Origin of the sequence: Streptomyces sp. NPDC013157 (genome assembly GCF_042899865.1) — a bacterium.
GTDB lineage: Bacteria > Actinomycetota > Actinomycetes > Streptomycetales > Streptomycetaceae > Streptomyces.
The window spans coordinates 194081-250884 of sequence record NZ_JBIBAK010000015.1; the positions used below are offsets into that span (position 1 = coordinate 194081).

Sequence of the window (56804 nt, forward strand, 5' to 3'; positions counted from 1 at the left end):
ACCCGCGAAGCGGCACCCGCGCAAGCGTCTCGGCTGCGGGCGGTCGTGCCGCTGGGGCGGCGCCCACCCGCGAAGCGGCACCCGCGCAAGCGTCTCAGCTGCGGGCAGTCGTGCCGCTGGGGCGGCACGGGTGGGCGCAGCGGCACCCGGCCAGCGCCGGTGAGCGCAACGCCGTCACCTCAGCCCTGAGCGCCCGTACCTCCTCCGTCAGCAGAGCGATCGCCTCCGTCTGCCGGCGCTCCTCCACGTCGTCCTTCTCGAAGCGCGCGATGAACCAGGTGGCGATGTTCGCCGTCACCACACCCAGCAGGGCGATCCCGGAGAGCATGAGGCCCACCGCGATCATCCGGCCCAGCCCCGTCGTCGGCGCGTGGTCCCCGTACCCCACCGTCGTCATCGTCGTGAACGACCACCACAGCGCGTCACCCAGCGTCCGGATGTTCCCGTTCGGCGAGTCGCGTTCCACCGACAGGACGGCCAGCGAGCCGAACATGAGCAGGCCGACGACCGCGCCGACGACATACGTCGTCAGCCGGATCTGCGAGGCCATCCGCGCCCGTCGCCCCACCAGCATCAGCGTCGCGACGAGCCGGAGCAGCCGCAGCGGCTGGAGCAACGGCAGCACCACCGCGCACAGGTCTATCCAGTGCGTCCGCACGAACTCCCGGCGCCGGGGCGCCAGGGCCAGCCGTACCAGGTAGTCCAGGGCGAAGGAGCCCCACACCACCCACTCCGCGACCGTGCACGCGGACGTCAGGACGTGCCCCGCGGAACTGTCCACGATCGGCAGCGCATAGGCGATGGCGAAGACCACCGCGAGTGCCAGCAACGGCCGTTGAGTGAGCTGCTCCCAACGAGCCTGCGCGGACTGTTCCTTCATGTGCGCATCGTAAGGAAAGCGCGAGGGCGGCGGAGACCACAGCTCCGCCGCCCTCGGCCCGTCCGCCCGTCGGCGGCTACGCGTCGCCGCCCGCCGCGCCCGGGTGCGCCGCCGTGACGTCCAGCAGCTGGTACCGGTCGATGGCCTGCTTGAGCACCGAACGGTCGAGCTTGCCCTCGCGGGCCAGCTCGGTCAGCACCGCGACCACGATCGACTGCGCGTCGATGTGGAAGAACCGGCGCGCCGCGCCCCGCGTGTCGGCGAAGCCGAAGCCGTCGGCGCCCAGCGACTGGTACGTGCCCGGCACCCAGCGCGCGATCTGGTCCGGAACCGACCGCATCCAGTCCGACACGGCCACGAACGGACCCTCGGCGCCGCTCAGCTTCTGCGTCACCCACGGCACCCGCTGCTCCTCCTCCGGGTGCAGCAGATTGTGCTCCTCGCAGGCCACGGCCTCGCGCCGCAGCTCGTTCCAGGAGGTGGCGGACCAGACGTCGGCCTTCACGTTCCAGTCCTCGGCGAGGATCTTCTGCGCCTCGACCGCCCACGGCACCGCCACGCCCGACGCCATGATCTGCGCCGCGACCGTGCCCGCCGTGCCCGCGCTGATCCGGTGCACGCCCTTGAGGATGCCCTCGACGTCCACGTCGGCCGGCTCGGCCGGGTGCTGGATCGGCTCGTTGTAGACGGTCAGGTAGTAGAAGACGTCCTCGCCGTGCGGGTGCTCCGCGTCGCCGCCGTACATGCGCCGCAGGCCGTCCTGGACGATGTGGGCGATCTCGTACGAGTACGCCGGGTCGTAGGCCACGCACCCCGGGTTCGTCGAGGCGAGCAGCTGGGAGTGGCCGTCGGCGTGCTGGAGGCCCTCACCGGTCAGGGTCGTACGGCCGGCGGTCGCGCCCAGGACGAAACCGCGCGCCAGCTGGTCGGCCATCTGCCAGAACTGGTCGCCGGTGCGCTGGAAACCGAACATCGAGTAGAAGACGTAGACCGGGATGAGCGGCTCGCCGTGTGTCGCGTACGCCGAACCCGCGGCGATGAGGGAGGCCGTGCAGCCGGCCTCCGAGATGCCGTCGTGCAGCATCTGTCCGGTCGGCGACTCCTTGTAGGCGAGCAGCAGGTCGCGGTCGACTGCCTCGTACTGCTGGCCGAGCGGGTTGTAGATCTTCGCGCTCGGGAAGAAGGAGTCCATGCCGAAGGTGCGGTACTCGTCCGGCGCGATCAGCACGAAGCGGCGGCCGAGCTCCTTGTCCCGCATGAGGTCCTTGAGGAGACGGACGAAGGCCATCGTGGTCGCGATCGACTGCTGGCCCGTGCCCTTCTTCACGGTCGCGTACGTCTTGTCGTCGGGCAGCGCGAGCGGCTTGGAGCGTACGACGCGGGTCGGGACGTAGCCGCCCAGGCCCTTGCGCCGATCGTGCATGTACTGGATCTCCTCCGAGTTCCGGCCCGGGTGGTAGTACGGCGGCAGGCCGGACTCCAGCTCCTTGTCGGAGATCGGCAGGTGCAGCCGGTCGCGGAAGCCCTTGAGGTCGGCGACCGTCAGCTTCTTCATCTGGTGCGTGGCGTTGCGGCCCTCGAAGTTCGGGCCCAGCGTCCAGCCCTTGATCGTCTTGGCCAGGATGACCGTCGGCTGGCCCCGGTGCTCGGTGGCCGCCTTGAAGGCCGCGTAGATCTTGCGGTGGTCGTGGCCGCCGCGGCCCAGGTGCAGGATCTGGTCGTCGGTCATGTGCTCGACCATCGCGCGCAGCCGCTGGTCGTCGCCGAAGAAGTGGTCGCGGATGTACGCGCCGGACTCGGTGGCGTAGGTCTGGAACTGACCGTCGGGGGTCGTGTTCATCTTGTTGACGAGCACGCCGTCGCGGTCCTGGGCGAGCAGCGGGTCCCAGGTGCGGTCCCAGACCAGCTTGATCACGTTCCAGCCGGCGCCCCGGAAGACCGACTCCAGCTCCTGGATGATCTTGCCGTTGCCGCGCACCGGGCCGTCGAGCCGCTGCAGGTTGCAGTTGACGACGAAGGTCAGGTTGTCGAGGCCCTCGCGAGCCGCGATGGACAGCTGGCCGAGCGACTCCGGCTCGTCCATCTCGCCGTCGCCGAGGAACGCCCACACGTGCGACTTCGAGGTGTCGGCGATCCCGCGCGCGTGCATGTAGCGGTTCATCCGCGCCTGGTAGATCGCGCCGATCGGGCCGAGACCCATCGACACCGTCGGGAACTCCCAGAAGTCCGGCATGGAGCGCGGGTGCGGGTAGCTGGAGAGGCCGTCCGGGTACTTCGACTTCTCCTGGCGGAAGCCGTCGAGCTGGGCCTCGCTGAGCCGGTCGAGCAGGAACGCGCGGGCGTAGATGCCGGGGGAGGCGTGCCCCTGGAAGAAGACCTGGTCGCCGCCGAGGCCGTCGTCCTTGCCGCGGAAGAAGTGGTTGAAGCCGACGTCGTAGAGGGACGCCGAGGACGCGAAGGTGGCGATGTGGCCGCCGACGCCGATGCCCGGGCGCTGGGCGCGGGAGACCATCACCGCGGCGTTCCAGCGGGTCGCGTTCAGGACCTTGCGCTCGATCTCCTCGTTGCCCGGGAAGAACGGCTCGGCCCGGGTCGGGATCGTGTTGACGTAGTCCGTGCTGCGCATCTCGGGCACCGCGACGCGCCGCTCGCGGGCGCGCTCGATCAGGCGGAGCATCAGATAACGGGCCCGCTCCCGGCCGCGCTCGTCCACGGCGGCGTCGAGCGAGTCGAGCCACTCCTGGGTTTCCTCGGGGTCGAAGTCAGGAACCTGACTCGGAAGGCCGCCAATGATGATCGGGTTGCGATCGGATCCGGAAGCCACGCTGTTCCTTACCTGTCAGAGGGGCACTGATTCCCTGGTTTTTTCTGTTTTCGCCGTTTTTCCCTGCGTTTTGCCTGCACCGCTGTCCATCGTCCACCCCGGGGCTGTGCACGTCATCTCTACCGCGGGGTAACTCGGGACCGGCCAAAACGCAACGATACGCCCGGGGTGTGACGCGCTCGGCAAACTCGTTCGACCGTCGTATGTGAGGATGATTCCGAAAGCGGCATAGCGGGCAAAAGGGAGTGGTGTGTGTCACGCCCGTCCGCGATACGGTGCCGGGAGTTGCGGCGACACGGCCGGGATCGTCACCGTTTCGGCGGTCCGAACGGCCGGGTACTTGCGCGATCCGTCCCGCCCGTGTGGACTACGGCCAATGCTTCGCGCACGCGCGTGGCTGAGTTCATCACCAAGACATGATCAGGAGGCAACCCGTGAGCGCGACCGCGGACCACGCGGAGGAGCGGACCACCCCTGCCGTCAGGCTGGGGTTCCAGCCAGACCAGGTGGTCCAGGAGATCGGCTACGACGACGACGTCGACCAGGAGCTCCGCGAGTCCATCGAAGAGACCATCGGCAACGAGCTGATGGACGAGGACTACGACGACGTGGCCGACGCCGTGGTGCTCTGGTTCCGTGAGGATGACGGCGACCTGACGGACGCGCTGGTCGATGCCCTCGGCTTCCTCGAAGAAGGTGGCTCGATCCTGCTGCTGACGCCGAAGACCGGCCGCGACGGCTACGTCGAGCCGAGCGACATCGGCGAGGCGGTCACGACCGCCGGCCTCTCGCAGACCAAGAGCGTCAGCGTGGGCAAGGACTGGAACGGCAGCCGGCTGAACACGCCGAAGGCCGCCGCCAAGAAGCGCTGAGCCCCGCCGGTGGACGGACCGGACGCCGGTCCGTCCACCGGCCTGCCGTGATCGCCGCGCAGGAGTCGCCGCATAGGGTGTCCTCACCCGAACAGCCCCTTACGAAGGGATGCAGCGATGGCGATCCAGATCGGCGACAAGGCGCCCGACTTCGAGCTCAAGGACAACCACGGCCGGGCCGTGAAGCTGTCCGACTTCCGCGGCGAGAAGAACGTGGTGCTCCTCTTCTACCCGTTCGCCTTCACGGGTGTGTGCACCGGTGAGCTGTGCGAGCTGCGCGACAACCTGCCGAGGTTCGAGGACCGCGACACCCAGCTGCTGGCGGTCTCCAACGACTCCATCCACACCCTGCGCGTCTTCGCCGAGCAGGAGGGCCTGGAGTACCCGCTGCTGAGCGACTTCTGGCCGCACGGCGAGACCTCCCGCGCCTACGGCGTCTTCGACGAGGCCAAGGGCTGCGCCGTGCGCGGCACCTTCGTCATCGACAAGGAGGGTGTCGTGCGCTGGACCGTGGTCAACGGCCTGCCGGACGCCCGCGACCTGAACGAGTACGTGACGGCGCTCGACGCGCTGTGACCCCCTAGGGGTCCGCATGGCCGACACCCCGTGATTCTTCGGGGTCCAGGGCCTGCGTGCGGCGGGAACCCGTCACTAGGATCGAGTCGTTGATCCGGTATCCGAAGCACGACGGGGCTCCCCGCCCCTGGACACACATGGGAGGACTCGTGGGAGTCAGCCTCAGCAAGGGCGGCAACGTATCGCTGACGAAGGAGGCCCCCGGCCTGACCGCGGTCCTCGTCGGTCTGGGCTGGGACGTCCGGACCACCACCGGCACCGACTTCGACCTGGACGCCAGCGCACTCCTGCTGAACTCGGCGGGCAAGGTCGCCAGCGACCAGAACTTCGTCTTCTTCAACAACCTCAAGAGCCCCGACGGCTCGGTCGAGCACACCGGTGACAACCTCACCGGTGAGGGCGAGGGCGACGACGAGGTGATCAAGGTCAACCTGGCCACGGTCCCCGCCGACGTCGACAAGATCGTCTTCCCGGTGTCGATCTACGACGCCGACAACCGCCAGCAGTCCTTCGGGCAGGTCCGCAACGCGTTCATCCGCGTGGTCAACCAGGCCGGCGGCGCCGAGATCGCCCGCTACGACCTGTCCGAGGACGCCTCGACCGAGACCGCGATGGTCTTCGGTGAGCTCTACCGCAACGGCGCCGAGTGGAAGTTCCGCGCCATCGGCCAGGGCTACGCCTCCGGCCTGCGCGGCATCGCCCAGGACTTCGGCGTCAACGTCTGAGCCAGTGAGCGCCCCCCGGGGCGTTCGAAAGTCCGCTCTGTCCGGCGCCGCACCGTTTACGGTCGGCGCCGGACGCGCAGGACAACCGGAGAAACACCGCTAGGGGAGGACCATCACCATGGGCGTCACGCTCGCCAAGGGGGGCAATGTCTCCCTCTCGAAGGCCGCACCGAACCTCACCAACGTCATGATCGGACTCGGCTGGGACGCCCGCTCCACCACCGGCGCCCCCTTCGACCTGGACGCCAGCGCGTTGCTGTGCCAGGGCGGGCGGGTCCTCGGCGACGAGTGGTTCGTCTTCTACAACCAGCTCAAGAGCCCGGAGGGCTCCGTGGAGCACACCGGCGACAACCTCACCGGTGAGGGCGAGGGCGACGACGAATCGATTCTGGTCGACCTGCCCAAGGTGCCGGCCACCTGCGACAAGATCGTGTTCCCGGTCTCGATCCACATGGCCGACGAGCGCGGCCAGACCTTCGGCCAGGTCTCCAACGCGTTCATCCGGGTCGTCAACCAGGCCGACGGCCAGGAGCTCGCCCGCTACGACCTGTCCGAGGACGCCTCCACCGAGACCGCCATGATCTTCGGCGAGCTCTACCGCTACCAGGGCGAATGGAAGTTCCGCGCCGTCGGCCAGGGCTACGCCTCCGGCCTGCGCGGCATCGCGCTCGACTTCGGTGTGAACGTCTCATAGCACCGCACAGTCCGGATGTAGGGCCCGACCCACCCGTAGGACACCGGCGCCCTCTACACTTCGTGGTCAACAGTAGGTAAAGCCGAGTACGGCGCGAGCGAGACCCGTACACACAAGATTGGGTAGCCAGTGCTTCTGAAAACCTTCGGCTGGTCGTTCGCGATCACCGCGCTCGGCCTGGTCGCCGCGGTCTTCTACGGGGGGTGGGAGGCCTTCGGCATCGTGGCGATCCTCGCCGTCCTGGAGATCTCCCTGTCGTTCGACAACGCGGTCGTCAACGCCGGGATCCTGAAGAAGATGAACGCCTTCTGGCAGAAGATCTTCCTCACGGTCGGCGTTCTCATCGCGGTCTTCGGCATGCGGCTGGTCTTCCCGGTCGTCATCGTCGCGATCACCGCCAAGATGGGCCCCATCGAGGCCGTCGACCTCGCGCTCAACAACAAGGACCGCTACCAGGAGCTGGTCACCGACGCCCACCCGGCGATCGCCGCGTTCGGTGGCATGTTCCTGCTGATGATCTTCCTGGACTTCATCTTCGAGGACCGGGACATCCAGTGGCTGCGCTGGATCGAGCGCCCGCTCGCCAAGCTCGGCAAGGTCGACATGCTGTCGGTCTGCATCGCCCTGATCGTCCTGCTGATCACCTCCTTCACCTTCGCCACCCACGCCCACCAGCACGGCGGCGGTCACGTCGACAAGGCGCAGACGGTCCTGATCGCCGGCATCGCCGGCCTGATCACCTACATGATCGTCGGCGGCCTCTCCGGCTTCTTCGAGGACCGCCTCGAGGCCGAGGAGGAGCGTGAGCACGAGGAGGAGGAAGAGGCCGAGCGCAGCGGCAAGAAGAAGTCGGCGGTCCTGCTGGCCGGCCAGGCAGCGTTCTTCATGTTCCTCTACCTGGAGGTCCTGGACGCGTCCTTCTCCTTCGACGGCGTGATCGGCGCGTTCGCCATCACCAACGACATCGTGCTCATGGCCCTCGGCCTCGGCATCGGCGCGATGTACGTCCGCTCGCTCACCGTCTACCTGGTCCGCCAGGGCACCCTGGACGACTACGTCTACCTGGAGCACGGCGCCCACTACGCGATCGGCGCGCTGGCCGTGATCCTGATGGTCACCATCCAGTACGAGATCAACGAGGTCATCACCGGTCTCGTCGGCGTCGTCCTGATCGGCTGGTCCTTCTGGTCCTCCGTACGGCGCAACCAGCGGCTCGCGGAGGCCGAGGGAAACGCCGGGTCGGACGACAAGGCTGAGGTCTCCTCCGGGGTCTGAACCGGCTCGCCGGGCCGAAAACGGAGGGTGTGACGCCCTCCTCGACGAGGAACGCTCTGATGGGGGCGGCCGACCGGTCGGCCGCCCCCAGGCGTTTTCAGGAGTTACTGGGGGCGGGAATGGGTTTCTTCGACGGGCTGCTGGGCGGGAAGGCGGCCGAGTTCGACTCGGGCAGCGCCGCGTCCAACTCCATCGAGCTCACCAGGCGGCACCAGCAGGTGTCCCTCACCAAGCAGGGCGCGGCCACCGGCAACCTGCGGATCAACCTGAGCTGGCGGATGCGGACGTCCGACTTCGACGGCGAACAGCGCACGAGTCTGCTGCGGCACCCCTTCAAGGCGCTCAGGCCGCCGGAGGTGATCGGGCACGGGCAGAGCATGGTCAACGTCGACCTGGACCTCGGGGCGCTGTACGAGCTGGCCGACGGGACGAAGGGGGTGGTCCAGCCGCTCGGCGGCCTGCTCGGGGACGTGAACGCACCGCCGTACGTCAAGCTCAGCGGCGACGACCGGTTCGGGTCGGCGTCCGGCGAGACGATGTACGTCAACCTCGACCACCGGGACGACATCAAGCGGCTGCTGGTGTTCGTCTACATCTACGACCAGACACCGGCGTTCGACCGCACCCACGCGATCGTCACGCTGTACCCGAGCAACGGGCCGCGGATCGAGATAGGCCTCGACGAACGGCATCCGCAGGCCCGGTCGTGTGCGGTGGTGATGATCGAGAACGTGAAGGGCGAGCTGGTCGTCCGGCGTGAGGTGAAGTTCGTGTACGGGTTCCAGGGGGAGCTGGACCGGTTGTACGGGTGGGGGTTGCAGTGGGGGCGGGGTTACAAGACGGCCGAGCGGTAGTTCGCCTGCCGGGGGCGTGGGCGCTGTGAGTGCGCGAGTGCGGGTGGTTCGTGGTTGCTCGCGCAGTTCCTCCCCCAGCCTTCGGCCGGGGGTACCCCCGGCGCCCCTGGGCAGGGGCAGTCACCGCCCGATGAACTGCGGGCCCTGGGGCGGCAGCCGGAAGTCCGCGTTCGGGACCGTTGCCACCGGGATCGGGGCCGGGGGCGGGTAGCCGTAGCCCGACTGGGGCTGCTGCTGGGTGTAGGCGGGCTGCGGGTAGCCGTAGGTGGCCGGCTGGGGGTAGCCGTACGCCGGCTGGGTGGGTACCGACGTCGGCTGCTCGGGCGGGAGCGGTAGGGACGTCAGGGGTTCCTCCATCGGTTCGGACTCGTCCACCGAGATGCCGAAGTCCGTGGCCAGGCCCTTCAGGCCGTTGCTGTAGCCCTCGCCGAGCGCACGGAACTTCCAGCCCTCGCCCCTGCGGTACAGCTCGCCGCAGATCAGGGCCGTCTCGGCGCCGGTCTCCGGCTTGATGTCGAAGTGGGCCAGCGGTTCGGCGTCGGGCGCCGAGGCGTCGTACAGCAGGATGCGCAGGGCGGGTACGTGTTCGAACGGGACGCCGTCCGCCGACGCGACCAGGAGGATTCGGCCGACATTGGGCTCGACACCGGGGAGATCTGTCTGGATCGTGTCGGTGAGGCCCTCGGCCACCCGCTTCTTGCCGAGCCGCCAGACCTTCCCGGAGGGGTGCCGGGGCTGGTTGTAGAAGACGAAGTCCTCGTCGGAGCGCACACGTCCGTCGGGGCCGAGGAGCAGCGCCGAGGCATCCACGTCCGGAACCCCCTGCCCGGGCGTCCAGCGCAGCACGGCCCGGACCGTGGTGGCTTCCACGGGGACGTTCGACCCCTTCAGCATCGCGTGCGTCATGCGGTCATCCTGCCCTCTCGGTCCTGGTCACGACAACGCGGGGGGCCTCGCGACCGACACAGGCGGGTTACCTGAAATTCATGCCCGGCGGGAACCCCGGACATGGCTTTGTACGTACTATTACCGGCCACCCTTTACCAATTTCACAGGCTCGGCCCATGCCACGGGGGAGTTCTATGCGTCATTTCGGGCACATCGCACCTGAGGTGCGGCAGCGCCTCTTCCACCAGGAGCCGTGCGAGTTCACCGCCGACTCCCCGGCCCGGCTGCTCTCCGCGGCCCTGGGCGCCACGCTGTACAGCCCGGCCACCCGGCCGCGGCTCGCCGACGACATCGTCAAGCAGGCGGCGCTCGGCGTGGTCTCGATGGTGCTGTGCCTGGAGGACTCGATCGGCGACGAGGACGTGCCGGCGGGTGAGGAGAACCTGGTCCGGCAGTTCGCCGACCTGGCCGGGCGCGAGCGCGCGGGCGTCGAGCTGCCCCTGCTCTTCATCCGGGTGCGCGAGCCCGAGCAGATCCCCGATCTGGTACGACGGCTCGGCGGCAGCGTGTCGCTGCTGTCCGGATTCGTGTTCCCGAAGTTCACCGAGGAGCGCGGCATCCCCTTCCTCCAGGCCCTGGACGGCGCCACGCTGCGCAGCGGCCGCCGCCTGTTCGGCATGCCGGTGCTCGAGACGCCCGAGCTGATGTACCGGGAGACGCGCGTGGACGCCCTGGAGGGCATCGCCCGCGCCGTCGACAAGTACCGCGACAAGGTGCTGGCGCTGCGCCTCGGGGTGACCGACTTCTGCTCGTCCTACGGGCTGCGCAGGGCCCCCGACATGACCGCCTACGACGTGCAGATCATCGCCTCCGTCATCGCCGACGTCGTCAACATGCTGGGCCGGGCCGACGGCACCGGGTTCACGGTGACCGGGCCGGTGTGGGAGTACTTCCGGGTCCCCGAGCGCATGTTCAAGCCGATGCTGCGGACCAGCCCCTTCCTGGCGGAGCAGGCCGTGGAACTGCGCGACCGGCTCATCGAGCACGCCATGGACGGCCTGCTGAGGGAGATCTCCCTCGACCAGGCCAACGGGCTGCTCGGCAAGACCTGCATCCATCCGTCCCACGTCATTCCCGTGCACGCGCTGTCCGTCGTCAGTCACGAGGAGTTCTCCGACGCCCAGGACATCCTGCGGCCGGAACGCGGCGGCGGGGGTGTACTTCGCTCGGCCTACACGAACAAGATGAACGAGGTGAAGCCGCACCGCGCCTGGGCCGAGCGGACCATGCTCCGCGCCGAGGTGTTCGGCGTGGCCAACGAGGACGTCGGCTTCGTGGAGCTGCTCGCCGCCGGGATACCGGCTTGACGGACGCTACGGGACGACACAGGGAACCCATGAACATCGCAGCGAACAACGGGGTCTGGTCCGGCAGCTGGGTCGCCGAGCGGCTCGGCGTCGAACTCGTGGGCGACGACGGCCTGACGGCCCTCCTCGGCCTGGCCCTGCGCCGCAACCCCAGACGCGCCCACCTCCTGGTCTCCAACGTGCTCGGCAAGCACGTACCGCAGTCGCCGTCCGTGGTGTACGGGCATGGGTTCAGTCTGGGCCGACGGGTGCGTGACCTGCTCGGAGAGTCGGAGGCCGGGCAGGCGGTCGTGCTGGGCTACGCCGAGACGGCCACGGGCCTCGGGCATTCGGTGGCCGACGGAATCGGCCTCGCCCCGTATCTCCACTCCACGCGCCGGCCGGTCGCCGGGGTCGCGCCCGCGGGCGGCTTCGAGGAGTCCCACTCGCACGCGACCTCGCACCTGCTGCTCCCCGAGGACCCCGCACTGCTCTCCGGCGACGGCCCCCTGGTCCTCGTCGACGACGAGTTCTCCACCGGCAACACGGTCCTGAACACGATCCGCGACCTGCACGCCCGTTATCCGCGGAAACGTTACGTCGTGGTGGCTCTGGTGGATATGCGGTCGGCGGCGGACGCGGGGCGACTGACCTCGTTCGCCGAGGAGATCGGCGCCGGGGTGGACCTGGTGGCGGCGGCATCGGGGACGGTGAAGCTGCCCGAGGGCGTGCTGGAAAAGGGGCAGGAACTGGTGGCGCGGTACGAAGAGAGTGCCGCGGCAGGCGATCAGCCGGCCGCGGCGCCGTCGGGGCTGGTCGCGCAGTTCCCCGCGCCCCTTGAGGGGGTTGCCCTGGACCCCCTGGGGGCGCGGGGAACTGCGCGAACGGCTCCCACCGGCCCGCAGACGACCGACAACCGCACCGCCCCTCACCTCACCCGCGTCGACCTGCACTGGCCGCACGGCCTCCCCGACGGCGGACGGCACGGGTTCACCCCGGCCCACCGCATACGCCTGGAGTCGGCCCTCCCCCTCATGGCCGCGAGGCTCGCCGAAGCCCTGCCCCCCGACGCCCGCCGCGTGCTCACGCTCGGCTTCGAGGAGCTGATGTACGCCCCCCTGAGGATCGCCCGCGAGCTGGAGGCCCTGGTCACCGCCGAGGTGCGGTACTCCACCACCACCCGCTCGCCCGTCCTGGCCGTCGACGACCCCGGCTACGCCATCCGCAGCCGCCTCGTCTTCCCGGCCCACGACAACCCGGCCGACGGCCCCGGCGAGCGCTACGCGTACAACGTCGCCGGCGCCGGCTTCGACGCCGTCGTCCTGTTCGTCGACTCGGCCGGTGACACCCCCGAACTGCACGCGCCCGGCGGCCTGCTGGACCGGCTCGGCGCGCATGCCCCGCACGTCCTGCTCGCGGTTGTACCGTCGTACGTCCCCGCGCTGACCGAAGAGAGCCCCGCCATGCTGCCCGAGCCCCTCCGCGGTCCCGCCTTCTCCTCGTACCCGGCGGAGGACGTCGGCTGGCTGCTCCAGGACCTCTCGGACGTCACGCTGGAGGCGCCGACCGAGGAGCGCGAGGAGGCGATCCAGAGCGGCGGCGCGCACTACGCCGAGTCGCTGCCGGTGGAGTACCAGCCGAGCGACCAGTACCAGGCGCTGTTCCACGCCGCCCTGGAGACCTCGGCGGCACGGATCGCGCAGGCGGTCGGGGTGGTCACCGAGACCGTGATGGCCGAACGGTCGCCGCGGCCGGTACTGGTGTCGCTGGCGCGGGCCGGCACCCCGGTGGGCGTGCTGATGCGCCGCTGGGCGCAGTTCCGGTACGGCCTCGACCTGCCGCACTACGCGGTGTCGATCGTGCGCGGTCGCGGCATCGACGCGAACGCGCTGCGCTGGCTGGCCGCCCACCACGACCCGCGGGACGTGGTGTTCGTGGACGGCTGGACGGGGAAGGGTGCGATCACCCGGGAACTGGCGGACGCGGTCGAGGAGTTCGAGGCGCGGGAGGGGGTCTCCGGGTTCGATCCGGAGATCGCGGTGCTCGCCGACCCCGGGTCGTGCGTGCGGACGTACGGCACCCGGGAGGACTTCCTGATCCCCTCCGCGTGCCTCAACTCGACCGTCTCCGGGCTGATCTCGCGGACCGTGCTGCGGGCCGACCTGGTGGGTCCCGGCGACTTCCACGGCGCGAAGTTCTACCGCGAACTGGCCGGCGCCGATGTCTCGGTGGCCTTCCTGGACGCCGTCGCGGCGCGGTTCGCCGAGGTGGCCGACGCCGTGGACGCATCCGTGAAGGAGCTGGCCGTCGCCGACCGCACGCCGACCTGGGAGGGCTGGGCGGCCGTCGAGCGGATCAGCGAGGAGTACGGCATCCACGACGTGAACCTGGTCAAGCCGGGTGTCGGCGAGACCACCCGGGTGCTGCTGCGCCGGGTGCCCTGGAAGATCCTGGCGCGGGCCGGGGCGGGGGCCGACCTGGACCATGTGCGGCTCCTTGCGGAGCAGAGAGGGGTGCCGGTGGAGGAGGTCGGCGAACTGCCGTACACCTGTGTCGGGCTGATCCATCCCAAGTACACGCGCGGGGCGACCGGCGCCGACGGCCGGGCGGTGAACGTCTGATGGCGGTGCTCGTCGCGAGCGACCTCGACCGTACGCTCATCTACTCGGCGGGTGCCCTGGCGCTGACCATGCCGGACGCGCGGGCGCCCCGCCTGCTCTGCGTCGAGGTGCACGAGAGCAGGCCGTTGTCGTACCTGACGGAGACGGCCGCGCGGTTGCTGACCGAGCTGGGGGACGCGGCCGTCTTCGTGCCGACCACCACCCGGACCCGTAAGCAGTACGAGCGGATCAACCTGCCGGGGCCCGCGCCGAGGTACGCCATCTGTGCCAACGGCGGGCACCTGCTGGTCGACGGGGTGTCCGACGGGGACTGGCACGGACGGGTGCTGGCGCGGCTGGCCGACGAGTGCGCGCCGCTGGACGAGGTGCGGGCGTATCTGACGGAGCACGCCGACCCGGTGTGGCTGCGCAAGCAGCGGGTCGCCGAGGACCTGTTCGCCTACCTGGTCGTGGAGCGCGAGCTGCTGCCCGAGGAGTGGGTGAAGAGCCTCGCGGTGTGGGCGGAGAACCGCGGCTGGACGGTGTCGTTGCAGGGACGGAAGATCTACGCCGTGCCGAAGCCGCTGACGAAGAGCGCGGCCATGCGGGAGGTCGCGCGCCGGACCGGGGCCGAGCTGACGCTGGCCGCCGGTGACTCCCTGCTCGATGCCGACCTGCTGCTGGCCGCGGACCGCGGCTGGCGGCCGGGGCACGGGGAGTTGGCCGACGCCGGGTGGGCCGGGCCGGCCATTGCCGCGCTGCCGGAGCGAGGGGTGCTTGCCGGTGAGCGAATCCTGCGGGAATTCCTGAAGGCGGTTCGTGCCGGGAGCTAGCCGCAGCAACCGCCGCCGCAACAGCCCCCACCGGAGCCGGCGGGGGCGCCGGAGCCGGCGGCGGACGCGGAGGCCGTACCCCCCACCGCCACCGTCGACAAGAGCTTTACCGTGTCTTGATGTCCCTCCGGGCATGCTGCCGGAGCCGATGACTCGGCCATGGGGCGGGACAGTTCGAAAGTGTCGCCGCAGGTGCGGCAGCGGTACTCGTAGCGGGGCATGGGGGACAGGCTAGCGGCAGCGATGCGGGAGTGACGGGCATCACTGCACCTCAGAATTTCATGAGTGTTCCTTTCTGTCCGATACTTGTGCGGAGATATTGAAAAGATCGCTGATAATTTGAGCTGGCCGCGAGGAGCCAAAAGACCGGGGGAAGAGGGGGGCTCGAAGCGCCGCGCCCGCCGCGGCCCTGCCACCCGTCGTGTCTACCTGCGCGCGCAAGACCGAGTGCGAGGGGAGACGCAGTCGTGACGGACGCAACGGAGCGGACGGGCGACCCGGAGGACGGCCGTGACCAGGCCAAATCCCGGGATCGAAAGCCGTTCGAGCCGGACGCGACGCTGCATCTGAAGGTCGACGGCCTGCGTGCGGAGCATGCTCTGTGGCAGAAGGGCGACGACGCTCAGCGTGCACAGGAGGCCGCACGGCAGAAGGCGGAGGCTCTGTGGAACGAGCTGCACGCGCTGCGGGCCTCGGATGCCGATGCCGCGAAGGCGGGCGAGAGCAAGGGAAGCATCCCCGCGCCTCGTGAGGGGGTCCGGCGGAACAAGCCGGATCTGCCGGTGCACGACGAGACCCTGCATCTGAAGGTGGACGCCCTGCGGGCGGACGTCACGATGCAGATCCGGGTGCCCGAACAGCGGCAGACGGAGCCGGAGCCGACGGCCTCCGGCGGCCGTGCGGAGCGGCGCCGCAGCGCCCGCCCGTCGCCGCGTGAGCGCGTGCTGGAGGCGGTGGCGGGGTTCCGGGCTCTCGTGGGGCCCCGGCTCGAGCCTCTGGCGCCGTACGCGCGGAAGCTGCGGCCGCTGTACCCGCGGCCCGGCCGGAGCGGCTGGCGGCGCTGGGTGCCGTCCTGGCGGCAGTGGCTGGGGGCCTGGCTGGGGGGTATCGGGCTGACCGGGCTGTTCCTCGTGGTCGCCTACGCCGCGACGGACATACCCTCCAACCTCAACACGTACGCCACCCAGCAGGACAACGTCTACTTCTGGTCCGACGGGACGCCGATGGCCCGGACCGGCTGGGTGCAGCGGCAGGACATGCCGCTCAAGGACATACCCGTGGACGTGCGCTGGGCGGTGCTCGCGGCGGAGAACGAGAGCTTCTACACCGACCCCGGCATCTCGGTCAAAGGCATCGCCCGGGCCCTGTACCGCACGGTCGGCGAGGGGGACACCGAGGGCGGATCCACCATCACCCAGCAGTACGTGAAGAACGTCTACCTGACGCAGAACCAGACCATCAGCCGCAAGTTCACCGAGGCGATGATCTCCCTCAAGCTCGACAACAAGATGAGCAAGGACCAGATCCTGGAGGGCTACCTCAACACCAGCTGGTTCGGCCGGGGCACGTACGGCATCCAGCGCGCCTCCCAGGCCTACTACGGCAAGGACGTCAGCCAGCTGAACGTCAGCCAGGCCGCCGTGCTCGCCTCGCTGCTCAAGGGCGCCGGCCTCTACGACCCGACGCTCGGCAAGGCCAACCACAAGCGGGCGGTGGAACGCTGGTCCTGGATCCTTGACCGGATGGTCAAGATCGGCAAGCTGTCGCCGGCCGAGCGCGCCAAGTACACGAAGTTCCCCGAGCCGATCGCGACCAACAAGGTGTACGACACCGGCAGCCAGAGCGACTACCTGGTGGAGCTCGCCCAGCAGTACGCCAAGAAGTCCGCCCACATCTCGGACAAACAGTTCGACCTGGGCGGATACCAGATCTACACCACCTTCGACCGGAAGAAGGAGAACGCCCTCACCAAGGCCGTCACCAAGGCCCGCAAGGACGCCAAGGCGAGCGACCCCAAGAACGCCGCGGCCGCCCACTACGGCGCCGCCTCGGTCGCGACCGACGGGCGGATCGTCGCCGTGTACGGCGGACCCGACCACCGGACCCAGGGCTACAACGAGTCCAACGCCACCACCGTCCCGGCCGGTACCGCCTTCCTGCCCTTCGTCTACGCGGCCGGGCTGCAGAACGGCGTCCACAAGGAACGCGGCGCTGCCGCCACCGACGTCCTGCCCGAGACGGTCTACGACGGCGACGACAAGGTCCCGGTCACGACACTCGACGGACCGTACTGGGACCGCAGCGGCAAGAAGGTCTACGCCAAGAACGACGACGACAAGTCCTACGGGCAGATCAGCCTCGCCAACGCCCTCGCCCAGTCGGTGAACACACCGTTCATGCAACTCGGCATGGACACCGGACTCGACAAGGTGCGCGCCACCGCGGTGGCCTCCGGGCTGCTCTCCGAGAGCATGGGACCCCAGGTGCCCGCGCTGTCCATCGGCAGCTCCACGCCCAGCGCGATCCGGATGGCGAGCGGATACGCCACCTTCGCGGCCGGCGGCGACCACACCGAGCCGTACTCGGTCTCCAAGATCACCCGCAACGGCCAGAGGATCCTCCTGGACACCCCCCGGCCGACCCGCGCGGTCCGTGACGACGTGGCCGAGGACGTCGAACAGGCACTCTCCGAGTCGTTCCGCCTGGCCCACCCGACCCCCGCCCTCACCAACGCGGCGGCCGGAAAGGCCGGCAGCACCTATGCCGGCGGCGAGGACACCGCCGCCTGGTACACCGGCACGCTCTCGAACGTGACGACGTCGGTCGTCGTATACCGCATCGACCTGAACAAGTCCCTGGAGCCGCTCCCGCTCAAGGGAATCGCCGGATCCGGCACCGACAACGTCCCGTACACGGTCTGGGCACAGGCCCTGGGCCTCGGCTGACCCCCGAGGCCACGAAGCTCCCCACGCCACCCACCCGCAGAATGAGCCGAGCATGAAGCCCCGCACGAAGCCGACAACCGGCGGCCACCGCCGCAAGGCGCCCGCCCGTGACCGCCGTCCAGCCCGCCCGGAGGTCATGACCCTGGCCGCCTTCCTGGTCGTGGCCTCCCTCGTCGCGGGCTACCTGGTGCTCACCAGACAGGACGACACCGCGCCCACCGCCGCCGGGACCACGAAGGCCTCCCCGTCGGCGTCGGCGTCGCCGAAGTGGGACGGCAAGACCCACGTCCTGGGCGACGGCTCGACGTCCTACACAGGGCCGCAGAAGGACCAGCTGAAGCCCGAGAAGCTCAAGCCGGGGGAGAAGCCGCCCCAGTTCGTCGTCTTCTCCTGGGACGGCGCCCTGGAGGGCTCCGACCATCTCTTCTCGCACTACCGGGAGATGGCCAAGGAGTACAACGCCCACATGACCTTCTTCCTCACCGGCATCTACCTGCTGCCCAAGAGCAAGAAGACCCTCTACACCGGGCCGATGCACAAGCCCGGCGACGCCGCCATCGACTACGCCACCGACGAACACATCCGCACCACCCTGGAACAGCTGCGCGAGGCCTACGACGACGGCAACGAGATAGGCACCCACTTCAACGGCCACTTCTGCGAGAAGAAGGGCGGCGGCGACTGGAGTGTCGAACAGTGGAAGAGCGAGATCGACCAGTTCTACAAGTTCGTCGAGAACTGGAAGACCAACACCGGCTTCAAGGACATCCCCGCCCTGCCCTTCGACTTCAAGCAGGAGGTCGTCGGCGGCCGCGCCCCCTGCCTGGAGGGCCAGTCGAACCTGCTGAAGGCCCTTCAGAAGTACGGCTACAACTGGAAGTACGACGCCAGCTCCTCCGGCGACTTCCAGATATGGCCCTCGAAGAAGGACGGCCTGTGGAACTTCCCGCTGGAGTTGATCCCCTACCCCGGCGGTGACTACCAGGGCCTGTCGATGGACTTCAACTTCCTCTACAACCAGTCCAACGGCGAGACCGACGGCGACCCCTCCAAGTACGCCCAATGGGAACAGCAGACCGTCGATTCCTACATGGACGGCTTCAACCGCGTCTACTACGGCAGCCGCGCCCCGCTCTTCATAGGCAATCACTTCGAGGACTGGAACGGCGGCATCTACATGAAGGCCATCGACCAGATCATCCCGAAGATATGCACCAAGAAGGGCGTCAAGTGCGTCTCCTTCAAGGAACTCGCCGACTGGATGGACGCCCAGGACCCGGCGACCCTCGCCCGGCTGCGCACCCTGGACCCCGCCCAGGCCCCGGCGGACTGGTCGAGCATCGTGAAGTGAGCCTTGTACCGACTTATGGCAGGCGGTTCAAGTCGGCGCGGCAGCAAGCGGATTCCAATCCTGCAACCCCCTTCACAGGAGTCACACACGCCGTGCGAAGATGCCGTCGCCCGGTAGGAGTACCGGCGTAGAGGGGAACATCATTGAAATCCAGAAAACTGAGCCGTAAGCGCAGCCGCGCGGCCATAGTCACGGCGACGGCTGCCTCGGTCGTCGCGGGCGTCGCCTTCGCGGCCAACTGGAGCGCGGGCGCGGCCGTCGTCGACGACCCGACCGTGAACGCCGCGACCAAGGCGACTTTCCAGAAGCTGGCCGACGCGGTCTTCACCGACCGCACCCAGGCCCTCGTGCAGGGTGCCTCGCAGAAGAAGCAGACGTCCCGCTTCTCCGGTGACGTCCGGCTCTCCGGCACCCAGTCGCGCGACGAGAACGCGGCGCTGACCCAGCTGCGCGGCCGCCAGAGCAGCATCGCCAAGGCCGGCGAGACGTACAGCGCCGGCAGCACCCAGGTCACGCTCGACGCGACCCGCGTGACCGGCCGCACCGCCAAGGCCGACGTCACCGAGACGACGACGCTGACCTACGCGAAGGCCGCCTCCGGCACGCCGAAGACCACCGGCTTCCAGGCCCACCACGAGCTGACCTTCAAGGCCGACCGGCAGGGCACCTGGCAGCTGACGAACATCCAGGACACCGACGACGGCGGCCTCGCCGTCAACACGCTGTCCAAGCCCTCGGTCAAGGCGCCCGCCACCGGCGACGACGGCAACACCACGCCGGACGCCCCGCGCGCGGCCATCACGCGCAACCCGACGCCCGTGCCGAAGACCCTCACCGGCGGCACGTACGACTACAAGGCGATGGCCGCCTACGCCGAGAAGTACGTCTACAACTACAACCCGGCCTACCCGGACTACAACAACGAGACGGCCGGCGGCGACTGCACCAACTTCGTCAGCCAGTCGCTCAAGGCCGGCGGCTGGAAGCACGTCCCGGGCTACGTGTACGACTACACGAAGTGGTTCGGCACCGCCGACATCCAGTCGGACTCGTTCGTCGGCGTCAACGAGTGGTCCTGGTTCGCCCAGAACTCCAAGCGGACCACCCCGCTCGCCAACGTCTTCCAGGCGCAGGTCGGCGACGTCATCCAGATGGACTTCGACCGGGACGGCTCGAAGGACCACACGATGATCGTCACGTACGTGGCCAACGGCATCCCGTACGTGACCTACCACTCCAACAACACCTACCGCAGGTCGCTGGCGAGCCTCGTCGCGTCGTACCCGAACGCGTACTACTACGCCTACCGCACCTGATCATCGGCAGCCGTCACGGCCCGCTGCTCCGCCTCGGGGTGGCGGGCCCGCCAGTACGGGTTGTCGTGCGGCAGGTTCGTACTGACCCTGCCGTACATCCCGAACACCATCAGCACGAGACCCACCACGAAACTGAACAGCACGTTCTGGATCTTGAAGGCCAGGAAGTCCGAAGCCGTGTCCAGCAGGCCCAGGAACAGGAAGCCGTTCAGGATGAACAGCACCCCGAGGACCATGTTCAGCGTGGACGCGAAGTTGCCGCCGATCACCATCCCCACGAACAGCAACAGCCCGACACAGATCGACAGCACACTCAGCGCGCCGTTGGTGTTCAGGCCGATCGCGGAGTTCCCGCCCGTGTCGAAGAAGCCGATGTTGTCGGTCAGCCCGAGGATCCCGAAGGCCAGCAGGAACAGGCCCATCAGCCCCGCCCCGATCCGGTAGACCCGGTTCAGCCGGTGATCGACGGGCAGCGCCTCGTCGAAAACGATCCGCGGCCGCGACATCCCCGAATGTGCTGAGTGTCCCGAATGAGCCGTGTGTGAGGCCATCTCCGCCTCCCCATCTGGATTGCGGGTCGCCTCCCAATATCCGCCTGCGCCGACCGGACGGCAAACGGCTCACGGGTGACCGGTGCCCCGGTCCTCCCGCATCTGCGCCACCGTCCGTGCCACCGACTGCCGCACCGCCTCCGTCTCCGTCAGGAAGTGCCAGTAGTCGGGATGCCGCCCCTCCAGCGTCCCCACCGCCCGGTCCAGCCGCGCCACCGCGTCGTCCAGCGGCCGCGCGTGCCGCGGATCCGGGCTGGACCGCCCGGCCATCGCCAGCCGCTGAGCGTCCCGGATCGCGAACCGCGTCCGCTCGATCTCCGCCTGCGGATCCTTCTGCACGGCGTTCAGCCGGCCCAACCGGTCACCGGCCGCGGAAACCGCCTCGTCCGTACTGTTCAGCAGCGCCCGCACGGTCGACAGCAGCGACGTGGCGTCCGCCCACCTCTGCGCGTCCCGCGCGGCCTGCGCCTCCCGCAGCTTCACCTCGGCCTGCCGCACGTTCTCCGCCGCCTGCTGCGGCACCTGCTGCAGGTCCTGCCAGCAGGCCGCCGAGAACCGCCGCCGCAGCTCGCTGAGGACCGGGTCCACCTGCCCGGCCCGCGTGGTCAGCGCCTGCGCACGCGTCCGCAGGCTCACCAGCCGGTGATCGATCTCCGCGGCCTGCTCCGGCAGCCGCTCGGCCTCGACCCGGATCGCCTCGGCCTCCCGCTGCACCCGCCCGGCCCGCTCCAGCGTCGCCTGCACGCCATGCTGCCCCGCGCCCTGGTTGAGCCTGGTCAGCTCGGGCGACAGCGCGGCCAGCCGGGCCGCCAGCTCATCGGCCCTGAGCGGGGTCTTCCGCACCGCATCCAGCGCATTACTGGCCGCCAGCAGCGCCTGCCGGGCCCGCTCCACGGCGGGCGCCAGCCGCGCCAGCTGCGTCTCGGCCTTGCCGAGCAACGGCCCGAGCGACTCCCCGAACCGGTCCAGCTCCCCCCGGACCCGCACCAGCTCGTCCTTGGCCCCGGAGATCTCCCCCCGCGCCCGCGCCGCCGTGGCGGCCTCCAGGTCGTCCCGGTCCAGGTCATAGGCGTCGATGGCCTGGATGTACCGGTTGCTCACCTCGTCGATCCGCCGGCCCAGCGCCTCGAAGTCGGAGACGGCACGACGGGCCGCCGGCGAGTCGTCGACGGCGGAGATGGTCTCTATCGAGATCCGCAGGTCCCGCTGGGCGGTGTCCAGCTCGTAGAACGCGGCGGCCGCGGCGTCCTTGGCCGCCTGCGCCTCCGCCCGCTGACTCTCCGCGCGCCCCCCGAACCACCGCCGGGTCCCGCCACCGGCGAACGCCCCCGGCACCACCAGCACCGCCAGCAACGGCAGGCTCACCAGCCCGAGAACATCCCGGAGCGGCGTGCGCCGGGCCCGTACGGGAGGCGGGTACGACTGCTCGGATACCGCCGAAGTCGCCGATGTCCCCGTCACTTCTCCCTCTCCCGTACCACGCTGCGCCCTCTGTCCTGGCGGTCGCTGCAATTCTCCCACTCGTGAAAGACGAACACACGGGCCTGTCAGTTCGCGGTCGGGGCGATCGGTCGGGGACGGTTCGGGGTGCGGCCGGTGGCGGCGCGGGCGGTCGGCCGGCACTGGTACGCGTGATCACTTCGCCGAGCGGGCGGCAATCGTCCGCCTGTCGAACGCGTGACCTTTCGAGGTGAGGGTCGTCGGGTGAGACGAAAGGATCTCCGGTCCTGACGGTCGCGACTGGGGGGTGGGAGCGGTGCGTGAACTCCGGGCGCCTTTCGTCGCGCCCGCTCCCACCGGTGTGACGACGCGGACGCGACTGCGGGTGTCCGAGGCGGACGCCGCGGTACCGACCGAGGCGGGCGTGTTGCTCGGTTCGCCGGCCGCTCGGGATCTCGCGACACGGTCCCGGCAGGGGACAGCCGCCGACACCGCCGCCTGGGCGGATCGGAAGCGTGCGCTGACCCTTTCGTCGTCGGCGCGATGGGCGGGCAGCATCACCAGGGCCACGCATGACCAGCGCGCCGGCCCGGCGAGCGCAGGCGGCTGAGATGGCCTGGCTCCGCGGCGAGACCGCACGCATCGCGGCCCGGTTGGCCAGACCGCTGGGCGTGAAAGCCGACAAACGGGCGGGGCTGGCGCGCGGCTGTGCCGGTCGAACGGAATGGCATGCCAAGTCCCGTCGCCTCCAAGCCCTCCGCACCCGCCTCGTGTCGCCCGGGCGCGGAGCGAACGTGGGGGACCAGCGTGCCCAAGACCACTCGGGGCACGCGGCTGAGCACGCGGCCGGGCATCAGGCCGTGACGCCGCTCAGTCCGTAGGAACCGCTGCGCCTGGCCGATCCGGGAAACGGAATTGCGGGCCGGAGCCCTGGACGATGTAGGCTGTCGACTCGTCTCGGGTGCGTAGCTCAGTGGTAGAGCGCCTGCCTTACAAGCAGGATGTCGGCGGTTCGAAACCGTCCGCGCCCACGTGAACAGAGGACCCCGGCCGATTCGGCCGGGGTCCTCCGGTGCTCTCAGCCCTTCTCGTGCGCGTGCTTGAGCCGGCTCCGGGCGTCCATGCGGTCCGGGGCCGTGACCTCCGCCCAGAAGCGGTGGCCGCTGACGAACACCGCGAGTTCGTGCTCGCGGCGGCGCAGCTTCTCCACCTCGGCCTGTTCGTCCTCGGTCCAGCCCGGGGAGGCGGGGCGCTCCACCTTGCGCCAGCCGCCCTCGTCGCTGAATCCGTCCAGCGGCTCGACCGACCAGGGGAGCCGCTTCAGCAGGGCCGACAGCTCGGCCCGGACCTGATGCAGCTCCTCCTGACCGGCGAGGAGGTCACTCGGAAAGTCATAGGTCGCAGCCACGCGGCAATGGTACGCCTGTTCGATTTTAGGTGGCGAGTTTGTTCGTGGGGTTCATGTGTTCGATGCGCGGTGCCGTCGGTCCACGTCGTCACGCGCCGCCCCAGAGGTCGATCACCGCCACCAGGCAACCCCCGGTGACCAGTCCCTGGACCACCGCCATGACCCACATCCGTACGCTCCACGCTGCCGCCGCGATCATCCCCGCACCCAGGGCGAGACCTCCCAGGCACGCCGGCGGGACCCACGCCGCCGCGAACGTGTAGAGCGTCAAAATGGCGAGGACTCCGAACAGCGCGACGGCCTCGACCACCACCATGGCCACCGCCGCGAACGCGTCCCCGGCCCACTTCGCGTACCGTCTGATTCCGCCGTCCACCGCGCCAGCGTCTCCCGGAGCCGCGGACTCCGTCGGCCCCGCCCTCATACCGATACCGGACCGGGACCCCACCGGTGGGTGGAGGCCCTCTCCATCGACCCGTGGGTGGTGGTGATCGGCTAGGTGCCGGAGGAGCCTTGAGGCATGGGATCACTGCACTCGGCACTCGTCGCTCTCACCGGTGTCTGCGTCCTGGTCTTCGTCGTGGCCTGGATCGCGGGTGCCGTCTACTTCGGCCTGAAGAGCCGGGCCGGTGCGCGCGGTTGGGTGCGCGGGCTGCGCCGTACGCTGCCCCGCCGGGTCCTGCTGGCCGCCGGTGCCGGGCTGTTCTCCTGGCTGGTCGGGCACACCGGCGGGTTCTGGCACCGGCTGCAGTACTGGCAGCCTGAACTCGCGCTCCTGGGCGCCCTGCTGGCCATCGCCGCCACCGCGCTGCTGCTGTGGGCCCGCTGGGTCCTGGGCACGATGTGGGCCAGCGTCCCGACGGTCCAGGAACACCACGAACTGCGTACCGACGGGCCCTACCGGCTGGTTCGCCATCCCATATACACCGGCTTGCTCGGACTGGTCGCGGGCGCCATGCTGGCCTGCGGCTTCGGCGTCTGGACAGCCGTCCTGGCGGTCGCCGTCCCGTGGCTGCTGAGCCGGGTGCGGACCGAGGACGCGCTCATGGCCGGCCGGTTCGGGGCCGCCTATGACGCCTACCGCGCCCGCGTCCCGGCACTCATACCGTGGACCCGGCCGACACGCGTCCACCCGCGCCACGGTGACGCGAGCGGGAGCCCGGGGTGGTAGCGGTGGGTGCGGAGGGTGTGCGGGCGGCCTCGGGCGGCGGCGAACCGGGGCAGCCGGACGGCGGGCTCGGCCGCGGGGGCCTCCAGGGCACGGTGCTCCTGACGCCGGTCCTCGCTCGTGTCCGTCATGCCGGTGATCCTGGCAGCCGCCACTGACAACGGCCCTGCCCGCGGGCTGAGAGGCTGGGGGGGGGGCAGGATGGTGTTCCCGCGGGGCGGGAGAACGGAGCAGGGACAGGATGAGCGGGCAGCGGCAGCCGGCGTTCGTGAAGGTGTGCGGGCTCACCCGGGAGGAGCAGATCGACTGGGCCGTCGAGCTGGGGTACGACGCGGTCGGGATCGTCGTGACGCCGAAGAGCAAGCGGTACTGCCCGCCCGAACGGGCCGTGGCGCTGGCCGGATACGCCCGGGGACGGATCCCCGTCTTCGCGGTGGCCCTGACGCACGCAGAGACGGCCGCCGTCGCCGACCACGTCGACGTCGTCCAGATCTACGAGCCGGCCGACATCCCGAACCTCGCGCTCGCCTCCGGCACCCCGCCCGAGAAGCCGGAGGCGCTCCGGTACTTCTTCTACGACGCCAGCGCGGGCAGCGGCGTGTTCGCGGACATCCCCGACTGGGTCGGCGAGGTGCCGGGGAGGGTGGTGATCGCCGGCGGCCTCGACGAGCACAACGTCGCCGGTGTCATCGAGGAGTTCGGGCCCTACGGCGTGGACGTCTCCAGCAGCGTGGAGACCGCGCCGGGGGTCAAGAGCCGCGAGAAGATGGCCGCCTTCCTCGCCGCCGCCCGCACCCCGGGCGGAACAGCCGCTAGCGTCCGGCCTCGCGCAACTCCCTGACGATGCGGGCCGTCACCGGCACGGGTACGCCGTGCCGGTCCGCCGCGCGCAGCAACGCGCCGCCGATCGCGTCGAGTTCGAGCGGGCGTCCGGCCTCCGCGTCGCGTTGCATCGAGGACTTGGCGGCGGGCGGGAAGGCGTCGTACCGGGCCAGGGCCTGGGCCGGGTCGACGGGCGCGCCGCAGGCACGGCTGACGGCTGCGGTCTCCGCCACGAGGGAGGCCAGTTCCTCGCGGTGCCGGGTGCGGGCCTCGCCGAGGGGGAGGGCGTAGCGGGTGGTGAGGAGGGCGAACGGGGCGAGGAAGGACATCTTCGCCCAGAGGGCGGTGGTTTCGTCGTCCAGGACGCGGGTGGCCGGGCCGGCGGCGGTGAGTGCTTCGGCCAGGGACTCCAGGCGGGGGACCTTGTCGCCGGTCAGGTCGATCTCCGCGAAGGGGCTGGTGTGTTCGATCAGGCCGGGGGCGGTGCGGGTCGACTCGACGCGGATCACGGAGGGGGCCACGCGATCGGGGGCGTACCGGGCGCGCAGGAGCGCGGGGTGTTCCACGCCGTTCAGGAACGGGACGAGGAGGGCGTCGCCGAGGGCCTCGGGCGGGATCCGGGTGAGGGCCGCGTCCAGGGCGGTGGCCTTGACGGTGATCAGGCAGGCGTCGACGGGTTCGCGGAGGGCGGTGTCGGCGTCGACGGAGGCCGTGAAGTCGCCGAACCGGGCGCTGCGGACCTGGATTCCGGTGGTACGGAGGGTGCCTGCCGTCTCCTCGCCCGCGAGGCAGAGGACGCGGTGGCCGGAGCGGGAGAGCAGGGCGGCGAGCAGGCCGCCGACGCCGCCGGGGCCGAGGACGGCGACGGTGAGGCGGGGGACGGGGGTGTTCGGGGTGTTCGGCATGAGTTGTCCTCTCGTCGGTCGGCCCCGGGAGCGGTGGCCGCCTCTGGAAGATCCTCGCAGGAAGGAGGGGGTCTGCGGGAGACTGGGGACATGTGCCGGAGTATCAAGACCCTGCGTCCGCCTCAGCTGGCCGAGGAGGCCACGGAGGAGGAGATCCGTGCTGCCGCGTTGCAGTACGTGCGGAAGGTGTCCGGGTTCCGGGCACCGGCCGCGCACAACCGGGAGGTGTTCGAGCGGGCGGTGGACGCGGTTGCGGAGGCCACCGCTGCGTTGCTGGGGGGACTGGAGGTGAGGGGGCAGGGGGCTGTGAGCGGGGGCTGAGGTGGGCGTGGGGACGCTTACCGGCGCCGGCGGAGGCACGACTGCCCGCGGCTGAGGAGCCGCGACGTCGCCCGCGGCCGGAGGCGGCGGGTACTACGCCGGGCGGCGTCTTCGCATGAGGTAGCCGGCCCCGGCGCCCGCGCCGAACAGTGCCGCCACCGACACCGCCGTTGCCATCCAGGTCGCGCCCAGCCACTGGGCGCCCAGCCAGCCGAGGGCGACGCTGTAGACCGCCCAGGTCAGGCCTGCCAGGGCGGACCAGGGGAGGAAGTCGCGGACGCTGCGGTGGGTCGCGCCGGCGCCGAGGGAGACGATCGAGCGGCCGGCCGGGGCGAAACGGGCCAGGACCACCAGTGCGCCGCCGCCCCGGGAGAGGGCCTCGCCGAGACGTTCCTGCGCGTTGGTCAGGCGTCGGGAGCGGGCGATCGCACGGTCCAGGCGGGCCCCGCCGCGCCGGGCCAGCCGGTAGGCGAACAGGTCGCCGAGGACCGACGCGGTGGCCGCGCAGAGGGTCAGCGCCAGGATGTCGGGCAGGGCGTGCGGCGGGACCCGTCCGGCCGACGCGCCGGTGCCCGCCGCCGCTGCCGTGGCCGCGGTGATGACCAGCACTCCGCTCGGCAGGACCGGCAGGAACACATCAAGGAGCACGGAGAGGGCCACCATGGCGTATATCCATGGTCCGGCCTCCAGCGACCCCATGCTTTCCCACACGACGGTTCCCCCGCGATTGTCCTGTTGTGCCCCCCGACGCCAGCCATACAGCGTACGCGGGGGGTGTGACAGGAGTGTCACGGGGGGCTCGTATGTTCGGCAAAGGGTTATCGGCGAACGGTCATGCGGGTGTCGTGCGGCGTCATACGGCGACCGGCGCCGGCCGTTCGGCCGCCGCCGGCCGCTCCGGGTCCGCCGCCGTCCGTGATTCCCCCTCGGCCGCCGTCCGCAGCACCGCCCGTGCTATCGCGTCCGCGTCCGACAGGGTCACCGAGTCCACACCCGGCCGGGCTCCCGCCGCGGTCACCCAGTGCACCCCCTCGGTGGGCACCCCGAAGGCGAACCGCCGTGCGTGCGGGCGGCCGTGGCGGTCGACGAGGCGGTACGGGCGTGGTGTGACGTCGACGCCGCCGGTCTCGTGGCCGTCCACCGCGTGCGGGCGGCACGCGCCCTCGCGGAGCAGGCCGGCCAGCAGTTGGTCGGCGGTGCGGCGCAGGTCCGGCTCCGGGAGGCGGGCCTCCACGACGGTGGTCACCCGGACCTCCGAACCGGGGACCTCGGGGGAGCGGGCCACCCAGGCGCCGTCCGCGTGGTACACCTCCACCCCCGGTCCGAGCACGTCCACCACGCCCGCGGCCAGCAGCGCGGCGAGCTCCTCGATACGGCGGCGGGGCGGGCCGATGGACAGGAACGCGTTGAGCGGGGTGTACCAGCCGTCCAGATGGGCCCGCCGGGAGGCGCCGGCCAGGCCGCCGTGGTCGACGATCAGCCGTATCTCGTTGCGCAGGTCGCGCAGCACGTCCAGGGCGGCCTTGAGCGGGCCGCGCACGTTGCCGAGGGCGGCCTGTGCCGCGTCCTCGCGCAGATACCCCAGGAGCCAGGCCCGCCACTGCGCGGGACCGGCGAACGTCCGGTCCCCGTACGGGTGCTGGAGGCGAGCCCAGGACCAGCGGTCCGGCTCCGGCATGCCGTGGGCGTCGAGTACGGCCGTCTCCGCGCGCCGGCCGGCGGCCGCGAGGAAGCGGGCGGTGAACCGCGGGTCGCCGGTCAGGGCGGCGTAGTAGACCGTCTCCACCTCCTTCGCGACCAGCGGCCAGATCTCCGTGAGGAAGTCGGGCGCCGCGCCGGAGTCCGCGCGTTCACGGAAGCCCGCGATCACCTCGGGGGTGAGCAGGAGCGGGGTGTGGCGGCCGTACGGGCCCTTCGCGTTGTCGCCGCGTGCCTGGTACGGGACGCCGCGCCGGGAACCCGCGTACAGGCGGGGCTCGCGGCCGGAGGGGGTGTAGTGCAGGGCGCCGTCGGGTGTGCGGGTGAAACGGCCGCCGCGGCCGGTGGTCAGCAGGGCCAGGTGGTCGAAGAAGTTGAGGCCGAGGCCGCGCAGCAGCACCGGTTCGCCGGGCGCGAGCGGGGTGAGGTCGACGTCGGCGGGGTTGGCGGGCGGGATGTGCCTGAGGCCGTGCCGGGCGGCGTGCGCGGCGAGCCGGCGTTCCGTGGTGGACGCCGTCGCCGGGAGGTGGCCCTGGGCCAGCACCACCGCCGCCAGGCCGGGCAGGGTGCGGCCGTCGTCGAGGGTGAGGGTCTGACGACGGCCGTCGGGGTCGTCGTCGAGCCGTACGGCACGGGCGCGGTGGGTCTCGACGCGGACGGCCGCCGGTGCCCGGGAGACCGTCCGCGCGAACACCCACTCCAGGTAGCGGCCGTAGTGGGCGCGGGTCGGATAGTCGTCGGGGCCTAGTGCGCCGCCGGCCGCACCGGCCGCCCACGCGTGCAGGCTGGGGCCGGGCCGTACGGGGCCCGCGCAGTCCACGCTGTCGTCGGTGAACAGGGTGACCTGGCTCGCCACGGTGTTCATCAGCAGCTCGGCCGACTGCGTCGTACGCCAGACCCGGCCCGGGCCCGGTGGCGCCGGGTCGATCACGTGGACCGTGAGACGGCGTCCCGGGGGCAGCAGTTCGGGGGCGGAGGCGCAGAGGCGTTCCAGGACGCTGGTGCCGCGCGGACCGGCACCGACCAGGGCGACGGAGACCGGCTCGGACTCCTGGACGGATTCCCGGACGGACTTCTGGGGGGACTCCTGGGGGGAGGAGGACAAAGACGTGACTCCCGGGCGAGTGGGGGCGCAGGGCAGTGACACCGCCCGCACGGGATCAGGAAGCGGACGGTCCGCCTCATCATGCCGTCGTGGTCAACGGTTGCCAACGCGCCCCCCACGTAACGCAGTTGTCACTCGGCTGACCTCATCGGGCGGTGAGGACGGACTCCGCCACGGTCTCCAGGGCCCCGTCCCGCCGGGCCCGCTCCAGCCGCAGCCGGGCCGAACGGCCGTGCAGCGTCAGCGTCATGAGCTGGTTGCCGAACCACGGGCCGCCCCTTCTGTGCCACGTCACCGGAGGCCGCGCGCACCGCCCGTGCCGGACCAGCCACCGCCCGAGGAGCCGGGCCAGGGCGCTCCAGCCGAACCGGAAGCCGATCCGGATCGTCGGCGGCACGGAGTTGTGGACGGGGGAGCAGGTGAGTTGCAGCACACGGGATTCGGGCGCGGTCCCGGCGGGCCATGCGGGCTCGGCGACGTAGGCGTGGTGGACGTCTCCGGAGAGCACGCAGACGGAGGCGGGTGCCCCGGGCCCGGAGCCGGTCCGGGCGAACAGGCCGGCCAGTTCGGCGAAGGACGCGGGGAAGGCCGCCCAGTGCTCCAGGTCGGCCGCGCGGCGCAGCCGTTCCCCGAACCGGGCCCAGCGGACGCCCCGTTCGCCCCGGCACAGCGCCGCGTCCCAGGTCTCGAGGTCGTGTATCAGGTGCGGCAGCAGCCAGGGCAGCGAGGTGCCGACGAGGAGATGGTCGTACGACTCCCGGGCGTCCAGGGCCTGTTCGCGCAGCCACTCGGCCTCGCCGGGGTCGAGCATGGCGCGGTTCTGCTCGTCCAGGACCCGGGCCGCCCGGGTGTCCACCATCAGCACCCGCACCCGCCCGAAGTCACGCCGGTAACTCCACCGTACGGAGGCCGGGTCGGCGTCGGCCCCGGCGGCGAAGGCGCGCAGCTCGTCCGTGCCGTCCGGTGCGTCGCACACGGCGGTGTACAGCGGGTCGGCGGCCAGCTCGGCCGGGGAGAGGTTGCCCAGATGCTGGTGGACCCAGTACGACATCAGCCCGCTCAGCAGCCGCTCCTGCCACCAGGGCGTGGCGCGCAGGTCGGCCAGCCAGGCCGCGGAGGTGTTCCAGTCGTCGATCAGGTCGTGGTCGTCGAAGATCATGCAACTGGGCACGGTGGAGAGCAGCCAGCGCACCTCGGGGTCGAGCCAGGACTCGTGGTAGAGGCGGGTGTACTCCTCGTAGTCCGCGACCTCGGCGCCGGGCGCGTCCGAGAGGTCGCGGCGGGCGGCCAGCCAGCGCCGGGTGGCCGCCGAGGTCTCGTCGGCGTACACCTGGTCGCCCAGCAGCAGGAGCACGTCCGGCCGTTCACCACCGGCGGCGATGCGCGCGGCGAGGCTGTCGAGGGCGTCCGGACCGACCGGGTCCCGGCCGTCGGCGGGCGGCGCGGCCCAGCGGCAGGAGCCGAAGACGACGTCCAGGGGCCCGCCCGCGGCCGGGGTGCGGATCACCGGGGGCGGGAAGGGGGAGCCGGGCGGCGGCCACACGCGGGTGCCGTCCAGGAGGACGTCGTACGACGGTGCGGTGCCCGCAGTCAGCCCGGTGACCGGGACGAGGGCGTAGTGGTGGCCGGCCACCTGGAAGGTGCGCGCGGTGCCGCCGGCGCCGTCCGAGCAGCGCACCTCGGCGGTACCCGGACGGCTTGCCTCGACCCAGACGGTCGCCGACGAGCCGTCGGTGTACCTCAGCAGCGGTCCCAGGCGCAGTCCGGCCACAGTCCCCTCCTCCGTCGCCCCGTACGGTACGGAACGACGGAGGCCCGCGGGGAGGTTCCGGTGCTCAGCAGGCGGAGAGGTAGCTGGTGAGCGCGCTCTTCTCGGCGGAGTCGACCGAGAGGTTGTAGTAGTACTTCACCTGGACCCAGGCGCGGACGTAGGTGCAGCGGTAGGACGTGAGCGAGGGCATCCACTCGGCCGGGTCCTTGTCGCCCTTGGACTGGTTGACGTTGTCCGTGACGGCGAGGAGCTGGGGGCGGGTGACGTCGTTGGCGAGCGCCTCGCGCTGGGCGGTGGTCCACTTGCTCGCCCCGGAGTCCCAGGCCTCGGCCAGCGGGACCAGGTGGTCGATGTCGACGTCGGAGGCGGCGGTCCAGGTGGCGCCGTCGTAGGGGGAGTACCAGGAGCCGCTGGTGGCGGTGCAGGCGGAGTTGGTGACGACGTTCGTACCGTCGCGCTTGAGGATCCACTCACGGGTGTTGCAGGTGCCGCTGATGGTGTCCCAGGTCGGAAAGAGGTCGCGGCTGTAGCCGGTGCGGTTCTCGGTGGCGACGGTGAGCGAGGCGAGGTAGGTACGGGCGGTGGCGGCGCTGACCGGGGTGGGGAGGGCGGCGGAGGCGCTCGGCGAGTTGAAGAGGGCGGCAGAGGCTATGAGTCCGGTAAGAGCCGCGAGTATGCTGACTCGTCGACGCGCGTAGAACGTTGAGGTGCGTGCCATGCGAACTCCCTGGTGGGGGTGGGGTGTTGGAGCGCGAGCGAGGGAATGCTCGCGCCGCCGTGTTGCCGGTGGGTGAGCGTTCGGTAAGAAGCTAATGACGCGTTCATGACATGACAAGGCGTGCGACGTGACTCACAGGCGGGACTCCCGGCCTTGGGACCGATGGCGCGGTCACGTACTCTTGACGGCGTTGAAGGGGAGTAGCTCTTCGCCGGACCGTCGACATACTGCTCAGCCCGTCTGAGCCGGCGCCCGGAGGCGGACCTCGGTCATTTCGGCCACGGCGCCGCCAGCGAGACCTTCGGCAAGCAGTGCACGCCCGTGCCCCACGGCACGGGTGACCGTGTGTGCTGCCGTGCCGAGGTGTGTCGTCCGCGAAGTGCGGTGCTCTCGGTGGGGTGGCCCCGACCGATTGAGGACCCTTGATCAGCATCACCGTGACGGCGATCGTCTTCGGCGTCATCTTCCTCGCCGAACTGCCCGACAAGACCGCGCTCGCCGGTCTGGTCCTGGGTACGCGCTACCGGGCGTCGTACGTCTTCGCCGGCGTCGCCGCGGCCTTCCTGCTGCATGTCGTGCTCGCCGTGGCGGCGGGCAGCGTCCTGACCCTGCTCCCGCAGCAGATCGTGCACGCCCTGACCGGCGTGCTCTTCCTCGGCGGCGCGGCCGTGCTGCTGCTGAAGAAGGGCGAGGAGGACGAGGAGATCCGCAAGCCGGCCGACCAGTCCTTCTGGAAGGTCGCCGGCACCGGGTTCACGCTCATCCTGGTCGCCGAGTTCGGGGACCTCACGCAGATCATGACGGCGAACCTCGCGGCGCGCTACGACGACCCGCTCTCCGTCGGCCTCGGCGCCGTGCTCGGCCTGTGGGCGGTGGCCGGCCTCGGCATCGTCGGCGGCAAGGCGCTGATGAAGAAGGTGCCGCTGCGGCTGATCACGCAGATCGCGGCGGTGCTGATGCTGGCGCTCGGCGTGTGGAGCCTGTGGGAGGCGATCACGGGCTGAGCGGGGGCTCGCTGCGGCCCGGTCGGGTTGAAGAGTGGGTGAACGGTCGGCTAAGGCGGTGGCGGGATCGGCGTTCTTTTTTGTACCGTAGAGAAACAAAGTGGCTCCCGCCCGTTTTCCCTGACCGGCGGGCGGGGCCGCCTTGTTCTTCCCGGCCTGCTTTCGGCCTGTGCACTAGGAGCTGCCCGATGACGGCCACCGTCCTCACCGCCCGCGCCCTCCTGCTCGACATGGACGGCACCCTCGTCAATTCCGACGCCGTCGTCGAGCGCATCTGGCGGCGCTGGTCCGAGCGGCACGGGCTGGACGGCGACGAGGTCATGAAGGTGGTGCACGGGCGCCAGGGGCATGCGTCCATGGCCGTGCTGCTGCCGGACCGGCCGATGAAGCAGAACCTCGCGGACAACGCGCGCATGCTGGCGGAGGAGACGGCCGACGTGGAGGGCGTGGTGGAGGTCCCGGGCGCCGCGGCCTTCCTCGCCTCCCTCCGGGGGCTGCCGCACGCGCTGGTGACCTCGGCGGACGTGGCGCTGTCCACGGTGCGGATGGCTGCCGCCGGGCTGCCGATGCCGGCGGTGCGGGTGACCGCGGAGTCGGTGGGCGCCAGCAAGCCGGACCCCGAGGGCTTTCTGAAGGGGGCGGCGGAGCTGGGGGTCGCTCCGGCGGACTGCGTGGTGTTCGAGGACTCGGGCGCGGGGATCGCGGCGGGGCGGGCGGCCGGGATGCGGGTCGTCGGCGTCGGCGCGCGGGCCGGGGCGCACGGGCCGGACGCGGTGGTGCGGGACCTGACGGAGGTGCGGGTCGAGGCGGTGGCCGACGGATCGATCCGGCTGACCGTGAGCGGGGGCTGAGGCCGGGGACCTGGGGGCACCTCCCAGGCCCTTGAGGCACGGGGGCACGACTGCCCGCGGCTAGAGAGAAACGGCTGGACAGCGCCCCGCCAGGGGCGCGGGGAACTGCGCGGCCAGCCCCCACGCACCCGCAGTCACACCACCACCGCAACCACCCCGAACCGCTCCACCCACCCGCAGTCACACCACCACCGCAACCACCCCGAACCGCTCCACCCACCCGCGGACACCCACCACCGCACCCCACCACCGCACCCCACCCCACCACCACAACCGTCCCGACCCGCACCACTCACCGACCCCCGGCAACGGACCCCTCTCTCGGTCCGCCCCTACGGCTTCGTCGTCTCCGACTCCAGTGCCGCCCGGGTAGCCGTCCCGTACACCCCCGACTCGTCGGTCAGGATCCCCCGCGTCAGCTGGTACGTGCGCACCGCGCTCTCGGTCTTGCTGTCGTAGCGGCCGTCGGCGGTCCCCGAGTGGAGGCCCACCTGCTTCAGCCGGAGCTGGAGTTCCGTGACCTGCGCACCGCTGTCGCCGGGGCGGAGGATCGGCGGTGCGGAAGGCCGGGCCGTTGCTGACGTGCTGGTCGCCGGCGTCGACCGGGTGGGGGAGGCCGAGCGGGAGACGGTCGGCGAGGGCGTCGCGCTCGACGCCGTGGCGGAGGGGCTCGGGCTCGCCGACGCCGACGCGGACGCCGACTCCGAAGGGCGCGACGAGGCCGTCGGCGCCGCGGCCGAAGGCGACGCCGTGCTCGGCGTCACGTCCGGGACGCTCTCCCGTACGTCCTGCGGCGCCGCCCCGTCCCGCTCCGGTGTCAGCCGGGAGAAGAGGCCGCTCACGAAGCCCGCCGCGGCGAGGACCGCCACCACGGCTCCGGCGACGGACAGCAGCAGGGCCCGCCGGGAGCGCCGGCGAGGTTCCTCCGGGGAGGCCGTCGGCTCGGCGTCGGAGACCGGCCCGCGCTCCGGCCCCGTCACCGCCGGCAACGGGATCGTCGGCTCCCCCACCGCCCGGACCGGTTCGGTCTCCGCGCCGCCGGCGCGCTCTATGTCGATGTACGGCCGTATCCGCAGCGGGTCGAAGTCCTCCGCCGCCGCCTGTTCGGCCGTACGCGCGTCGCGCAACGCGTCGGCGGTCCGCTGGTTGCAGTCGCAGGCGGGGGAGCCGTCCGGCCTCTTCGGCGTCCCGCACTCCGGGCACTGGTGGCCCCCGCTCCCCGTCGTGTCCGTCACGGCGTTCGCCCTCCCCTCACGAACTCCACAGATTATGCAGAGCACCCACACGTACGTTCCCCCGAACCCCTCGTCTCAGGGGCACCGAAAAGGACCCGACGGGCCATACCGGGTGACACCGTCCACGATGGAAGATGGCCCAAAGCCCCGGGAGGTCTCCATGGCCCTGGAAACGACGCACACCCAGGCGAAGGACGCGGAGCGCGTACCCGGCAACGTGCTGGTCCCGATCGGCGCGCTGCTGCTCGGGCTGCTGCTGGCCGCGCTGGACCAGACGATCGTGTCGACGGCGCTGCCGACCATCGTCAGCGACCTCGGGGGGCTGGAACACCTGTCCTGGGTGGTCACCGCCTATCTGCTGGCCTCCACCGCCGCCACCCCGCTGTGGGGCAAGCTCGGCGACCAGTACGGGCGCAAGCGGCTCTTCCAGCTCGCGATCCTGATCTTCCTCGTCGGGTCGGCGCTGTGCGGGATGGCCCAGAACATGGGGGAGCTGATCGGCTTCCGCGCCTTGCAGGGGCTGGGCGGCGGCGGGCTGATGGTGCTGTCGATGGCGATCGTGGGGGACATCGTGCCGCCGCGGGAGCGGGGGCGGTACCAAGGGCTGTTCGGCGCCGTCTTCGGTACGACCAGCGTGCTCGGGCCGCTGCTCGGCGGGGTGCTCACCGAGCATCTGAGCTGGCGCTGGGTGTTCTACGTCAACCTGCCCGTCGGCGTCGTCGCGCTCGCGGTGATCGCCGCCGCGCTGCACATCCCGCGCCGGACCGCCCGTCACGTCATCGACTACCTCGGCACCCTCCTGATCGCCGCCGTCGCCACCTGCCTGGTGCTGGTGGCCTCGCTCGGCGGGACGACGTGGGCGTGGGGGTCGGCGCAGATCATCGGGCTCGTGGTCGTCGGGGTGGTGCTCGCCGTCGCCTTCGTCGTCGTCGAGCGGCGGGCCGCCGAACCCGTGCTCCCGCTGAAGCTCTTCGGCATCCGCACCTTCACCCTCGCGGCCGTGATCAGCTTCGTCGTCGGGTTCGCGATGTTCGGCGCGATGACCTATCTGCCGACCTTCCTCCAGGTCGTTCAGGGCATCTCGCCGACCCTGTCGGGTGTGCACATGCTGCCGATGGTGGTCGGTCTGCTGCTGTCCTCGACCGTTTCCGGGCAGATCGTCAGCCGTTCCGGGCACTGGAAGGTGTTCCCGGTCGCCGGCACCGGCGTGACGACCATCGGTCTGCTGCTGCTCCACCGGCTCGACGAGCACAGCTCGACCGCCGCGATGAGCGGCTACTTCTTCGTCTTCGGCCTGGGCCTCGGGCTGGTCATGCAGGTGCTGGTGCTGATAGTCCAGAACTCCGTCTCGTACGAGGACCTCGGCGTCGCCACCTCCGGCGCGACCTTCTTCCGCTCCATCGGGGCCTCCTTCGGCGTCGCCGTCTTCGGTTCCGTCTTCGCCGGCCGGCTCGCCGACAAGCTCGCCGACGCCTTCCGGGGCGTCCGCCTCCCGCCCGGCGTCACCCCGTCCGCCCTCAAGGCCGACCCGCGGGGCATAGCGACCCTGCCGCCCGCGCTGCGCCCGGCGGCCCTGCACGCGTACGCGTCCTCGATCACCGACGTCTTCCTGTACGCCGCTCCGGTCGCCGTCCTCGGCTTCGTCCTCGCCTGGTTCCTCAAGGAGGACCCGCTGCGCGGCTCGGTCACCGCGCCGGACGCGTCCGAGACCATCCCGCCCAACCCGGTCCAGCGGTCGTCGTACGACGAGTGCTCCCGGGCACTGTCCCTGCTCGGCACCCGGGAGGGGCGCCGGGAGGTCTACCGGAAGATCAACGCCCGGGCCGGGTACGCCGACCTGCTGCCCGCGTCCGGCTGGCTGCTGCTGCGGATCCGGAAGTACGGCTCGGTGGAGCCGGGGCGGCTCGCCGAGCGCGGCCCCGTCCCGATGAACGTCGTCCTGGCGGGCGCCCGCCAGCTGGAGGAGCGGCACCTCGCCGACCGCCTGGGCCTCGACCTGACCCTGACCGAGGAGGGCCGCGAGGTCGCCGCCCGGCTCGCCCGGGCCCGCGAGGAGTCCCTCGCCGGCCTCCTCGGCGACTGGTGGAGCCCGGACCGGCCCACCGACCTGGACCGCCTGGTGCGGGAGCTGACCGACGAACTGTGCGGCACCGAACGCGAGCAGCCGCAGCACCCCGCCGCGGGCCAGGTCAGCTGACGAGCTCCTTGCGGAACCAGTGCTCGGCGTAGACGTCGTCGTTGTGCCGCGCGGTCTCCGTGTAGCCGAGCCGCGCGTACAGGGCGCGGGCCTCCACCAGGTCGGTGCGGGTGTCCAGGACGATCCGCGCGGCCCCGAGGGCACGGGCCGCGTCCTCGGCCGCCGCGACGAGGAGGGCCGCGCCACCCCGGCCGCGCAGCTCCTCGCTCACGAAGACCCGGGTGAGCTCGGCGGTGGCCGGGTCCAGGAGCCGTACGCCCGCGCAGCCGGCCGGCTCACCGTCGTACCGTGCGATCAGCAAGCGGCCGGTGGGCGGGGCCAGTTCGGAGCCCGGCCGGGCGGCGATCTCCCGTTCCAGCTCGGCCGGGTCGGTGCGGCGGCCCTCGTGGTGCAGGTACCAGCGGTCGCTGACCTCCGTGTAGTACGCCCGCCACAGGGCGACGGCGGCGGGGGAGTCCGGGCGTTCCGGGGTGATCGTCCAGGAGGTCATGGGCCGTAGTCTCCGGCGGACCGGGGTGTTCCACGCAACCGGATATCTGCGGTCTCGGGCCGGCTCCGTCCGGCCGGGCCGTTTGCGCGGCGGCGTGCGGGTCACCCGGACGGGGAGACGGCCCGTCGGGCCGAGACACCGGAAGGCAACCATGTCCACAGGCTTGATCATCGCGATCGTGGCCGCCGTGGTCGTCGTCGCGGCCCTGCTGGCCGTGCGCGCCAGGGGCAGCGGCCCGCAGGGTCTGAAGCGGCGCTTCGGGCCCGAGTACGAGCGGACGGTGGCCCAGCACGGCGGCGACACCAAGGCGGCCGAGCGGGAACTCGCCGAGCGGGTGCAGCGCCACGGCGGACTGCACGAGCGGGATCTGGAACCGGCGGAGCGCGAACGCTACGCGGCCCGCTGGACCACCGCGCAGGAGCACTTCGTCGACTCGCCCCGGGAGTCCGTGACCGAGATCGACCGGCTGCTCGCCGAGGTGGCGGCCGCCCGGGGCTTCCCGGCCGGCGCCCAGTACGACGACCAGGTCGACGCCCTCTCCGTGCACCACGCGGACCACGTCGACGGCTACCGCCGCGTCCACCGCGCCGCCATGGCACCCGCGGGCGGCTCCCCGACGGGCCGGGCCGGGACCGAGGAGATGCGGACGGCCATGATCGAGGCCCGCTCCCTCTTCGACGACCTGGTCACCCCGTCGTCCCACGAGCACGGCCGGCACCGCGCCGGTGTCGGTGCCGACACCGGCGGACACCTGCCCTGGTCCGCCGACCAGAGCCGCCCGAAGGAGAGTTGACCGACATGACCGACGCCAGGACCGGATCGGGCCGCCGCCCCGTGGGCGGCGACGTGTATCCCGGCGGTACCGCGATGCCCCCGGGACGTGAGGAGGGGACGACCGACTGGGGCGACGCCTCCGTGAGCGGTGTCACCCCGGGACAGGAGGAACCCGAACGCATGGACGACCGGGATGACCGGGACGACCGGGGTACGCCCGGACAGGCGGTGCTGGTGGCCGGTGACGGCCCGGGGCACGAGAAGGACGCGGGCCTCGGCGGCGGGCAGCTGATGCCCAGCGAGGAGTGCGGACAGCTGGAGCGCCGGCTCCAGCACGCGGTCACCGGTTTCGTCGACGAGCCGCGGACGGCCGTCGAGGAGGCCGACCGGGCCGTCGAGGAGATCACCGCCCGCTTCACCGACGCCGTCGACCGGCGCCGCCGCACCCTGCGCGGCAGCTGGCAGTCCGCCGACGCGAACCACCCCGGCAGCGCCGACACCGAGCAGCTCCGGCTGGCCCTGCGCGACTACCGCGAACTGGCGGACCGGCTGCTGCACATGTGAGCCGCCCGGGGAGTCCCGGGACCCGGAGTCACCCGTGCGGGTCCGGCTCCGGGTTCCGCTCCGCCCCGGCCGCCGTCCGGCGCTCCCGCCACTCGCGTACGACCTCCTCGACGTCGTACGGCTTCTTGCCCAGCGGGGGCCCGGGCGGCGGCTTGAACATCATGTCGCGGATCTTGACGTTGACGTCCGTGATGATCTTGCGGACGATCCGCTCCGAGGGTGCCGCCCAGGCGGCCTCCAGCGCGTCCTCGGCCTCCTTGCGCAGGGCGAGCGTCGGAGGCAGCATCGCCAGGCCCTCCCGGGCCATCTTCCGCTTGATCCACCACAGTTCGTCGTACGACGTCTCCAGGGCGGCCGGCAACGGCTCGCCCGCGCCCGGCAGTTGATCGAACTCACCGCGCCGCTGGGCGTCTTGGATCTGCTTGTCGACCCAGGACTCGAACGGCACCCCGGGTGGCTTTCGCTCGGTCATGACTCCATTGTGCCGGACGTGGCCCGGCCGGGCGTTTTATCATGCGCCGGAGATCCACGACGGATCACGAAGGATCCAGGAACCGCGCAGGGGGAACGCACGTGCTCGAACTCACCATGGCCTCCGTGTCCGGAGAAGCGGGCGAGACGGCCGGAATGCTCATGGCCGACGCGCCCAGCGACCCGGGTGCCGTGCTGCGGGTGGGCCGCGACGCCGCCGCCTGCCGGCTCGCCACGCCCGACGACTGGCTGTTCGTCTCCCGGGTGCACCTGGAGTTCCTGTGCGGGCCCGAGGGCGGCTGGCAGGTCACCTGGCTGCGCGGCTCCCAGACCGAACCGTCCTCCGAGGTGCTGCTGACCGTCGGCGAGTACGCCCAGGCCATCGCCTACGGCGGCACGGTCGCGCTGCCCCGGGGCGGCTCCGGCGAGATCGTCATCCGGGACCGCACCGCCCCGCGCAGCGTCAACGTGGGGTTCTACCAGGAGGGTTGAGCAACGTCTCCCGGCCGGCTCGGCCGGGTCAGTCGAGGACCCGCGCCAGCGCGAAGCCGTCGTAGCCCTTGCTGCCGACCGTCTGGATCGCCGTGCCGGTCAGCCTCGGGTGCGCCGCGATCAGCTCGATCGCGGCGCGGGTGCCGACCACGTCCGGCTCGGCGCTCTCGGCGTCGACGACCCGGCCGCCGCGCACCACGTTGTCGACGATGATCAGGCTGCCGGTGCGGGTGAGCCGGAGCGCCCACTCCACGTAGTGCGGGTTGTTGGCCTTGTCGGCGTCGATGAAGACCAGGTCGAAGGGGGCCGGGTTCTCGTCGGCGAGCTTGGGCAGCGACTCCAGGGCGGGCCCCACCCGCACCTCGACCACCTTCTCCAGGCCCGCGTGGGCGATGTTGCGGACGGCGATCTCGGCGTGCCGGGCGCTGTACTCCAGCGAGATCAGCCTGCCGTCGGCGGGCAGGGCGCGGGCCAGCCAGATGGTGCTGTAACCGCCGAGGGTGCCGATCTCCAGGATGTTCCGGGCGTCCTGGATCTGGGCGAGGAGCTGGAGAAGTTTGCCCTGGTTGGCGGTGACGTTGGCGTGCGGGAGCTCGTTCGCCTCGCTCTCCCGCAGGGCCGCCTGGAGCGACTCGTCGTCCGGTGACAGGTGGCTGGTGAAGTAGAAGTCGACGTCGTCCCAGAGCTGAGAGCCGCTCATGCTTCCGCTGCCTTTCGCCTATGCAGATGGCTGTCCAGTGACAGCTACCTGGATAGCACTACTCAGGCGACGGACGCGCCGGTGATCGACCGCCCCGGTGCCGTACGGAACTCAGCCGATCGGCGCAGGGGGCGTGGGGGGCTGCGTCGGAGGCGGCGGGGGCTGTACCGGCGGGGGCGGCGGAGCCGGGTGGCGGGAGCGGCGTACGGCCGCGAGCGAGGTGACGGTGACGACCAGCAGCAGCGCGGTGCCGACCGTCAGCAGCCAGGCCGGGATCCCGGCCACCTGGCGCAGCCGGTCCTCGTAGACGACCTGCTGGAACGGGGTGTCCGAGGCTGCCCGCCGCAGCACCAGGTCGGCGGAGATCTGGGACGGGTACGGGAACTCCTGGCCGATCGCCGTCAGGTACGGGGCGCCTGCGGCCAGCTCGCCCAGGTCGCCGGCCGGGCGGCTGAGCCGGCCGGCGTAGACGACCCGTGGGCGGTCGCCGCCGATCGCCGAGCGCGGCTCCATGCGGTGCGCGGCGAGGACGTACAGGCCGAGTGACTGCGGGGTGGCCGCGAGCCGGGACAGCCGCATCGGGTAGACCGGGCGGTCGCTGGCGAAGGCGAGGCGGAGCGGGTCGAGGGCGCCGCGCAGCGCGGTGTCCGCGGTCTGCGGGGCGAGTCTGACCGCGACGTACTCCCAGTGGTCCGCGACGTAGGGCTGGAGCGCGGTGTTCAGGCGGGGCGGGAAGGGGAAGCCGTTGCTGCGCAGCCAGCCGTCCAGGGCGCCGGAGTCGGTGGCGGTCAGCTGGGCCACGTCGAACGGGCCGAGCCGCTGGCGGCCGACGACGCCGACGCGGGGGGCGGTGGCGCCGGCTCCGGGCGGGCCGGTGGCGGTGCCGCCGCCGGTGGTGAGGGGCCAGTCGCCGTCCTCGGGCCAGAAGTGCGAGCGAGTGCGGTGCACCGGGGCGGTGAGGGTGTGCAGCTGGTCGAAGAGGGCCGGGTCGGCGAGGGCGACGGTGGCGCGGTGCGGGACGGGCATGATCCAGGCGGCGCGGTCGGCGTCGCCGCCGACCGTCAGACGCATCACGATCTGTTCGCGGGTGCCGTCCCAGCGCAGGACGGATTCCTCGCGGCCGACGGTGACCCGCTGGGCGGCGTCGGGGACGAGGGCGCCGCAGGCGCAGGCGAAGGCGGGGGCGGCGAGCCGGCCGAGCTGGATGCCGGTGAGGATGAGGAGGACGGCGAGCAAACGTGTGCGTCGGCGGGGTCGCCGCTGGCCGATCATGAACCGATGCCCTCCGCCCTACCGTCGATCAGGACTGCAGACGGTATAGCGGAGGGCGTGGTTCCTGGGCCGTTCCGGACAGCCACCGTCTGTCTACCGACGGTACGGGCGGAGGGGGCCGATCGTTCGAACGTGCAGGTGAGTGGGGGATTTGCGCAGTTCCCCGCGCCTCTGGAGGGGGGCCGCGGGTTCTGTGGGTGCGGGCCGGTGGGGGCTTGTCGCGCAGTTCCCCGCGCCCCTTCGGGGCGCTTCTATCGGGGCGCTTCCACGGAGGGCGCCGAGCCCGGCAGGGGCTTGCCCGCTGTTTCTGCCATCCGCCAGGCGGCGAAGCCGCCCACGATTGCCGCGGCCATCATGTAGTACGCGGGCATCATCAGGTTCCCCGTCGCTCCGATCAGGGCCGTCACCGCCAGGGGGGTGGTGCCGCCGAAGAGGGAGACCGAGATGTTGAAGCCGATCGACAGGGAGCCGTAGCGGACCCGGGTGGGGAAGAGGGCCGGGAGGGCGGCCGGCATGGCCGCCGTGAAGCAGACCAGGAGGAGGCCCAGGGCGCCCATGCCGAGGGCGACCGCGAGCAGGCTGCCCTGGCGGATCAGGAGGAGGGCGGGGACGGAGAGGAACAGGAAGCCGGCGCAGCCCGCCGCGATCACCGGGCGGCGGCCGACACGGTCGGTCAGGGCTCCGGCGAACGGCTGGACGATCATCATCAGCGCCATCACGCCGAGGACGACCAGCAGGCCGTGCGTCTCGTCGTACTTCAGCTCGCTCGTCAGGTAGCTGGGCATGTACGACAGCAGCATGTAGTCGGTGACGTTGAAGACCAGGACCAGGGCCATGCACAGGAGCAGGGCCGGCCACTGGCTGGTGATCATCTCGCGCAGGGGGACCTTCGGGCGGGACGACTCCGCCTTCTCGACCTCCGCCGCGAACGCCGGGGTCTCCTCCAGGCGCATCCGCAGGTAGAGGCCGATGATGCCCATCGGGCCCGCGATCAGGAAGGGGATGCGCCAGCCCCAGGAGGTCAGGTCGTGCGAGGACAGCAGGGCCGTCATCAGGGTCACCAGGCCGGCGCCGCCGATGTAGCCCGCCAGCGTGCCGAACTCCAGCCAGCTGCCGAAGAAGCCGCGCTTCTTGTCCGGCGCGTACTCGGCGATGAAGGTGGACGCGCCCGCGTACTCGCCGCCGGTGGAGAAGCCCTGGACCAGGCGGGCGGCGAGGAGCAGGAGCGGGGCGCCGACGCCGATCGTCGCGTAGGAGGGGATCAGGCCGATCGCGAAGGTGCCCGCCGCCATCATGATCATGGTGAGGGCGAGGACCTTCTGGCGGCCCACGCGGTCGCCGAGCGGGCCGAAGACCATGCCGCCCAGCGGGCGGACCAGGAAGGCCGCGGCGAAGGCGCCGAACGTGGACAGCAACTGGGCGGTCGGGCTGCCGGACGGGAAGAAGACCTTGCCCAGCGTCACCGCGATGTAGCTGTAGACGCCGAAGTCGAACCACTCCATGGCGTTGCCGAGCGCGGCCGCCTTCACGGCGCGCTTCACCAGCGCGGGGTCGGTGACGGTCGGGGCGGGGGCGCCGGTCGCACGGGGGCCGGGGACCTGGACGGACGGGGTGACTGCTGTGACGGTCGCCAAAACGGGGCTCGCCTACCTTTCGTGGGGGACAGGGGCGCGGCCCGTACGGCGGCGGACGGGACGAAAAGCGACGATAGGAGTACTTGGGGGCGTTACGTCGCGTACGCGCTTACCTGCACAGTGCAGCCAAACGCGCTGTACGCAGGGACGTCTGCCCGCTCCCGCGGGGGTATGCGTGTTGCGCAGTGTGATCCTTGTCGCGCTCCGTGGTGTCAACCCTGCCCCCGGGGCACGGTCGTCTTCCGGACAAAAGGCGGAGGGACGTCAGGTGAAGTGGGGGTTGCCTGCGTCTCTGTCCAGAGGTGATGGGAGCCTCGTAGGGTTCTCGGAGCGATCGAGCGGACCAGTGGGTGTGCGTAACGGGGCGGGAGGCCGGCGAGGCGTGGCGAACGTGGAACACGGAGGACGAGCGGGGGAGGCTTTCGGCGGGGCGGAGGCCGGAGCACGGTTCAGAATGGCCCGGCTCGGCCTGTGGGCGGTGGCCGCGATCCTCGTCGTACGGCAGCTGGCCGCCGTCCTCGGCACCCCGAGCGGAGAACGGCTGACGGACCTGGAGACCTGGGTCGGCCCCGACGGCGTGCTGCACGTCAAGGGTTCCCTGTACGACTCGACGCAGTTCACCGGCACCCCCTTCGGCGGGCTGGTGCTCAAGCCGCTCACCAGAGCCGCCGAGCAGGCCCTCGGCTGGGGCTGGACCTTCGGCACGCTGCTGCTGGTGGTCGCCCTCGGCCTGGTCGCCGCCCGCGCGCTGCCCCAGCCGGTGAGCCGCCGCACCTCGCTGCTGGCCGCGCCGGTCGCGATCAGCCTGCTGCTGCTCTCGCTGCCCGTCCGCAACACTCTCTGGCTCGGCCAGACCAGCATCATCCCGGTCCTGCTGGTGCTGCTCGGCTGCTTCGCTGCCCGCGGGCAGCGTGACGGCGGAGTGTGCGTCGGGCTGGCCGCCGCCCTCCAGCCGGCCCTGCTGCTCTTCGTCCCGCTGCTGTGGTTCACCGGCCGCCGCCGGGCCGCCGTCGCCGGCGGCGCGACCTTCGCCGTCTGCACGGTGCTGGCCTGGGCGGCGATGCCGCACGACTCGTACACCTACTGGATCCACCACATGGCCGGCACCGGCCTCGGCGGCGAGGCGGACGCGCTCGCCAACCAGTCGCTGCACGGTGCCCTGCTGCGGTTCGGGCTGAGCGGCCCGCTGGAGATCGTCCTGTTCCTGGCGCTCGGCGCGGCCGTGGCCGTCGTCGCGCTGCGCCGCGCGGTGCGCTACGCCCGTGACGGGCAGCTGCTGCTCGCGGTCGCGATCACCGGTTGTGCGGTGATCGCGGTGTCGCCGACGGCCTGGCAGCACCAGCTGCTGTGGGTGCTGCTCGCGGTGGTCGGCCGGGCCGGGCGGCGTGCCGCCGACCGGACCGTGTGGCCGGTCGTGGTCGTCCTCGTGATGACGCTGCCCGCCAAGGCGATGCTGCCGAACCAGTCGCTCTTCATACCCGTGCGCGACAACGTGATCCTGCTCGCCGCCCTGGCCGCGGCCACGGTCGTCCCGTTCCTGTCCCGCAGCGCCCCGGAGTTCGCCCGCCCGGTCCCGACGGACTACGCCGAGCCGGTCCCGGCCCGCCTCCGGCAGGTCCCGCTGGCCCCCTCGCTGGGCCGGGTGCTGACCCGCCCCAACCTCTTCCTCGAACTGGTCGCGATGCGGCTGGTCTACTTCGTCTACCAGCAGATCCGGCTCGCCGCCGCCGGGGACGGGAACGGCACCTCCGGGCGGGCCCGTGCCGAGCGCCACGGGCACCAGATCCACGACATCGAGCGGTTCCTGCACCTCGACATCGAGCACTGGGCCAACCACACCGTGTACGGCATCGGCTGGCTGCGCAGCTTCCTCGACTTCTACTACGAGTCCTTCCACTTCGTCGTCCCGCTGACCGTCCTCGCCGTCCTCTACGTCCGCCGCCCGGTCGACTACCGCTGGGCCCGCACCGCCCTCGGCTTCGCCACCGCGTTCGCCCTGATCGGCTTCTGGCTCTACCCGCTGGCGCCGCCCCGTCTGATGCCGGGCCTCGGCATCATCGACACCGTGCACGGCCCGCAGGACTTCGCCAAGCCGGACTACGGCACCCTCACCCAGCTGACCAACCAGTACGCGGCGATGCCCTCGCTGCACTTCGGCTGGGCGCTGTGGTGCGGGATCGTCATCGCCGTCGTCGCCCCGAGGTGGTGGCTGAAGGCGCTCGGCCTGATCCACCCCCTCTTCACCGTCTCGGCGATCATCGGCACCGGCAACCACTGGGTCCTGGACGCGGTGGGCGGTGCCGCGGTGGTCGGCGCGGGCTTCGGCGTGGGGTATCTGCTGCAGGGGCCGCGGGCCCTGCGGGTGGCTGGGGCCGACAAGGAGGTCCGGGAGCCCCGGGAGCCGGTGACGGCACCGGCTCCCGGGTGAACGTGCGGTTGTAGGTGGTGCGGTGGGACGTCGTTCGGCTGCGGCGCCGTCGTGGCCGGTCGCGCAGTTCCTCCCCCAGCCTTCGGCCGGGGGTACCCCCAGCGCCCCTTTCGGGGCGCTGAACTCCGGGCGCTTTTCAGAGCCGCTGGATGATCGTCCCGGTCGCCAGGGCGCCGCCCGCGCACATGGTGATGAGGGCGAACTCCTTGTCGGTGCGCTCCAGTTCGTGCAGGGCGGTGGTGATGAGGCGGGCGCCGGTGGCCCCCACCGGATGGCCGAGGGCGATCGCGCCGCCGTTGACGTTGACCTTGTCCAGGTTCTGCTCGAAGACCCGGGCCCAGCTCAGCACCACCGATGCGAACGCCTCGTTGATCTCGACGAGGTCGATGTCCCTCAGGCTCATGCCGGCCTTGCCGAGCACCGCGCGGGTCGCGTCGATCGGGCCGTCGAGGTGGAAGTGCGGGTCGGCGCCGACCAGGGCCTGTGCGACGATCCGGGCCCGGGGCCGCAGCTTCAGCGCACGCGCCATCCGCTTCGACGCCCACATGATGGCGGCGGCACCGTCCGAGATCTGGGAGGAGTTGCCCGCCGTGTGCACGGCCGTCGGCATCACCGGCTTCAGTCCCGCCAGCGCCTTCGCCGAGGTGTCCCGCAGCCCCTCGTCCTTGTCGACCAGGCGCCACATGCCCTGCCCGGCGTGCTGCTCCTCCTCCGTCGTCGGCACCTGGACGGCGAAGGTCTCCCGCTTGAAGCGTTCCTCGGCCCAGGCGTGCGCCGCCCGCTCCTGCGAGAGCAGGCCGAGCGCGTCGACGTCCTCCCTGCCCAGGCCCCGGTTGCGGGCGATCCGCTCGGCGGCTTCGAACTGGTTGGGCAGGTCGACGTTCCACTCGTCGGGGAACGGCTTGCCCGGCCCGTGCTTGGAGCCGGAGCCCAGCGGCACCCGGGACATCGCCTCGACCCCGCAGCTGATCCCGACGTCGATGACCCCGGCGGCGATCATGTTGGCGGTCATGTGCGAGGCCTGCTGGGAGGAGCCGCACTGGCAGTCGACGGTGGTGGCCGCGGTCTCGTACGGCAGCCCCATGGTCAGCCAGGCGGTACGCGCGGGGTTCATGGACTGCTCGCCGGCGTGGGTCACGGTGCCGCCGACGAGCTGCTCGACCGCGTCGGCGGGGATGCCGGTGCGGCCGAGGAGTTCACGGTAGGTCTCGCCCAGGAGGTAGGCGGGATGCAGGTTGGCGAGCGCGCCGCCGCGCTTGCCGATGGGGGTGCGTACGGCTTCGACGATCACGGGTTCCGCGGCCATGGGGGCTCGGTCCTCTCCTCGGTCACCCGCGCGGCGCAGGGGCGTCCCGGCCCGGCCCGCCACGCAGAACTAGAACGCGTACTAGTTCTGGGTGCAGTCTGCTGACAGGCCGTCCACAATCGCAAGAGGGGTGCATGCAATTGGGGTGACCGTGCCCCTTGCGAGTTGTAGAACCCGTTATTACCTTCTCGGCAACCGGCATTTCTGATGGTCCGTCAGAACGGCTGTCGGAACGGCCGCAGGAACGCCGACACGTCCAGGTCCGTACACGGTGGGAGTGAGTCGCCATGCCCTGTCCCGCGCTGCCCGACGGGTTCGACCTCACCGACCCCGATCTGCTCCATCACCGGGTGCCGCTCCCGGAGTTCGCAGCCCTGCGCCAGGCCGAACCGGTCCGCTGGATCGAACAGCCGCACGGCATCGCCGGCTTCGCGGACGACGGCTACTGGGCCGTCACCCGGCACGCGGACGTCAAGTACGTCTCCACGCACCCCGAGCTCTTCTCGTCCTGGCTCAACACGGCGATCATCCGCTTCGGCGAGCACATGCAGCGGGACGCGATCGACGCCCAGCGGCTGATCCTGCTGAACATGGACCCGCCCGAGCACACCCGGGTCCGCCAGATCATCCAGCGCGGTTTCACGCCGCGCTCCATCCGCGCCCTGGAGGAGCGGCTGCGCGCCAGGGCGGGGGCGATCGTCGAGGCGGCCCGTGCGCACTCCGGCCCCTTCGACTTCGTCACCGAGGTCGCCTGCGAGCTTCCCCTCCAGGCGATCGCGGAACTGATCGGCATCCCGCAGGACGACCGGGCCAAGATCTTCGACTGGTCCAACAAGATGATCTCGTACGACGACCCGGAGTACGCGATCACCGAGGAGGTGGGCGCAGAGTCGGCCACCGAGCTGATCGCCTACGCGATGAACATGGCGGCCGACCGCAAGCAGTGCCCGGCCAAGGACATCGTCTCCACGCTGGTCGCCGCCGAGGACGAGGGCAACCTCAACTCCGACGAGTTCGGATTCTTCGTGCTGATGCTCGCGGTGGCCGGCAACGAGACCACCCGCAACGCCATCACCCACGGCATGCACGCGTTCCTGACCCACCCCGAGGCCTGGGACCTCTACAAGCGCGAGCGCCCGGCGACCGCGGCCGAGGAGATCGTCCGCTGGGCCACACCGGTCAACTCCTTCCAGCGCACCGCGACCCAGGACACCGAACTGGGCGGCAAGCTGATCCGCAAGGGCGACCGGGTCGGCGTCTTCTACGCCTCCGCCAACCACGACCCCGAGGTCTTCACCGACCCCGACGCCTTCGACATCACCCGCGACCCCAACCCCCACCTCGGCTTCGGAGGCGGCGGCCCCCACTACTGCCTCGGCAAGTCCCTGGCCGTCCTCGAAATCGACCTGATCTTCAACGCGATCGCCGACGCGATGCCGAACCTGCGCCTGACCGGCGACCCGGACCGGCTCCGCTCGGCATGGATCAACGGTGTGAAGCACCTCCAGGTCACCACCGCGTAGGCCGCCTCGGACCCGAGGCGCGCCGCACGACACCCCTCCGACCCGGGCCGACGGCTCCCGGCGCCGCCGGCCCGTCCCGAGGGAGGCAGGAGCACCCCCTCCCTACGCCCCGTTCCTGCCTCCCCCGAGACGCCGGTCACCGCCCTCTCCGGCGGTGTCCGGACATGCGTCGGCACCCTCGCCCAGCAGAAGGGGCGAGGGTGCCGGGGTTCAGGGGCGCGCGGCGCCGGGGATCAGCGGCGGGTGCGCGGCTCGGCCGCGATCGACCGCGGGTGCGCGCGGGTCGGCCGGCTCAGTACCAGCCGTTGGCCTGCCAGAAGCTCCAGGCGGCGGTGGGGCTGCCGTAGCGGGAGTTCATGTAGTCCAGACCCCACTTGATCTGGGTGGCGGGGTTGGTCTTCCAGTCGGAGCCGGCAGCCGCCATCTTCGAACCGGGCAGGGCCTGGACCAGGCCGTAGGCGCCGGAGGAGGAGTTGGTGGCGGAGGGGTTCCAGCCGCTCTCGTGCGAGACGATCTTGCTGAACGCGTTGAACTGCGCGGCGTCCGGAATCATCTTGTGCGCGATCGCCTGGGCGGAGGAGGCCGACGTGGTGGCGGCCTGGGCGGGCGCCGCGGTCAGGGCCATGCCGGCGGCGGCAGCGGCCACGGCGGCGGTGGTGAGGGCCTTCTTCGGGGAAGCGATGCGGCGGATGAAGGACACGGACACGGAGAACCTCGTTCGTCGGGGACAGGGAGTCGCCGTGTGCTCCGGAACCACCCGTGGGGGCTGTCCGTATGCGTCGGCGCCGCGGCCCGCTGTGGGCTCGTGGCGCCTGGCGACGTCGTCCAGACAAGCAGGCCCGAAAGCCGTCCGCAATCACCCCTTTTACTAGTGGTGGTCGCATAGGCGGGTTTGGTCCGGTGTGTGGCGTGGCTCTCAAACCGCAGGTCGGCATGGGTGGCAAAACAGACATAGCGGCAAAGTCCGACTACTGTTCCGGATCGTAGGTGACGTGCGTCATGTGGGGTGCTTCACCGGTCGCGTCACCGGGCGCGTACGACGGCTCACGTCCCGGGACCGTCGAATGTGACCGCGGTCTCGAAAGCGGCCCGCCTGGTGGCCCGGCGCAGCGCCCGCAGCAGTGCCGGACCGAGGAGGAGGGTGAGGACGACCGTGCACAGGGCCCGGCCCAGGTTCCAGCCCATGGCGGTGGCCAGGCTGTAGGCGAGGAAGCGGGCCAGGTTGGCGGCGGGCCCGGCGTGCGGGTCGAAGGCGAGGTTCGAGGCGTTGCCGGCCAGCAGCGGCCAGCCGGCCAGGTCGACGACCAGGCCGTAGGCGAAGGCAGCCAGGAAGCCGTAGGCCGCCAGCAGCGCCAGCTCACCGCGGCCGCGCAGCCGCCCGGCACCCGGCAGCAGCCCGGCCCCCATGGTGAACCAGCCCATCGCCAGCATCTGGAACGGCAGCCACGGCCCCACCCCGCCCGTGAGCAGCGCCGACGCGAACATGGTGAGTGAGCCCAGGGTGAACCCGAAGCCCGGCCCGAGCACCCGCCCGCTCAGCACCATCAGGAAGAACATCGGCTCGATCCCGGCGGTCCCGGCGCCGACCGGCCGCAGCGCCGCCCCGGTCGCGGCCAGCACGCCCAGCATGGCGACCGCCTTCGGACCCAGCCCGGACTCCGCGATCGTCGCCGCCAGCACGGCGACCAGCAGCACCAGCAGACCCGCGAAGAGCCAGGGCGCGTCCTGGGCGTGCGAGGCGATCCGGGAGGACGGCGGGGCGAGGAACGGCCAGCCGACGGCGACCACCCCGACCGCGCTGACGAGGAGCAGGGCGACGAGGGAGCGGGGGCCGAGCCGCACCGGGCCGGTCACGCCAGGGCCTCGCGGACCTGGGCCACGGTGAGCCACCGCTCGGGCGCGAGGACCTTCGTCACCTGCGGCGCGAAGGACGGCGAGGAGACGACGATGTCGTCGGTCGGCCCGTCCGCGATGACCTCGCCCTCCGCGAGCAGCACCACCCGGTGCGCGAGCTCCGCGGCCAGCTCCACGTCGTGCGTGGCCAGCACGATCGCGTGCCCGTCGGCGGCGAGCCCGCGCAACACGCCCACCAGCCGGGCCTTCGCCGCGTAGTCCAGGCCCCGGGTCGGCTCGTCGAGCAGGAGCAGCGGCGGCCGGGCGGTGAGGACGACGGCCAGCGCGAGGGCGAGCCGCTGCCCCTCGGAGAGATCGCGGGGGTGCGTGTCGTCCGCCACCCCGGGCAGCAGGCCGGACACCAGCCCGCGGCAGGTCCCCGGCGCCGCCCCGGCGTCCCGGTCGGCGGCCGCGCACTCGGCACCGACCGTGTCGGCGTACAGCAGGTCACGGGGTTCCTGCGGGACCAGCCCGACGAGGCGCACGAGGTCGCGCGGGCGGGTGCGGTGCGGGACCGCGCCGCCGACCCGCACCGCGCCGGAGCCCGGCTCGACCAGCCCGACCAGGGCGCCCAGCAGCGTGGACTTCCCGGCGCCGTTGCGCCCCATGAGGGCGACGGTCTCCCCGGCGGCGACGGTGAGATCGACGCCCCGCAGCGCGTCGACCCGGCCCCGGCGGACGCCGAGGGAACGGACCTCGGCGAGGGGAGCCGCGGGGCCGGCCGCGGCGGTCGCGGGCCGCTGCTCCGGGACCCGTCCGCCGAGGCGCTCCCGCAGCCCGGTCGCCGTCGCCCGGCGCCGGGCGTCCCGCACGGTCATCGGCAGCGGCGACCACCCGGCCAGCCGCCCCAGCTCCACCACCGGCGGACACACCGGCGACACGGCCATCACCTCGGCGGGCGTCCCGCACACCGGCGCGGCCCCGGCCCCCGGGAGCAGCACGACCCGGTCGGCGTACTGCACGACCCGCTCCAGCCGGTGCTCGGCCAGCAGCACGGTCGTGCCCAGGTCGTGCACCAGCCGCTGCAGCACGGCCAGCACCTCCTCGGCGGCGGCGGGGTCGAGGGCGGAGGTCGGCTCGTCGAGCACCAGGACCGCGGGATGCGGGGTGAGCACCGACCCGATCGCGACCCGCTGCCGCTGTCCGCCCGAGAGCGTGGCGATCGCCCGGTCCCGCAGTTCGGCGAGCCCCAGCAGGTCGAGGGTCTCCTCCACCCGCCGCCGCATCACGGCCGGGGCGATCCCCAGCGACTCCATCCCGTAGGCGAGTTCGTCCTCCACCGTGTCGGTCACGAAGTGGGCGAGCGGGTCCTGCCCCACCGTGCCCACCACATCGGCGAGTTCACGCGGCCGGTGGGTCCGGGTGTCCCGGCCGGCGACCGTCACCCGCCCGCGCAGGGTGCCGCCGGTGAAGTGCGGCACGAGCCCGCTCACGGAGTTCAGAACCGTCGACTTCCCGGTCCCGGACGGGCCCACCAGCAGGACGAGTTCCCCTTCCGGCACCTCGAAGTCGACCCCCTGCACGGCGGGTCGGGCCGCGCCGTCGTAGGTCACGGAGACGTCCTCGAAACGGATCACGACGGCTCCTCCTCGGGACCCTCGGGAACGATCAGGGCGGGCAGCAGGCCGAGCAGCACGGCGGCCGCGGGCCAGAGCGGAAGCGTGGGGGCGACCAGCGGTACGACACCGGGCTGCAGGGCCGCCGGGTCGCGGACGGACGCCAGGGTGAGCAGGGCGGCGACGGCGGCGCCCGCCCCGGACACCAGCCAGGCCCGCGCGTCCCACGGGTCCGGCCGGTACCGGGTGCGTGGCGAACGCCGGCCGCCCAGCCGCAGCCCCGCCAGCGCGGCGGCCACCCCGGCCGGCAGGACGGGCAGCCCGTAGCCGCCGCCCTCGGTGGTGAGCAGCCCGTACAGCCCCGCGCAGACGCCGAGCAGACCGCCGAGGGTCAGCCCGGCCGTCGTACGGCGGACCCGGTCCGGGACGTCGGCACTGCGGCCGTACCCGCGCGCGTCCATCGCGGCGGCGAGGGCGACCGACCGTTCCAACGCGCCCTCCAGGACCGGGAGCGCGACCTGGAGCAGGCCGCGGATGCCGGAGTCGGGACGGCCGCGCAGCCGCCGGGCGGCCCGCAGCCGCTGTACGTCGGCGACGAGGTGCGGGGCGAAGGTGAGCGCGACGACGACGGCCACGCCCAGCTCGTACAGGGCCCCGGGCAGGGACTTGAGCAGCCGGGCCGGGTTGGCGAGCGCGTTCGCGGCACCGACACAGATGAGGAGGGTGGCGATCCGGAGCCCGTCGTAGAGGGCGAAGACGAGCGCCTCCGCGGTGACCCGGCCGCCGAGGCGGATGCCCTGGGCCCAGTGCGGGAGCGGGACTTCGGGGAGGGTGACGAGGGTGTGCGCGCCGGGGACGGGCGAGCCGAGGACGACGGTGAACGCGAGCCGCACGAGGAGGACGGCGAGGCCGAGCCGCGCGAACGCGGCGTAGGAGCGCGCCCAGGGGGCGGTCCGGCTGCGACAGGCGGCCACGACGTAGGCGGTGACCGCGATGAGCAGCCCGAGGAGGAGCGGGTTGGTGGTCCGCGACGCCGCGACCCCCATCGAGAGCGACCAGAGCCACCAGGCGCCGGGGTGTACGGGTGAGCGACGCTGGTGCCGGGGGACGGCGGGTTTCACTCGCCCGCGCTCGCGGGGTGCCGCTGCGCCCACCCGTGCCGCCCCAGCGGCACGACTGCCCGCAGCCAGAACGTGCCCCGCAAGGGCCGCGAGCCCCCACCGACCCACGGCGGCACGACTGTCCGAGGCTGGAACGTGCCCCGTCAGGGGCGCGCGGAACTGCGCGGGAAGCCCCCACCGGCTCGCGGCGGCACGACTGTCCGAGGCTGGAACGTGCCCCGTCAGGGGCGCGCGGAACTGCGCGGGAAGCCCCCACCGGCCCGCGGTGGTGCGACTGTCCGAGGCTGGAACGTGCCCCGTCAGGGGCGCGGGGAACTGCGGGGGAAGCTCCCACCGGCCCGCGGTGGTGCGACTGTCCAAGGCTGGAACGTGCCCCGTCAGGGGCGCGGGGAACTGCGCGGGAAGCTCCCACCGGCCCGCGGTGTCAGGCATTTCTGCGCCGCCGTGTCTGCCAGAAGGCTCCCGCGGCGAGGAGCACGACAACTCCCACACCGGCCGCCGGTCCGAGCGACGGTCCGCTGCCCGGCGTACCCCCGGCCCCCGCCGTCGCCGTCACCTTCTCGCCGCAGCCCCGGGAGGGATACCCCCCGATCGCGCACAACAACGCGTTCGTGTCGTACCGCAGCGGCTTCGCCACCGTCGCCAGTGCCTCCGCCGTCGTCGCGTCCTCGGACACCACCGCGCAGGCCGTCCGCCGCGCAGGCGGCCGCTCTCCCGACGGCGCGTCCCCCGTCGTACCGAAGTCGACGACCAGCCCCACCCGTTTGCGGCCAGCGACGGCGGGGGTGTCCGCACAGATCGTCCCGAAGTCCGCCGTGCCGCGCGGCTGGGACGCGTCCGCCGAGTCCTCGCTCACCGCGAAGCGGAACCCCTCGACCGACCCGTCGGCGGGCTGCGCGGTCGAGGGGCCCTGCGTGGCGTACGTCCAGTGCGCGCCGGCCCGCTCCCAGAAGGACCAGTAGCGGTAGCCGGTGGCCGCCGCAGGCCCGGCGGCCGTCGCGCACAGCGTCAGCGCGGCCAGGAGCAGCAGCGCCGCACGACGGACCGCGGTCACGGCTGCTGCTGCTTCCGGCGGCCGCTGAACAGGAAGCCGATGCCGATACCGGCGACGAGCCCGGTGCCGACGATCCACCACACGCTGTTGCCCGACTTCTTCCCCTCGCTGTGCTTCTCGGCGTGCTTCGCGGTGGCGGCCTGCGGGGCCGGTCCCGTCGCGTTCAGCGCCGTCACGAGGTTCGTGCCGCCGAAGTCGCGCGGGTCCGCGCCCGTCGCGTGCGCGGCGAGGACCAGCTCGGCGTAGGCCGCGGGCCCGCTCTGCGCCGCCCACGGCGCGGCGTGCGCCTCCAGCCAGGCGTACGGCTTCCGCGCCTGCGCGGTCCAGCCCTGCGCGGCCAGGGCGACGACCGCGTCGGCGGTGTTGCCGTAGTCCGGCTGCGGGGTGGCGCCGGGGAGCGCGGAGACGAGGTGGCCGGTCGTGGACATGGCGTCCGCCAGGTACGCGGCGCCGTTGCGGGCCACCTCCTCCCGCGTGAGCGTCTTGCCGGAGTCGGCGCACGCGGGGCCCTTCGCCGGGGCCTTCCCGGCCGTCGTCACGAACCCCTTGCCGAGGGCTCCGAGCACGCCGGCCGCCGTCGCGTCCGCGTTGGCGGCCAGCTTCCCCTGCTTGTCCGGCTGGTAGGCGAGAGCACCGCCACCGTCCTGGCCGCACGGGAGGGACCACTTGGCGAGGAGGTCGTACGGCGACCTCGGCGCGCTCGCGCCGGCCGCCGCGAGCGCGCCGACGACCACGCCGGTGGAGTTGGTGTCGCTGGGCGAGCCCGGGGTGTAGCCCCAGCCGCCGTCCTTGTTCTGCTGCGACTTCAGCCAGGTCACGGCCTTGTCCGCGGCGGCGTCGTGCCCGCCGACCGCTTTCAGTGCCTGTACGGCGGCGGCCGTGCTGTTCGTGTCGACCGTCACCTTGGCGTCACAGGCCGCCGTCGGCTCGGCGCGGAACGCGGCGAACGCGCCGTCCGCGCACTGCTGCCCGGCCAGCCAGTCCACCGCCTTCACGGCCGGGGTCACCCCCACCGCGCGCTGGGCCAGCAGAGCGAGGGACTGGCGCCAGACGCCGTCGAACTTGGGGTCCGTAGCGCCGTACAGCCCCGACGGGAGCACCGCCGACGCGGACGGTGACGGGGACGTGCTGCCGGCGGCCAGTGCGGTCGTCGCGGGCGTGGCGGTACCGATGACGGCGGTGGCGGCCAGCACTCCGGCGGTGCGGCGGAGAACGGTCATGGTCGGCGGGTGCCTCTCCCTGCGGGGAGCCGGGCAGCGCGGGAGACCCCGGCGGCTCGGCTCCGTAAACCTCGACGGTGCCGTGCGACGACGGGTGCCGGCGCACACGAGCCGATCAACGTCCCGGGCGCGGCGGTCCGGCTTGCCACGGGGCGTGTGGCTCACGGTTGCGGGTCAGCGCCGGAATTGCACCGGCTTCCCCCCGTACGGGTGATGACGACCCGGCTACTTTACCGGCCGCCCCGGGGAAGCTGAGAGGGGGCTGTGCGGGGACCGTTTCGTTATGGTCCTGCCATGACGGGGAGACTGCTCGGTTCAGGGCGTTCGGCCGACGTGTACGAGCTCGACGAGGCCTGGGTGCTGCGCCGGGACCGGGACGGCTGGGGGGACGCGGCCGCCGAGGGCGCGGTGATGACGTACGTACGGGAGTACGGGTACCCGGCGCCCCGGGTACGGCCCACCGGGTCCCGTACCGAACTGGTCATGGAGCGGCTGTCCGGGCCCACCATGCTGGCGGCGCTGCTGGCGGGGGAGACGGGCCCGGCGGAGGGCGGTGCGCTGCTCGCCTCGCTGCTGCGGGAGCTGCACACCGTGCCCGGCCGGGACCCGGCCGACCCCGGCGCCCGGGTCCTCCATCTCGACCTGCATCCGGACAACGTGATGATGACCCCCGACGGTCCCCGGGTCATCGACTGGAGCAACGCCGAGGACGGGCCGCCCGGACTCGACTGGGGCATGTCCGCGGTGATCCTCGCCCAAGTGGCCCTCGGCGCGTACCCGTTGGCCCATGACATGCTGCCGGCCCTGCTCGCCGACCCCGGCGAACTGACAGAGGAGGGACTGACGGAGGCCCTGCGCCGCCGGGCGGCCAATCCGACGATGAGCCGAGGGGAAGTCGAAGTCCTGGGTGCGGCGGGGCAGTTGATACGGTCGATCGCCTTCTAGCCTTCGAGCGCCGACCCCCGCGTGAAGCCGTGGCTCCGCTCCACTTTCGCCACGTGCAGGGTGTAGCTCTCGTACCACTCGGCCCGCCCGCGCTGCTGCGCCGCGCGATGCTCGGCGTCGGTCCGCCACCGGGTGAGCGCCTCGGCGTCGCGGAAGTACCCGACGGTGATGCCCAGCCCGCCGGGAGT

Annotated in this window: 51 protein-coding genes, 1 tRNA gene and 1 riboswitch (1 of these 53 cut by a window edge); of the genes, 25 read left to right on the plus strand and 27 right to left on the minus strand. The window is 71.8% G+C overall.

The genetic code is table 11. The features are described 5' to 3' along the window. Positions 1 to 94: 94 nt before the first annotated feature. Positions 95 to 880, minus strand: a complete 786-nt coding sequence (locus tag ACFY6U_RS36650; RefSeq protein ID WP_390045287.1) for a potassium channel family protein — start codon at positions 878 to 880, stop codon at positions 95 to 97. 76 nt (positions 881 to 956) lie between these two features. Next, complete coding sequence (gene aceE / locus ACFY6U_RS36655) at positions 957 to 3704, minus strand: pyruvate dehydrogenase (acetyl-transferring), homodimeric type (protein WP_390045288.1); 2748 nt, start codon at positions 3702 to 3704, stop codon at positions 957 to 959. Positions 3705 to 4138: 434 nt separating this feature from the next. On the opposite strand from aceE, the gene ACFY6U_RS36660 reads away from it, so the two are divergent. The 6 genes from ACFY6U_RS36660 (at position 4139) to ACFY6U_RS36685 (ending at position 8700) form a co-directional block, all read left to right on the plus strand. Next, positions 4139 to 4576 carry a DUF3052 domain-containing protein gene (locus tag ACFY6U_RS36660; RefSeq protein ID WP_207921612.1) on the plus strand — a complete coding sequence of 146 codons (438 nt, stop codon included), beginning with the start codon at positions 4139 to 4141 and terminating at the stop codon, positions 4574 to 4576. Positions 4577 to 4693: 117 nt separating this feature from the next. Continuing rightward, positions 4694 to 5152, plus strand: coding sequence for a peroxiredoxin (locus tag ACFY6U_RS36665; protein WP_293998302.1), 459 nt, complete (start codon positions 4694 to 4696; stop codon positions 5150 to 5152). A 149-nt stretch (positions 5153 to 5301) separates the two neighbouring features. Beyond that, a complete protein-coding gene (locus tag ACFY6U_RS36670; protein ID WP_093503512.1) occupies positions 5302 to 5877 on the plus strand; it encodes a TerD family protein in 576 nt (191 codons plus the stop codon). A 118-nt stretch (positions 5878 to 5995) separates the two neighbouring features. Beyond that, positions 5996 to 6571 carry a TerD family protein gene (locus ACFY6U_RS36675; RefSeq protein ID WP_093503514.1) on the plus strand — a complete coding sequence of 192 codons (576 nt, stop codon included), beginning with the start codon at positions 5996 to 5998 and terminating at the stop codon, positions 6569 to 6571. A 129-nt stretch (positions 6572 to 6700) separates the two neighbouring features. Further along, entirely contained in the window at positions 6701 to 7846 is a 1146-nt protein-coding gene (locus ACFY6U_RS36680) for a DUF475 domain-containing protein (RefSeq protein WP_351500114.1), read from the plus strand. A 119-nt stretch (positions 7847 to 7965) separates the two neighbouring features. Beyond that, entirely contained in the window at positions 7966 to 8700 is a 735-nt protein-coding gene (locus tag ACFY6U_RS36685; RefSeq protein ID WP_390045292.1) for a Tellurium resistance, read from the plus strand. Positions 8701 to 8820: 120 nt separating this feature from the next. Here the strand turns inward: ACFY6U_RS36685 and ACFY6U_RS36690 are convergent, their stop codons facing one another. After that, a complete protein-coding gene (locus tag ACFY6U_RS36690) occupies positions 8821 to 9606 on the minus strand; it encodes a TerD family protein (RefSeq protein WP_390045294.1) in 786 nt (261 codons plus the stop codon). A 176-nt stretch (positions 9607 to 9782) separates the two neighbouring features. On the opposite strand from ACFY6U_RS36690, the gene ACFY6U_RS36695 reads away from it, so the two are divergent. From ACFY6U_RS36695 to ACFY6U_RS36705, 3 genes are read left to right on the plus strand one after another with little or no spacing between them, the layout of a single operon-like run. Next, a complete protein-coding gene (locus ACFY6U_RS36695) occupies positions 9783 to 10955 on the plus strand; it encodes an HpcH/HpaI aldolase/citrate lyase family protein (protein ID WP_390045296.1) in 1173 nt (390 codons plus the stop codon). Positions 10956 to 10984: 29 nt separating this feature from the next. After that, positions 10985 to 13555, plus strand: coding sequence for a phosphoribosyltransferase (locus ACFY6U_RS36700; protein ID WP_390045298.1), 2571 nt, complete (start codon positions 10985 to 10987; stop codon positions 13553 to 13555). Continuing rightward, positions 13555 to 14367: an HAD family hydrolase gene (locus tag ACFY6U_RS36705; protein ID WP_390045300.1), complete on the plus strand. Its 813-nt coding sequence runs from the start codon at positions 13555 to 13557 to the stop codon at positions 14365 to 14367. The genes ACFY6U_RS36700 and ACFY6U_RS36705 overlap by 1 nt, the downstream gene beginning before the upstream one ends. Here ACFY6U_RS36705 and ACFY6U_RS36710 read toward each other — a convergent pair. Beyond that, positions 14364 to 14588: a zinc ribbon domain-containing protein gene (locus tag ACFY6U_RS36710; protein WP_293997744.1), complete on the minus strand. Its 225-nt coding sequence runs from the start codon at positions 14586 to 14588 to the stop codon at positions 14364 to 14366. The two genes, ACFY6U_RS36705 and ACFY6U_RS36710, sit on opposite strands and share 4 nt — an antisense overlap. Positions 14589 to 15203: 615 nt before the next feature. Here ACFY6U_RS36710 and ACFY6U_RS36715 point away from each other — a divergent pair. The 3 genes from ACFY6U_RS36715 to ACFY6U_RS36725 all read left to right on the plus strand — a co-directional run bounded on the left by ACFY6U_RS36715 (position 15204) and on the right by ACFY6U_RS36725 (position 19979). Then, positions 15204 to 17312, plus strand: coding sequence for a transglycosylase domain-containing protein (locus ACFY6U_RS36715; protein WP_390045487.1), 2109 nt, complete (start codon positions 15204 to 15206; stop codon positions 17310 to 17312). Between the two features lie 52 nt (positions 17313 to 17364). Then, positions 17365 to 18663, plus strand: a complete 1299-nt coding sequence (locus ACFY6U_RS36720) for a hypothetical protein (RefSeq protein ID WP_390045302.1) — start codon at positions 17365 to 17367, stop codon at positions 18661 to 18663. A gap of 143 nt (positions 18664 to 18806) precedes the next feature. Beyond that, complete coding sequence (locus tag ACFY6U_RS36725; RefSeq protein WP_390045304.1) at positions 18807 to 19979, plus strand: amidase domain-containing protein; 1173 nt, start codon at positions 18807 to 18809, stop codon at positions 19977 to 19979. Here the strand turns inward: ACFY6U_RS36725 and ACFY6U_RS36730 are convergent. After that, entirely contained in the window at positions 19967 to 20530 is a 564-nt protein-coding gene (locus ACFY6U_RS36730; RefSeq protein WP_390045306.1) for a DUF4383 domain-containing protein, read from the minus strand. The two genes, ACFY6U_RS36725 and ACFY6U_RS36730, sit on opposite strands and share 13 nt — an antisense overlap. A gap of 69 nt (positions 20531 to 20599) precedes the next feature. Beyond that, on the minus strand, positions 20600 to 21991 hold the full coding sequence (locus ACFY6U_RS36735; protein WP_390045308.1) for a hypothetical protein: 1392 nt from the start codon (positions 21989 to 21991) through the stop codon (positions 20600 to 20602). 938 nt (positions 21992 to 22929) lie between these two features. Between ACFY6U_RS36735 and ACFY6U_RS36740 the strand changes: the two genes are divergently transcribed. Further along, positions 22930 to 23001: transfer RNA gene (locus tag ACFY6U_RS36740), tRNA-Val, on the plus strand. A 47-nt stretch (positions 23002 to 23048) separates the two neighbouring features. Here ACFY6U_RS36740 and ACFY6U_RS36745 read toward each other — a convergent pair. Then, complete coding sequence (locus tag ACFY6U_RS36745; RefSeq protein ID WP_390045310.1) at positions 23049 to 23378, minus strand: hypothetical protein; 330 nt, start codon at positions 23376 to 23378, stop codon at positions 23049 to 23051. A gap of 88 nt (positions 23379 to 23466) precedes the next feature. Then, positions 23467 to 23754: a hypothetical protein gene (locus ACFY6U_RS36750; RefSeq protein WP_390045312.1), complete on the minus strand. Its 288-nt coding sequence runs from the start codon at positions 23752 to 23754 to the stop codon at positions 23467 to 23469. 144 nt (positions 23755 to 23898) lie between these two features. Between ACFY6U_RS36750 and ACFY6U_RS36755 the strand changes: the two genes are divergently transcribed. Then, the gene (locus ACFY6U_RS36755; RefSeq protein WP_390045314.1) at positions 23899 to 24549 is read left to right on the plus strand and encodes a methyltransferase family protein; all 651 of its coding nucleotides are present in this window, start codon (positions 23899 to 23901) and stop codon (positions 24547 to 24549) included. A 238-nt stretch (positions 24550 to 24787) separates the two neighbouring features. After that, a complete protein-coding gene (locus ACFY6U_RS36760; protein ID WP_390045316.1) occupies positions 24788 to 25387 on the plus strand; it encodes a hypothetical protein in 600 nt (199 codons plus the stop codon). Here the strand turns inward: ACFY6U_RS36760 and ACFY6U_RS36765 are convergent. Further along, positions 25359 to 26273, minus strand: coding sequence for a ketopantoate reductase family protein (locus ACFY6U_RS36765; protein ID WP_390045318.1), 915 nt, complete (start codon positions 26271 to 26273; stop codon positions 25359 to 25361). The two genes, ACFY6U_RS36760 and ACFY6U_RS36765, sit on opposite strands and share 29 nt — an antisense overlap. 90 nt (positions 26274 to 26363) lie before the next feature. Between ACFY6U_RS36765 and ACFY6U_RS36770 the strand changes: the two genes are divergently transcribed. Next, a complete protein-coding gene (locus tag ACFY6U_RS36770) occupies positions 26364 to 26594 on the plus strand; it encodes a DUF2277 domain-containing protein (protein WP_351494278.1) in 231 nt (76 codons plus the stop codon). A 93-nt stretch (positions 26595 to 26687) separates the two neighbouring features. Here ACFY6U_RS36770 and ACFY6U_RS36775 read toward each other — a convergent pair whose 3' ends face one another. From ACFY6U_RS36775 to ACFY6U_RS36790, 4 genes are all read right to left on the minus strand, one after another. Next, on the minus strand, positions 26688 to 27257 hold the full coding sequence (locus tag ACFY6U_RS36775; protein ID WP_390045320.1) for a DedA family protein: 570 nt from the start codon (positions 27255 to 27257) through the stop codon (positions 26688 to 26690). Positions 27258 to 27447: 190 nt separating this feature from the next. After that, positions 27448 to 29319, minus strand: a complete 1872-nt coding sequence (locus ACFY6U_RS36780; protein WP_390045489.1) for an FAD/NAD(P)-binding protein — start codon at positions 29317 to 29319, stop codon at positions 27448 to 27450. 223 nt (positions 29320 to 29542) lie between these two features. Next, positions 29543 to 31168 carry an alkaline phosphatase D family protein gene (locus ACFY6U_RS36785; protein WP_390045322.1) on the minus strand — a complete coding sequence of 542 codons (1626 nt, stop codon included), beginning with the start codon at positions 31166 to 31168 and terminating at the stop codon, positions 29543 to 29545. A gap of 64 nt (positions 31169 to 31232) precedes the next feature. Continuing rightward, a complete protein-coding gene (locus ACFY6U_RS36790) occupies positions 31233 to 31886 on the minus strand; it encodes an HNH endonuclease family protein (protein WP_390045324.1) in 654 nt (217 codons plus the stop codon). A gap of 422 nt (positions 31887 to 32308) precedes the next feature. On the opposite strand from ACFY6U_RS36790, the gene ACFY6U_RS36795 reads away from it, so the two are divergent. Beyond that, the gene (locus tag ACFY6U_RS36795) at positions 32309 to 32890 is read left to right on the plus strand and encodes a TMEM165/GDT1 family protein (RefSeq protein WP_390045326.1); all 582 of its coding nucleotides are present in this window, start codon (positions 32309 to 32311) and stop codon (positions 32888 to 32890) included. Between the two features lie 188 nt (positions 32891 to 33078). Continuing rightward, positions 33079 to 33741 (plus strand): HAD-IA family hydrolase, encoded by a 663-nt coding sequence (locus tag ACFY6U_RS36800; protein ID WP_390045328.1) that lies wholly within the window; start codon positions 33079 to 33081, stop codon positions 33739 to 33741. Between the two features lie 332 nt (positions 33742 to 34073). On the opposite strand, the gene ACFY6U_RS36805 is transcribed toward ACFY6U_RS36800, so the two are convergent. Beyond that, a complete protein-coding gene (locus ACFY6U_RS36805; protein WP_390045330.1) occupies positions 34074 to 34976 on the minus strand; it encodes a peptidoglycan-binding protein in 903 nt (300 codons plus the stop codon). A gap of 160 nt (positions 34977 to 35136) precedes the next feature. Between ACFY6U_RS36805 and ACFY6U_RS36810 the strand changes: the two genes are divergently transcribed. Then, positions 35137 to 37173 carry a DHA2 family efflux MFS transporter permease subunit gene (locus ACFY6U_RS36810; RefSeq protein ID WP_390045332.1) on the plus strand — a complete coding sequence of 679 codons (2037 nt, stop codon included), beginning with the start codon at positions 35137 to 35139 and terminating at the stop codon, positions 37171 to 37173. On the opposite strand, the gene ACFY6U_RS36815 is transcribed toward ACFY6U_RS36810, so the two are convergent. After that, positions 37166 to 37663 carry a GNAT family N-acetyltransferase gene (locus tag ACFY6U_RS36815; RefSeq protein ID WP_390045333.1) on the minus strand — a complete coding sequence of 166 codons (498 nt, stop codon included), beginning with the start codon at positions 37661 to 37663 and terminating at the stop codon, positions 37166 to 37168. The two genes, ACFY6U_RS36810 and ACFY6U_RS36815, sit on opposite strands and share 8 nt — an antisense overlap. 151 nt (positions 37664 to 37814) lie before the next feature. Between ACFY6U_RS36815 and ACFY6U_RS36820 the strand changes: the two genes are divergently transcribed. Both ACFY6U_RS36820 and ACFY6U_RS36825 read left to right on the plus strand, forming a co-directional pair. Further along, complete coding sequence (locus ACFY6U_RS36820) at positions 37815 to 38456, plus strand: hypothetical protein (protein WP_390045335.1); 642 nt, start codon at positions 37815 to 37817, stop codon at positions 38454 to 38456. Positions 38457 to 38461: 5 nt separating this feature from the next. Beyond that, positions 38462 to 39001 (plus strand): hypothetical protein, encoded by a 540-nt coding sequence (locus ACFY6U_RS36825; RefSeq protein ID WP_390045337.1) that lies wholly within the window; start codon positions 38462 to 38464, stop codon positions 38999 to 39001. A 28-nt stretch (positions 39002 to 39029) separates the two neighbouring features. Here the strand turns inward: ACFY6U_RS36825 and ACFY6U_RS36830 are convergent, their stop codons facing one another. After that, entirely contained in the window at positions 39030 to 39473 is a 444-nt protein-coding gene (locus ACFY6U_RS36830) for a DUF1992 domain-containing protein (protein WP_390045339.1), read from the minus strand. A gap of 101 nt (positions 39474 to 39574) precedes the next feature. Here ACFY6U_RS36830 and ACFY6U_RS36835 point away from each other — a divergent pair, with 101 nt between their 5' ends. Then, positions 39575 to 39964 (plus strand): hypothetical protein, encoded by a 390-nt coding sequence (locus tag ACFY6U_RS36835; protein WP_390045341.1) that lies wholly within the window; start codon positions 39575 to 39577, stop codon positions 39962 to 39964. A 28-nt stretch (positions 39965 to 39992) separates the two neighbouring features. Here ACFY6U_RS36835 and ACFY6U_RS36840 read toward each other — a convergent pair whose 3' ends face one another. From ACFY6U_RS36840 to ACFY6U_RS36850, 3 genes are all read right to left on the minus strand, one after another. Beyond that, a complete protein-coding gene (locus tag ACFY6U_RS36840) occupies positions 39993 to 40664 on the minus strand; it encodes an O-methyltransferase (RefSeq protein WP_390045343.1) in 672 nt (223 codons plus the stop codon). Positions 40665 to 40775: 111 nt separating this feature from the next. After that, positions 40776 to 41936, minus strand: coding sequence for a DUF2330 domain-containing protein (locus tag ACFY6U_RS36845; RefSeq protein ID WP_390045345.1), 1161 nt, complete (start codon positions 41934 to 41936; stop codon positions 40776 to 40778). 251 nt (positions 41937 to 42187) lie between these two features. Continuing rightward, positions 42188 to 43570 (minus strand): MFS transporter, encoded by a 1383-nt coding sequence (locus ACFY6U_RS36850; protein WP_390045347.1) that lies wholly within the window; start codon positions 43568 to 43570, stop codon positions 42188 to 42190. Positions 43571 to 43952: 382 nt separating this feature from the next. On the opposite strand from ACFY6U_RS36850, the gene ACFY6U_RS36855 reads away from it, so the two are divergent. Then, positions 43953 to 45998, plus strand: a complete 2046-nt coding sequence (locus tag ACFY6U_RS36855; RefSeq protein ID WP_390045349.1) for a bifunctional glycosyltransferase 87/phosphatase PAP2 family protein — start codon at positions 43953 to 43955, stop codon at positions 45996 to 45998. A gap of 136 nt (positions 45999 to 46134) precedes the next feature. Here the strand turns inward: ACFY6U_RS36855 and ACFY6U_RS36860 are convergent, their stop codons facing one another. After that, positions 46135 to 47304 (minus strand): steroid 3-ketoacyl-CoA thiolase, encoded by a 1170-nt coding sequence (locus ACFY6U_RS36860; protein WP_390045351.1) that lies wholly within the window; start codon positions 47302 to 47304, stop codon positions 46135 to 46137. A 287-nt stretch (positions 47305 to 47591) separates the two neighbouring features. Here ACFY6U_RS36860 and ACFY6U_RS36865 point away from each other — a divergent pair, with 287 nt between their 5' ends. Beyond that, on the plus strand, positions 47592 to 48827 hold the full coding sequence (locus ACFY6U_RS36865; protein WP_390045353.1) for a cytochrome P450: 1236 nt from the start codon (positions 47592 to 47594) through the stop codon (positions 48825 to 48827). 292 nt (positions 48828 to 49119) lie between these two features. Here ACFY6U_RS36865 and ACFY6U_RS36870 read toward each other — a convergent pair whose 3' ends face one another. From ACFY6U_RS36870 to ACFY6U_RS36895, 6 genes are all read right to left on the minus strand, one after another. After that, complete coding sequence (locus ACFY6U_RS36870; protein WP_390045355.1) at positions 49120 to 49533, minus strand: transglycosylase SLT domain-containing protein; 414 nt, start codon at positions 49531 to 49533, stop codon at positions 49120 to 49122. A gap of 338 nt (positions 49534 to 49871) precedes the next feature. Next, positions 49872 to 50681 (minus strand): ECF transporter S component, encoded by an 810-nt coding sequence (locus tag ACFY6U_RS36875; RefSeq protein WP_390045357.1) that lies wholly within the window; start codon positions 50679 to 50681, stop codon positions 49872 to 49874. Next, entirely contained in the window at positions 50678 to 52297 is a 1620-nt protein-coding gene (locus ACFY6U_RS36880) for an ABC transporter ATP-binding protein (RefSeq protein ID WP_390045359.1), read from the minus strand. The genes ACFY6U_RS36875 and ACFY6U_RS36880 overlap by 4 nt, the downstream gene beginning before the upstream one ends. Next, positions 52294 to 53322: a CbiQ family ECF transporter T component gene (locus tag ACFY6U_RS36885; protein WP_390045361.1), complete on the minus strand. Its 1029-nt coding sequence runs from the start codon at positions 53320 to 53322 to the stop codon at positions 52294 to 52296. The genes ACFY6U_RS36880 and ACFY6U_RS36885 overlap by 4 nt, the downstream gene beginning before the upstream one ends. Positions 53323 to 53821: 499 nt before the next feature. After that, on the minus strand, positions 53822 to 54451 hold the full coding sequence (locus ACFY6U_RS36890) for an SCO2322 family protein (protein WP_390045363.1): 630 nt from the start codon (positions 54449 to 54451) through the stop codon (positions 53822 to 53824). Next, on the minus strand, positions 54448 to 55671 hold the full coding sequence (locus tag ACFY6U_RS36895) for a prenyltransferase/squalene oxidase repeat-containing protein (RefSeq protein ID WP_390045365.1): 1224 nt from the start codon (positions 55669 to 55671) through the stop codon (positions 54448 to 54450). Before ACFY6U_RS36895 ends, ACFY6U_RS36890 begins: the two co-directional genes overlap by 4 nt. Positions 55672 to 55779: 108 nt before the next feature. After that, positions 55780 to 55911: riboswitch (cobalamin riboswitch) on the minus strand. A gap of 54 nt (positions 55912 to 55965) precedes the next feature. Between ACFY6U_RS36895 and ACFY6U_RS36900 the strand changes: the two genes are divergently transcribed. Next, positions 55966 to 56616 (plus strand): phosphotransferase, encoded by a 651-nt coding sequence (locus ACFY6U_RS36900; protein ID WP_390045367.1) that lies wholly within the window; start codon positions 55966 to 55968, stop codon positions 56614 to 56616. Here the strand turns inward: ACFY6U_RS36900 and ACFY6U_RS36905 are convergent. Next, positions 56613 to 56804: the 3' portion of an antibiotic biosynthesis monooxygenase family protein gene (locus ACFY6U_RS36905; protein WP_390045369.1), read on the minus strand. 177 nt of this gene lie beyond the right edge of the window; 192 of the gene's 369 nt are visible here — the last part of the coding sequence; its start codon lies off the right edge, out of view — the gene reads right to left on this strand; its stop codon occupies positions 56613 to 56615. The two genes, ACFY6U_RS36900 and ACFY6U_RS36905, sit on opposite strands and share 4 nt — an antisense overlap.

Bases quoted from the DNA above. Each gene is read 5' to 3' on its own strand.
- ACFY6U_RS36755 (WP_390045314.1), top strand. From the start codon at position 23,899: ATGGGATCACTGCACTCGGCACTCGTCGCTCTCACCGGTGTCTGCGTC.
- ACFY6U_RS36860 (WP_390045351.1), bottom strand. From the start codon at position 47,304: ATGGCCGCGGAACCCGTGATCGTCGAAGCCGTACGCACCCCCATCGGC.
- ACFY6U_RS36865 (WP_390045353.1), top strand. From the start codon at position 47,592: ATGCCCTGTCCCGCGCTGCCCGACGGGTTCGACCTCACCGACCCCGAT.
- ACFY6U_RS36650 (WP_390045287.1), bottom strand. From the start codon at position 880: ATGAAGGAACAGTCCGCGCAGGCTCGTTGGGAGCAGCTCACTCAACGG.
- ACFY6U_RS36690 (WP_390045294.1), bottom strand. From the start codon at position 9,606: ATGACGCACGCGATGCTGAAGGGGTCGAACGTCCCCGTGGAAGCCACC.
- ACFY6U_RS36700 (WP_390045298.1), top strand. From the start codon at position 10,985: ATGAACATCGCAGCGAACAACGGGGTCTGGTCCGGCAGCTGGGTCGCC.
- ACFY6U_RS36710 (WP_293997744.1), bottom strand. From the start codon at position 14,588: ATGCCCCGCTACGAGTACCGCTGCCGCACCTGCGGCGACACTTTCGAA.
- ACFY6U_RS36830 (WP_390045339.1), bottom strand. From the start codon at position 39,473: ATGACCGAGCGAAAGCCACCCGGGGTGCCGTTCGAGTCCTGGGTCGAC.
- ACFY6U_RS36765 (WP_390045318.1), bottom strand. From the start codon at position 26,273: ATGCCGAACACCCCGAACACCCCCGTCCCCCGCCTCACCGTCGCCGTC.
- ACFY6U_RS36685 (WP_390045292.1), top strand. From the start codon at position 7,966: ATGGGTTTCTTCGACGGGCTGCTGGGCGGGAAGGCGGCCGAGTTCGAC.
- ACFY6U_RS36895 (WP_390045365.1), bottom strand. From the start codon at position 55,671: ATGACCGTTCTCCGCCGCACCGCCGGAGTGCTGGCCGCCACCGCCGTC.
- ACFY6U_RS36810 (WP_390045332.1), top strand. From the start codon at position 35,137: ATGGCCCTGGAAACGACGCACACCCAGGCGAAGGACGCGGAGCGCGTA.
- ACFY6U_RS36900 (WP_390045367.1), top strand. From the start codon at position 55,966: ATGACGGGGAGACTGCTCGGTTCAGGGCGTTCGGCCGACGTGTACGAG.
- ACFY6U_RS36730 (WP_390045306.1), bottom strand. From the start codon at position 20,530: ATGGCCTCACACACGGCTCATTCGGGACACTCAGCACATTCGGGGATG.
- ACFY6U_RS36705 (WP_390045300.1), top strand. From the start codon at position 13,555: ATGGCGGTGCTCGTCGCGAGCGACCTCGACCGTACGCTCATCTACTCG.
- ACFY6U_RS36770 (WP_351494278.1), top strand. From the start codon at position 26,364: ATGTGCCGGAGTATCAAGACCCTGCGTCCGCCTCAGCTGGCCGAGGAG.
- ACFY6U_RS36885 (WP_390045361.1), bottom strand. From the start codon at position 53,322: ATGGGGGTCGCGGCGTCGCGGACCACCAACCCGCTCCTCCTCGGGCTG.
- ACFY6U_RS36825 (WP_390045337.1), top strand. From the start codon at position 38,462: ATGACCGACGCCAGGACCGGATCGGGCCGCCGCCCCGTGGGCGGCGAC.
- ACFY6U_RS36845 (WP_390045345.1), bottom strand. From the start codon at position 41,936: ATGATCGGCCAGCGGCGACCCCGCCGACGCACACGTTTGCTCGCCGTC.
- ACFY6U_RS36715 (WP_390045487.1), top strand. From the start codon at position 15,204: ATGCAGATCCGGGTGCCCGAACAGCGGCAGACGGAGCCGGAGCCGACG.
- ACFY6U_RS36760 (WP_390045316.1), top strand. From the start codon at position 24,788: ATGAGCGGGCAGCGGCAGCCGGCGTTCGTGAAGGTGTGCGGGCTCACC.
- ACFY6U_RS36815 (WP_390045333.1), bottom strand. From the start codon at position 37,663: ATGACCTCCTGGACGATCACCCCGGAACGCCCGGACTCCCCCGCCGCC.
- ACFY6U_RS36675 (WP_093503514.1), top strand. From the start codon at position 5,996: ATGGGCGTCACGCTCGCCAAGGGGGGCAATGTCTCCCTCTCGAAGGCC.
- ACFY6U_RS36820 (WP_390045335.1), top strand. From the start codon at position 37,815: ATGTCCACAGGCTTGATCATCGCGATCGTGGCCGCCGTGGTCGTCGTC.
- ACFY6U_RS36775 (WP_390045320.1), bottom strand. From the start codon at position 27,257: ATGGTGGCCCTCTCCGTGCTCCTTGATGTGTTCCTGCCGGTCCTGCCG.
- ACFY6U_RS36720 (WP_390045302.1), top strand. From the start codon at position 17,365: ATGAAGCCCCGCACGAAGCCGACAACCGGCGGCCACCGCCGCAAGGCG.
- ACFY6U_RS36840 (WP_390045343.1), bottom strand. From the start codon at position 40,664: ATGAGCGGCTCTCAGCTCTGGGACGACGTCGACTTCTACTTCACCAGC.
- ACFY6U_RS36695 (WP_390045296.1), top strand. From the start codon at position 9,783: ATGCGTCATTTCGGGCACATCGCACCTGAGGTGCGGCAGCGCCTCTTC.
- ACFY6U_RS36800 (WP_390045328.1), top strand. From the start codon at position 33,079: ATGACGGCCACCGTCCTCACCGCCCGCGCCCTCCTGCTCGACATGGAC.
- ACFY6U_RS36790 (WP_390045324.1), bottom strand. From the start codon at position 31,886: ATGGCACGCACCTCAACGTTCTACGCGCGTCGACGAGTCAGCATACTC.
- ACFY6U_RS36665 (WP_293998302.1), top strand. From the start codon at position 4,694: ATGGCGATCCAGATCGGCGACAAGGCGCCCGACTTCGAGCTCAAGGAC.